49 protein-coding genes, 1 other RNA gene and 1 pseudogene (1 of these 51 only partly in view) are annotated in these 57671 nt (G+C 41.6%); 12 read left to right on the plus strand and 39 right to left on the minus strand.

Annotation, left to right across the window (positions count from 1 at the left end; translation table 11 throughout):
* A protein-coding gene (recA, locus tag MLE17_RS15130) for a recombinase RecA (protein ID WP_243349554.1) crosses the window boundary here: on the plus strand, nt 1-475 show its end. Its footprint begins 548 nt before the window's first position; the window shows 475 of its 1023 coding nt (coding positions 549-1023); its start codon lies beyond the left edge, outside the window; it ends in the stop codon at nt 473-475.
* Nucleotides 476-542: 67 nt separating this feature from the next.
* Here recA and MLE17_RS15135 read toward each other — a convergent pair whose 3' ends face one another.
* Entirely contained in the window at nt 543-2603 is a 2061-nt protein-coding gene (locus MLE17_RS15135; RefSeq protein WP_243349555.1) for an acetate--CoA ligase family protein, read from the minus strand.
* A gap of 57 nt (nt 2604-2660) precedes the next feature.
* Entirely contained in the window at nt 2661-5039 is a 2379-nt protein-coding gene (locus MLE17_RS15140) for a CotH kinase family protein (protein ID WP_243349556.1), read from the minus strand.
* A gap of 386 nt (nt 5040-5425) precedes the next feature.
* Between MLE17_RS15140 and MLE17_RS15145 the strand changes: the two genes are divergently transcribed.
* Nucleotides 5426-7351, plus strand: a complete 1926-nt coding sequence (locus MLE17_RS15145; RefSeq protein ID WP_243349557.1) for an NAD(+) synthase — start codon at nt 5426-5428, stop codon at nt 7349-7351.
* A 61-nt stretch (nt 7352-7412) separates the two neighbouring features.
* On the opposite strand, the gene MLE17_RS15150 is transcribed toward MLE17_RS15145, so the two are convergent.
* From MLE17_RS15150 to MLE17_RS15195, 10 genes are all read right to left on the minus strand, one after another.
* Entirely contained in the window at nt 7413-8480 is a 1068-nt protein-coding gene (locus tag MLE17_RS15150) for a DUF6588 family protein (RefSeq protein WP_243349558.1), read from the minus strand.
* A 535-nt stretch (nt 8481-9015) separates the two neighbouring features.
* Nucleotides 9016-10164 (minus strand): helix-turn-helix domain-containing protein, encoded by a 1149-nt coding sequence (locus tag MLE17_RS15155; protein WP_243349559.1) that lies wholly within the window; start codon nt 10162-10164, stop codon nt 9016-9018.
* Complete coding sequence (locus MLE17_RS15160) at nt 10161-11333, minus strand: helix-turn-helix domain-containing protein (RefSeq protein WP_243349560.1); 1173 nt, start codon at nt 11331-11333, stop codon at nt 10161-10163. The genes MLE17_RS15155 and MLE17_RS15160 overlap by 4 nt, the downstream gene beginning before the upstream one ends.
* Nucleotides 11334-11551: 218 nt before the next feature.
* The gene (gene folE / locus MLE17_RS15165; RefSeq protein ID WP_243349561.1) at nt 11552-12145 is read right to left on the minus strand and encodes a GTP cyclohydrolase I FolE; all 594 of its coding nucleotides are present in this window, start codon (nt 12143-12145) and stop codon (nt 11552-11554) included.
* 51 nt (nt 12146-12196) lie between these two features.
* On the minus strand, nt 12197-12673 hold the full coding sequence (locus tag MLE17_RS15170) for an SPOR domain-containing protein (protein WP_243349562.1): 477 nt from the start codon (nt 12671-12673) through the stop codon (nt 12197-12199).
* 107 nt (nt 12674-12780) lie between these two features.
* Nucleotides 12781-13536 carry a triose-phosphate isomerase gene (gene tpiA, locus MLE17_RS15175; RefSeq protein ID WP_243349563.1) on the minus strand — a complete coding sequence of 252 codons (756 nt, stop codon included), beginning with the start codon at nt 13534-13536 and terminating at the stop codon, nt 12781-12783.
* Nucleotides 13537-13561: 25 nt separating this feature from the next.
* Nucleotides 13562-14926 (minus strand): BT_3928 family protein, encoded by a 1365-nt coding sequence (locus tag MLE17_RS15180; RefSeq protein ID WP_243349564.1) that lies wholly within the window; start codon nt 14924-14926, stop codon nt 13562-13564.
* Nucleotides 14910-15470, minus strand: coding sequence for a DUF1599 domain-containing protein (locus MLE17_RS15185; RefSeq protein WP_243349565.1), 561 nt, complete (start codon nt 15468-15470; stop codon nt 14910-14912). Before MLE17_RS15185 ends, MLE17_RS15180 begins: the two co-directional genes overlap by 17 nt.
* A 265-nt stretch (nt 15471-15735) precedes the next feature.
* Nucleotides 15736-16971 (minus strand): nucleoside recognition domain-containing protein, encoded by a 1236-nt coding sequence (locus MLE17_RS15190; protein WP_243349566.1) that lies wholly within the window; start codon nt 16969-16971, stop codon nt 15736-15738.
* A gap of 157 nt (nt 16972-17128) precedes the next feature.
* Entirely contained in the window at nt 17129-18250 is a 1122-nt protein-coding gene (locus tag MLE17_RS15195; RefSeq protein ID WP_243349567.1) for a porin, read from the minus strand.
* A 207-nt stretch (nt 18251-18457) separates the two neighbouring features.
* Here MLE17_RS15195 and MLE17_RS15200 point away from each other — a divergent pair, with 207 nt between their 5' ends.
* Both MLE17_RS15200 and MLE17_RS15205 read left to right on the plus strand, forming a co-directional pair.
* Nucleotides 18458-19162: a DNA alkylation repair protein gene (locus MLE17_RS15200; protein ID WP_243349568.1), complete on the plus strand. Its 705-nt coding sequence runs from the start codon at nt 18458-18460 to the stop codon at nt 19160-19162.
* A 118-nt stretch (nt 19163-19280) separates the two neighbouring features.
* The gene (locus MLE17_RS15205; protein ID WP_243349569.1) at nt 19281-19883 is read left to right on the plus strand and encodes a hypothetical protein; all 603 of its coding nucleotides are present in this window, start codon (nt 19281-19283) and stop codon (nt 19881-19883) included.
* A 57-nt stretch (nt 19884-19940) separates the two neighbouring features.
* Here the strand turns inward: MLE17_RS15205 and ssrA are convergent.
* The 7 genes from ssrA to MLE17_RS15240 form a co-directional block, all read right to left on the minus strand.
* Nucleotides 19941-20338: a transfer-messenger RNA gene (gene ssrA / locus MLE17_RS15210) on the minus strand.
* Between the two features lie 114 nt (nt 20339-20452).
* Nucleotides 20453-21985 (minus strand): ribonuclease Y, encoded by a 1533-nt coding sequence (rny, locus tag MLE17_RS15215; protein ID WP_243349570.1) that lies wholly within the window; start codon nt 21983-21985, stop codon nt 20453-20455.
* A gap of 103 nt (nt 21986-22088) precedes the next feature.
* Nucleotides 22089-22379, minus strand: a complete 291-nt coding sequence (locus tag MLE17_RS15220; RefSeq protein WP_243349571.1) for a cell division protein ZapA — start codon at nt 22377-22379, stop codon at nt 22089-22091.
* A 7-nt stretch (nt 22380-22386) separates the two neighbouring features.
* A complete protein-coding gene (locus tag MLE17_RS15225; protein WP_243349572.1) occupies nt 22387-22680 on the minus strand; it encodes a hypothetical protein in 294 nt (97 codons plus the stop codon).
* A 90-nt stretch (nt 22681-22770) separates the two neighbouring features.
* On the minus strand, nt 22771-23319 hold the full coding sequence (locus MLE17_RS15230) for a DJ-1 family glyoxalase III (RefSeq protein WP_243349573.1): 549 nt from the start codon (nt 23317-23319) through the stop codon (nt 22771-22773).
* Nucleotides 23320-23385: 66 nt separating this feature from the next.
* Complete coding sequence (locus MLE17_RS15235; protein WP_243349574.1) at nt 23386-24237, minus strand: hypothetical protein; 852 nt, start codon at nt 24235-24237, stop codon at nt 23386-23388.
* Nucleotides 24238-24255: 18 nt separating this feature from the next.
* A complete protein-coding gene (locus MLE17_RS15240) occupies nt 24256-24969 on the minus strand; it encodes a pyridoxine 5'-phosphate synthase (RefSeq protein ID WP_243349575.1) in 714 nt (237 codons plus the stop codon).
* A 162-nt stretch (nt 24970-25131) separates the two neighbouring features.
* On the opposite strand from MLE17_RS15240, the gene MLE17_RS15245 reads away from it, so the two are divergent.
* The 7 genes from MLE17_RS15245 to MLE17_RS15275 all read left to right on the plus strand — a co-directional run bounded on the left by MLE17_RS15245 (nt 25132) and on the right by MLE17_RS15275 (nt 32757).
* The gene (locus MLE17_RS15245) at nt 25132-25791 is read left to right on the plus strand and encodes a CBS domain-containing protein (RefSeq protein ID WP_243349576.1); all 660 of its coding nucleotides are present in this window, start codon (nt 25132-25134) and stop codon (nt 25789-25791) included.
* 152 nt (nt 25792-25943) lie between these two features.
* The gene (locus tag MLE17_RS15250) at nt 25944-26828 is read left to right on the plus strand and encodes an NAD kinase (protein ID WP_243349577.1); all 885 of its coding nucleotides are present in this window, start codon (nt 25944-25946) and stop codon (nt 26826-26828) included.
* A gap of 232 nt (nt 26829-27060) precedes the next feature.
* A complete protein-coding gene (locus MLE17_RS15255) occupies nt 27061-28080 on the plus strand; it encodes a glutamine synthetase beta-grasp domain-containing protein (RefSeq protein WP_243349578.1) in 1020 nt (339 codons plus the stop codon).
* 138 nt (nt 28081-28218) lie between these two features.
* On the plus strand, nt 28219-29355 hold the full coding sequence (locus MLE17_RS15260) for a pyridoxal phosphate-dependent aminotransferase (protein ID WP_243349579.1): 1137 nt from the start codon (nt 28219-28221) through the stop codon (nt 29353-29355).
* Between the two features lie 154 nt (nt 29356-29509).
* Entirely contained in the window at nt 29510-30226 is a 717-nt protein-coding gene (locus tag MLE17_RS15265) for a gamma-glutamyl-gamma-aminobutyrate hydrolase family protein (RefSeq protein ID WP_243349580.1), read from the plus strand.
* 123 nt (nt 30227-30349) lie between these two features.
* On the plus strand, nt 30350-31201 hold the full coding sequence (locus MLE17_RS15270) for a TIGR01459 family HAD-type hydrolase (RefSeq protein ID WP_243349581.1): 852 nt from the start codon (nt 30350-30352) through the stop codon (nt 31199-31201).
* Nucleotides 31202-31629: 428 nt separating this feature from the next.
* On the plus strand, nt 31630-32757 hold the full coding sequence (locus tag MLE17_RS15275; protein ID WP_243349582.1) for a metallophosphoesterase: 1128 nt from the start codon (nt 31630-31632) through the stop codon (nt 32755-32757).
* Nucleotides 32758-33114: 357 nt separating this feature from the next.
* Here MLE17_RS15275 and MLE17_RS15280 read toward each other — a convergent pair whose 3' ends face one another.
* The 16 genes from MLE17_RS15280 to MLE17_RS15355 form a co-directional block, all read right to left on the minus strand.
* Nucleotides 33115-33744 carry a hypothetical protein gene (locus tag MLE17_RS15280; protein WP_243349583.1) on the minus strand — a complete coding sequence of 210 codons (630 nt, stop codon included), beginning with the start codon at nt 33742-33744 and terminating at the stop codon, nt 33115-33117.
* A 759-nt stretch (nt 33745-34503) separates the two neighbouring features.
* Nucleotides 34504-34797 carry a helix-turn-helix domain-containing protein gene (locus tag MLE17_RS15285; RefSeq protein ID WP_243349584.1) on the minus strand — a complete coding sequence of 98 codons (294 nt, stop codon included), beginning with the start codon at nt 34795-34797 and terminating at the stop codon, nt 34504-34506.
* 1097 nt (nt 34798-35894) lie between these two features.
* Nucleotides 35895-36899, minus strand: a complete 1005-nt coding sequence (locus tag MLE17_RS15290; RefSeq protein WP_243349585.1) for a type II toxin-antitoxin system antitoxin SocA domain-containing protein — start codon at nt 36897-36899, stop codon at nt 35895-35897.
* Nucleotides 36900-36936: 37 nt separating this feature from the next.
* Entirely contained in the window at nt 36937-37284 is a 348-nt protein-coding gene (locus tag MLE17_RS15295) for a toxin (RefSeq protein ID WP_243349586.1), read from the minus strand.
* Between the two features lie 119 nt (nt 37285-37403).
* Nucleotides 37404-38048, minus strand: a complete 645-nt coding sequence (locus MLE17_RS15300; protein ID WP_243349587.1) for a GIY-YIG nuclease family protein — start codon at nt 38046-38048, stop codon at nt 37404-37406.
* A 3-nt stretch (nt 38049-38051) separates the two neighbouring features.
* On the minus strand, nt 38052-38681 hold the full coding sequence (locus tag MLE17_RS15305; RefSeq protein WP_243349588.1) for a hypothetical protein: 630 nt from the start codon (nt 38679-38681) through the stop codon (nt 38052-38054).
* A gap of 254 nt (nt 38682-38935) precedes the next feature.
* Nucleotides 38936-40009: a DUF3696 domain-containing protein gene (locus MLE17_RS15310; protein ID WP_243349589.1), complete on the minus strand. Its 1074-nt coding sequence runs from the start codon at nt 40007-40009 to the stop codon at nt 38936-38938.
* Entirely contained in the window at nt 40002-41315 is a 1314-nt protein-coding gene (locus MLE17_RS15315) for a DUF262 domain-containing protein (protein ID WP_243349590.1), read from the minus strand. The genes MLE17_RS15310 and MLE17_RS15315 overlap by 8 nt, the downstream gene beginning before the upstream one ends.
* A gap of 23 nt (nt 41316-41338) precedes the next feature.
* On the minus strand, nt 41339-44488 hold the full coding sequence (locus MLE17_RS15320) for a type I restriction endonuclease subunit R (protein WP_243349591.1): 3150 nt from the start codon (nt 44486-44488) through the stop codon (nt 41339-41341).
* A complete protein-coding gene (locus tag MLE17_RS15325; protein ID WP_243349592.1) occupies nt 44485-45561 on the minus strand; it encodes an SIR2 family protein in 1077 nt (358 codons plus the stop codon). Before MLE17_RS15325 ends, MLE17_RS15320 begins: the two co-directional genes overlap by 4 nt.
* Nucleotides 45558-46895, minus strand: coding sequence for a restriction endonuclease subunit S (locus tag MLE17_RS15330; protein WP_243349593.1), 1338 nt, complete (start codon nt 46893-46895; stop codon nt 45558-45560). Before MLE17_RS15330 ends, MLE17_RS15325 begins: the two co-directional genes overlap by 4 nt.
* Complete coding sequence (locus MLE17_RS15335; RefSeq protein WP_243349595.1) at nt 46852-48531, minus strand: type I restriction-modification system subunit M; 1680 nt, start codon at nt 48529-48531, stop codon at nt 46852-46854. The genes MLE17_RS15330 and MLE17_RS15335 overlap by 44 nt, the downstream gene beginning before the upstream one ends.
* Nucleotides 48532-48705: 174 nt before the next feature.
* Nucleotides 48706-49017 (minus strand): helix-turn-helix domain-containing protein, encoded by a 312-nt coding sequence (locus MLE17_RS15340; RefSeq protein WP_243349597.1) that lies wholly within the window; start codon nt 49015-49017, stop codon nt 48706-48708.
* A 232-nt stretch (nt 49018-49249) separates the two neighbouring features.
* Nucleotides 49250-49591 (minus strand): hypothetical protein, encoded by a 342-nt coding sequence (locus MLE17_RS15345; protein WP_243349598.1) that lies wholly within the window; start codon nt 49589-49591, stop codon nt 49250-49252.
* Nucleotides 49566-49832 carry a hypothetical protein gene (locus MLE17_RS15350; protein WP_243349600.1) on the minus strand — a complete coding sequence of 89 codons (267 nt, stop codon included), beginning with the start codon at nt 49830-49832 and terminating at the stop codon, nt 49566-49568. The genes MLE17_RS15345 and MLE17_RS15350 overlap by 26 nt, the downstream gene beginning before the upstream one ends.
* A 412-nt stretch (nt 49833-50244) precedes the next feature.
* A complete protein-coding gene (locus MLE17_RS15355; protein ID WP_243349602.1) occupies nt 50245-50721 on the minus strand; it encodes a helix-turn-helix domain-containing protein in 477 nt (158 codons plus the stop codon).
* Between the two features lie 1412 nt (nt 50722-52133).
* Between MLE17_RS15355 and MLE17_RS15360 the strand changes: the two genes are divergently transcribed.
* A complete protein-coding gene (locus tag MLE17_RS15360; protein ID WP_243349603.1) occupies nt 52134-52943 on the plus strand; it encodes a hypothetical protein in 810 nt (269 codons plus the stop codon).
* Between the two features lie 296 nt (nt 52944-53239).
* Here MLE17_RS15360 and MLE17_RS15365 read toward each other — a convergent pair.
* The 4 genes and pseudogenes from MLE17_RS15365 to MLE17_RS15380 form a co-directional block, all read right to left on the minus strand.
* Nucleotides 53240-53848, minus strand: a pseudogene (locus MLE17_RS15365) (DUF3826 domain-containing protein); the annotation flags it as partial.
* Nucleotides 53849-54045: 197 nt separating this feature from the next.
* The gene (locus MLE17_RS15370; RefSeq protein ID WP_243349607.1) at nt 54046-55107 is read right to left on the minus strand and encodes an AI-2E family transporter; all 1062 of its coding nucleotides are present in this window, start codon (nt 55105-55107) and stop codon (nt 54046-54048) included.
* A 214-nt stretch (nt 55108-55321) separates the two neighbouring features.
* Nucleotides 55322-56746, minus strand: a complete 1425-nt coding sequence (locus tag MLE17_RS15375; protein WP_243349608.1) for an SDR family oxidoreductase — start codon at nt 56744-56746, stop codon at nt 55322-55324.
* 18 nt (nt 56747-56764) lie between these two features.
* On the minus strand, nt 56765-57304 hold the full coding sequence (locus MLE17_RS15380; RefSeq protein ID WP_243349609.1) for a lipocalin family protein: 540 nt from the start codon (nt 57302-57304) through the stop codon (nt 56765-56767).
* Nucleotides 57305-57671 lie beyond the last annotated feature (367 nt).

Raw genomic sequence — 57671 nt, forward strand, 5'->3', positions numbered from 1 at the left:
TCAGGCGTTGCGCAAACTGACCTCTGCCATCAACAAAACAAACACGACCTGTATCTTCATCAACCAGTTGCGTGATAAAATCGGGGTAATGTTCGGTAACCCTGAAACGACTACCGGTGGTAACGCGTTGAAATTCTACGCTTCGGTTCGTCTCGATATCCGTCGTCTCGGCCAAATCAAGGACGGTGAAGAGGTATTGGGTAACCAAACCCGCGTGAAAGTGGTGAAAAATAAAGTGGCGCCTCCTTTCAAGAAAGCGGAATTCGACATCATGTACGGTGAAGGAATTTCCCGTCTGGGCGAAATCGTTGACCTCGGTGTGGATAAAGGTGTTGTGAAGAAAAGCGGTTCATGGTTTAGCTACGGTGATACCAAGCTCGGTCAGGGTCGTGAAGCTGCAAAAAATACCCTTCGTGATAATCCGGAATTGGCAGAAGAGATCACTGCATTGATCATGGAAGCGCTGAAAGCGTAATCCATTTTCCTCATATATAACAAAAGCACGGTTCTGGATTGAATCGTGCTTTTGTTTTATGCTTATCTTACTTCTCCAACCTCACCCGAGCATCTACCGCCACAATCCCTTTATCGGTAGCCAGCAGCGGATTAATATCCATCTCCTTGATTTCATTGGCATAACGCAGGAGAATTGAGAGCCGGACAATCACTTCGGCAAACTTCTGGCGGTCGATACCTTGCTGGCCCCGGGTGCCTTTGATAATCTTGTAGGCACGAAGAGAACGGATCATCGACATAGCTTCATTCATGCTCAACGGGGCGAGTCCGGAAGCCACATCCTGGAGCACTTCCACAAAAATGCCTCCCAGTCCGCACAAGACGACGTGCCCGAAACGTTCTTCGTATTTTCCTCCTACGAATAACTCCTGCCCTTTGAGCATCGGCTGTATCATCACTGCCTGTGCATCGGGCAGCTTCATCAACCGGTCAAACTCGAGACTCAGGTGTTGCTCCGATTTGATATTCAGCACTACACCGCCGATATCCGATTTGTGTACCGGACCGACTACTTTCGCAACCAACGGGAATCCAATTTGAGGAGCATTTTCCAAAATCTCCTTTTTATCGGCAGTAACCACTTCCCTCACCATTTCTATCCCTGCTGCAGCGAAGAGCGCCTGCACTGTTTCAGGTTTCAGGTAGCCGGTTTCATCCGTATTATCTATAATCTGGCGGATTCTGTGCACATCAACACCCGCACTGTCCACGATATTGCAGGCCGGTTTGGGGGTATTGATAATGCGCGAGACAGCAGTAGCCAGCTCCACTTCATCCGAAAAGTTGACATGTCCTTTTTGGATAAAGGCATTTACCTCCTCCGAGGCATTGATAATGGAAGGTAGGATTGGGAAAATAGGTTTCCGGCAGCTCTCCATTTTCCGGTGAATGACCTCCAGGGCGTCGGAGATTTTCCCAAGCCCCGTACTACCGAAGATGACAGCGATGGCATTGGCTTCATCAAACCGGTTTTCGCAATAATCAATGGCAATTTCCAGATCGTTGGCTGTGCCGGTTCCCAGGATATCTATCGGGTTGGAGGTTGCTGCTCCGGGTAGAAGTTTGGCCCGCAATTCGGCTGCAACATCTTCATTTAACGGAGGAACCATCAGCCCCCCTTTGGATAAAGCATCGGAAAGAATAACGGCAGGTCCTCCGGCATGGGTAACAATCGCAAAGTTTTTTCCCTGCATTTCCTTTAAGTAAAACGCTCCGGCCACAGTTGCCAGCTCCTCACGGCTGTAACAACGGACAATTCCCGCTTTGCGGAATAATGCCTCTACTGCCGAATCACTACTGGCAATGGCCCCGGTGTGCGAGGAGGCAGCACGGCTACCTGATTCGGTCGTACCGGATTTTATAGCGGCTATCTTGCAGCCTTTTTCTATTAGGGAGGAAGCGTGGTAAAGAAGACGGTCGGGGTCTTTGATAAATTCGACGTAGATGAGTTTGATTTTGGAGTCTGTTTCCGGATTAAAATGCCGGTCCATATAGGCCAATACGTCTTCCACGCCAATTTGTCGGGCATTTCCTACCGACCAAAGGGAATTAAAACGCAGGCCTTTCAGCATAGCGGCTTCCATAACAAACAAAGCCGTCCCCCCTGAACTGGAAATCAGATCAACGCCATCGAGATGCAATTCGGGAACCGGAGAGGTAAAAACGCTGTGGTGGTAACTATTTACCAAACCAATGCAATTGGGCCCAATCACCGATGCACCGTACTCATTGGCAATATCAATGATGCGTTCTTCGGCAATGGCGCCTTCGTGGGTCTGTTCGCCAAATCCGGCAGAGATGATGATAAAGGCCTTCACTCCTTTTTCTGCTGCCAGGACTTTTACGGTATCCACACAAAAAGCCGCCGGAATAGCCAGCACAGCCAGTTCTGTAGCCGGAATATCATCGACTGAGTGATATGATTTAACACCCTGGACGATCTCCTCCCGGGGATTTACAACATATAACTTCCCGGCAAATTTGCCTTTAATCAAATTATGCAGAAGATTTCCCCCGGGTTTTCGGATATTATTGGAACCTCCAACAACGACAATGCTATTGGGTCGGATCAGTTGTTCGTTTATCATTTATGGTAATTTTAATCTGATAATAGAACACCCAAACAGACCGGAATGCTCATTTGTTTACTGTTTTATCACCTTCTCAACTTTATCCGCAACTTTTATCAAATAGATGCCTGAAGGATATTTACTCATATCAACTGTCAGGTGTTCACCATCTGACACTGCGCTATATACCAGATTACCCTGGACGGAATAGATATCCACCCGGATATCAGAAGAAATATTACTTATCGTCAACAAATCTCTTACAGGATTTGGCGAAATATGTATTTCAGGAACTGATGTTTCATTAACAGCCAGATAGGGACCTCCCAGATATTGTTTGTCAAGATAAGCAAGCCGCGCGCTAATCCAGGATGACAAATAGCTCAGGTCGAAATTATCATCCGGAGCAACACGATTGCCGTACCAGCGGTTAATCTCACGGTACATTGCCCCACTGTTTTTGAGCATCGTCTGATAATTCTGGAATCGGCCCATCAGGCTTGAATAACTAAAATAACCACCCCGCAACTCTTTGTACCTTGCTTTCAGCAAATCATTGAAACCCGCTGCATTCAGTTGTTTCAAGCGGATAAAGAGATTGCTGTTACCAAACTCTTTTGCTGCTACATAAGCATCCCACGATTGATTAGGGAATGTCACGTTTGAAGATCCGTCCCAACGACGTCCCCAGGTCGCATCGAGATCCCAGGGAGTGATACTCAACTTGTTTGACACCGCCTGATCATATATAGAAAAGAATAGATTTTTCCCATGATTATCCGCGGCAAGTATCAAATCCAGCAAAAGGTAATAATCTCTCACCACCGGAATATCAAAATAATTGGCCACATTGGCACTAAATGTGCTATTCGGGGTCGAATTGGAGGTAAAATAAACGGCATCATGCAGAGGTTTCCATTCTATCGGCTCCGCATCTCCCAGATCCGGATACTTAACAGCATATCTGCACCAGGTTTCGGAAGTATTATTATAAGATGATACGATTCCGTTAGTTCCGGGTAGATATAAGGGATTTCCCATCACTGACTCAAAGCTCCAATCATCCGCCTTATACAAAGCGCCATGCTGGATGGCAGCTGTAGTAGAAGTAGCAACTTTTACCTTCTTCAGCTTAAGCTGCTTACGGTCAATCTTTTCGGTCATGCAATAGAGCCCGTTGTAAGAGTCATTGACAAAGACCTCTACATAATGCCCCCGGGTTCCGTTAACCATTGTAGGTTCCTGGGCTGAATAATAGGGCTTAACGGCATATTCATTCCATAAATCGGTCGTCACCCGATTTCTCATTCGGGCTAAATCAATCCCCATTGCATCGAGTATCCAGTTATTATCACTACGCAGACCAAAGAATGACCGGTCAAGAGAGGTTAATCCGTCCCTCGCTTTCAACTTAATAGAAAAAGCTTTTTTATCGAGCATCGAGGCATAGGCTCCCCGGGTTTTAAGATTAGAGAGTAATGTTTCAGACGGTACGGGTTTATCCGGCTCGGTAACAACAATCCGTCCCAATGTATATGTTGCCGTCAAAGTTGCATCCGAATATAGTTGCACCAATGGCAAACTACTGAAAAATATAGCACCAAAGGCTTTAGTCGTACTACCGTTGCGAATCTGGATTGAAGCATAAGATGCACCGGTTAATGAGTTAAAGGTGTAACTGGCACCGCTTTCGACCGCTGTGCCATTGAGATAAAGCAAATCTCCGGCATTCTTGACTTTATAATAAACAGGCATTGTTACATTGGTCCCCAATTGACTCTCCGTTACGGAAATATAAAACCGCTTATTGGACGTATCCACCACCGGCACTTTCCCGTTAAGTGACAAGGTATCGAGCAAAGTGTTAAACGCCCCCAGATTCGGTTTGGCTGTAGGCATCGTTACAGAGGTAACCGCATCATCCTGAACCGGATCCCCATCCTTATCGTAAAATAAAAAGTACTCCAGGTCTCCTCCAGTTACAGAATAAGTTCCAACCGGATATAATCCGCCATAACTTGTCGCTCTTTTGTTCCATATTTTCAGAGGATTACTTACTGACCGGATGACATAATAGTTCAGATTGTTAACCACTTTAAGCTCCAGGGTAAATGAGGTGGACTCATCACTCTGCAATTCATCAACAAGCACAAGTGCTGTGCGATCTACTAATGCCGAATTGTATTTGATGTATTTTAAAGTCTCTTTGTTCTGAAAAGCGTACTTCCCATTTCCCAAATCTTTGATGGCCCAATAACTACTGTCATTAGCAGTCTCACTATCCTGATCGGGATAGAAAACTAACGGATAGGTTGCATTACCCGGACTTACAGTTCCGGTGGAGCCATTTGCAAGACAGGCAATCAGATATTTACTTTTCAGGAATGAAGGTTTGGCAAATGAGATCTGAAATAACACGAAGCCAATAGCAAGTGTAATAATTATTTTTTTCATGGTATAAAGGTTGTATGCAAATATAATACAACACACTGGCATATAGCAACTTTATTATGAAATAGACACGATATTGACCTTTTTTGATTGATATTTTTCCGATTACTAATCTTCATTCCATTTCCCGAAATGACACAAAATCTATTAACAATAAAATAGTCGAATAAGAGGATTGAAAAATGCGGAAAGAGATTACTGCTTGTATTTCCTTGTCAGAATCTTTACCTTTGTCTAAAGACACTTTCTTTGAGCCTAATTCCGGCAAATGATTTGTTTTACAAATATGGTTTCTTCATGAAACAGGCATGCTAATAGGTTTGTAACCAAGAGTAAAACTCTTATGAGTTTTTCATCTTAAAAACCCAATAAGAAATAAATAAGGTCATATGAAATACGGATTCATAAAAGTAGCAGCAGCAATTCCCGCTGTAAAAGTAGCCGATTGCCGTCTTAACCAGGAAGCAATTGACCGTTTATTGAAAGATGCTTTTGAACAACAGGTCGAAATCGTCTGCTTTCCCGAACTCAGCCTGACTGCATACACATGCGGAGACCTGTTTCATCAGCAGCTTCTTGTAGAAGAGGCTGAGAAAGAGCTGGACAAACTTCTGAAAGAAAATGTGGCAATCAGCACGGTCGGGATTATTGGCCTGCCTGTAAAGCTTGGAAACCAGCTTTTCAACTCTGCCGTTGTTTTTCAGAATGGGAAAATACTGGCGGTAATTCCGAAAACCTACCTGCCAAACTACAACGAGTTCTACGAAAAACGGTGGTTTGCATCTGCTCTTGATACGGATGCCAAAGAGGTCATCCTTTGCGGACAGAAGGTACCTTTTGGAACTGACGTTTTGCTGAAATACCAGAATACAACTTTCGGTATTGAGCTTTGTGAAGACCTTTGGGTAGCAGTCCCACCAAGTAGCCGACATGCTGTAAATGGCGCCCAACTGATATTTAACCTCTCTGCCAGTGATGAAAATATTGGCAAACACGATTATCTGAAATCTTTGGTAACCCAGCAATCGGCACGTTGTATTGCCGGATATGTCTATGCTTCAAGTGGTTTTGGCGAATCGACCACCGACCTGGTCTTTGCCGGAAACGCTCTTATTGCAGAGAATGGCTCCATGATTGCCTCTTCCAAACGCTTTTCTTTTGACGAGCAGCTTGTCATCAGCGAAATAGATATAGAAAAACTATCAAACGACCGGCAGAAAAACAGCGCTTTTCAGTTAGGTAAGCGTCAGATTGACTCACCCGATTATCGTATCGTAGAGTGTGATTCTCTCCACCATTTTACCTTTAGTTTGACCAGAAATATCTCCCCTTTCCCATTTATTCCGGTTGGCAAGGAACTGGACGAGCGCTGCGGAGAAATATTCAATATTCAGGTGAGTGGGTTAGCTACGCGATTGGTTCATACCGGATGTAAGACAGTGGTAATTGGTATCTCTGGTGGATTGGATTCAACTTTGGCCCTATTGGTTTGTGTTAAGACTTTTGACAAACTGAATATTCCCCGCGAAAATATACTTGGAATCACAATGCCCGGTTTTGGAACAACTGGTCGAACCTACAACAATGCCGTTCATTTAATTAAGACTTTAGGAGTTACGCTGAAAGAGATAAATATCAAACCGGCCTGTGAACAACACTTTCAGGATATCGGACACTCTGCTGATATCCACGATGTAACTTATGAAAATACACAGGCTCGCGAACGCACTCAAATTCTGATGAACATTGCCAATAAGCACAACGGCATGGTACTTGGTACCGGTGATTTATCTGAACTGGCTTTGGGTTGGGCGACATACAACGGCGACCACATGTCAATGTATGGGGTAAATGCCGGAATCCCCAAAACATTGGTTCGTTACCTGGTTAAATATGTCGCAGATTCGCAGGTACAATCTTATGCCCAGAATACGCTTTACGACATTCTGGATACCCCTGTTAGCCCGGAACTATTACCTACAGATGAAAAGGGCGAAATAGCTCAAAAAACGGAGGATTTGGTAGGACCTTATGAGCTGCATGATTTCTTCTTGTATTATACCGTTCGTTTCGGCTTCCGGCCATCAAAGATTTACTATCTGGCAAAATATTCATTTGGTGGAAAATATACTGATGAGATCATACTAAAATGGCTCAAAACCTTTTTCAGACGATTCTTCAATCAACAATTTAAACGCTCTTGTCTGCCAGATGGGCCTAAGGTCGGTTCTATCAACCTATCTCCTCGCGGTGACTGGCGTATGCCGAGCGATGCCTCTTCACGAATGTGGCTGGAGGAGATTGATATTCTGTAACAAAAAATGCAGGATTTCCGGCTATCGGGATCCTGCATTTTTCGATATACTCAATCCTTCTTTATCTGAAGTTTATTCCAATACCAACACTAGCGACAGAATACTTTTGCAAGGTATATTGCGCATTAATAGCTAACACAGCCAACATTTTCAACCGGAAACCGGCTGTCAATCCGGGCATCGTTTCCTGTTTAGTCAGATTAAATGGATTATCCCGGTTCTCCCATTCTACTTTGTTTGAAGAATTAAGTCCTTTGTAAATTGGATAAACTCCATTCAGGGAAATCTTATAGTCCGTCTTGGTAATACCCATACCTATGTAAGGGGTGAAAAACATTAACTTCTTTGAAATTATAAGATTGGCCATTAAGGCACTTGCGGAAATTCCAAAACCCTGCCTGCTATACCCCAAATCATCTCTTACCCCATCAGCCAGATATGCAGGGTCATCAACCAGTTTCTCTGGAGTTATGACGGCAGATTCCGGAAATTTGTAATTCAGGTCTAACTTGGTATATCCGACCATCACTGACGCATCAAATGGCAGAAGTTTTACTCCGGGAATCCATTGTTTTACATCATGCTTCAGTCCTGCCCCCCAAAGCTTTCCGCTAAATCCATTATAATTCAACTCAGGAGTATATCGGAAAGAAACATCGTTGCCCTTGGGCAACCCAATAGTAAATTGAAGGTTTACTGCCGGTAGAATATTAGATACTCCGCCCGGTGTGTTTAATGTTACAACAGGCCTACCATTAATGGTTTGAGTTGATCTAAATGTTTGGCCATTTTTCTCTTTACCTACAAACGTTGGCATCGTTCCACTAGTTGGAGTCAGATATTCAAGATTTGAAAAAGAAAAAGTCTGTGCAGATGAAGGCGTCTGTATAATACCCACACTCGCAGTAAGGTCAAATCCCAATGTTTTATGAGTAGCTGCAGTATTATACCAGTTAGAACCTAAGCCGGTGGCAAAAGCAGTTCCGGCCGGCGCCATATAACCATCCAACAGCTTCGAAACATCACCTCCGGCTTTAAATATATTCGTAATATCATCCTGGGCATTAACACGCAGAGAAAAGAACAATAATGAGGGGAAAAGTAACAAGAGGAACAATCTGGTTTTCATAATAGCATCATTATAAGATTATAAATTGAAAAACTAGTTCACGTTGTAAAGATAAGATATATTAGTATGAAAAAAAAGAAGTCGCTATTCTCACGAACAACGACTTCCGTTAACCCTTTTAATTATAGTCTGAAGATCAATTAAACCCTTCTCAAATTGATCAACATATTATTAAGAAAAGACCTTGTGATTTATAACATTGAGTGTGCTATTTATTTCTTTAGTGCAAAGTAAGTTGTAATTCTACTGAATTCTGTCCAGCTTCTTTTATTCGGACAAGATTGTGTTTATGATTTAGACAAACGCAATTCTGATTAGAGTAATCAGAAAAAGTGCCAGACCTCATTAACAAAACCACGAATCCAACCTACCCAAAAGTATACAATAGCAAAATCAGCCGATTAAACATCAATATATATCACTATATATCAACAAAATAGACACAAAAAGACTGTTAAGAAAAACAAGTGTAATCTTTCAATTTATAAATACCACCCGTGTCCAACTTTATCAATTCGGACAAAAATAGAACACCCTATACGTTCTTATTTAGATTAACCTGTCTGAATTCTGAAGGGGTACAACCGGTTTCTTTTTTAAATGCAGAATAAAATACAGAGCGTGATTTAAATCCGGATTCCTGAATAAGGAAATCAATCTTGTATTTCTCAACGTTCTGTTCGTTCATTAAATCAATCGCATATTTAATCCTGTATGAATTGACAAAATCATAGAAATTCATACCGATTTGTTGATTTAGCGCAGCACTCATGGGGTGAATCAAAATTCCGGTTTGTTCGGAAAGTAGTTTAATATTTAGTTCAGGATTAAGATATGGCTTATGCACTTCGAAGAAACATAGCAATCTTTCCGCTATGTTGGATAACTGAGGATCCGGCGCTTTTGTACTCAAACTTCTTCCGTTATTTTTCAATTTATCGTCAATCTCATTTTTGAGACTTAAGACTTCCCGAACTTTTGGAGTAAATAAAATGGGGGAAGACAGGGTTTTAAATACAAGAAAAAGATAAATGCAATTCAATCCTATCGGTAGAAAAAAGAGGAAATAATCCAGCTTTTGAAAATAAATAATAGGAGGAAATATTGTCACAAACAGAACGAGGGCAATTGTAATCAGTCCCTGTAACCAAAAGACAGAAATTTTCTGTATATCCGAAAAAAGATTCTTCACCTCAAGATTGTATTTCTTCAGTTTTATATACGAAAGAGTTACATATACCACACATTGCAGGGCAAGCATAAGATTTACCAGATTAAACTGCCATGGCAATATTCTCTTCGAGTTCTCAATTACAAACAAGAATTCATCTTTCGGGAGGAAAAGCATAGGTGTAATCACCATTAGGCTGATCATTAACGGTATAAGATGAATAGCATCTTTCTGCTGAGGCTTATACATTACTCCGGTCATCAACAAAACATAAAGATAAAAAGCCGGTGACCAAAGCATATTCAGGCTAAAAGTAAGAATCAGGGCTATAGGGAACTTTCCCACAAGGTCGTAGTAAAGCAGGGTATTAAACAAAATTGCCACTGCTGGTATAAAAACGAGTAGTGACAACACCATATTCTGAATACCCAAAGGACGCTTCAGTATAAGGATTATCCCCAGGATGGTCAGGTTAACGATCGTGAATTCATTGATTAATAGAACGATATTCATATTTTATCAGTTTCTGTATTTTTACTGAGTTGAGTAATATATTCTGTTGGAGTCTGGTTTAATTGCCTCTTAAATGCACCATAAAAAGCGGCCCTGCTATTAAATCCAGACATAAAAGCAATATCCTCGATGCTAAAAGACTTCTTATCAGACTCTGCCAGAAGGCGTTTAGCTTCTTCTATTCTAAAGCTATTTACGTAATTGAAAAAGTTTTTTCCAGATCTTGCATTAATCGACAAGGATAATTTATGGGTACAAACTTTCAATCTATCCGCGAGACTGCTTAATGAGATATCGGGATCAAGAAAAAGCTTCTCATCTATCATAATTCGCTGTAGTTCAACGTAGACAGCATCTAATACTTCAGGGGAGACCCCAACTTGAGGATTTAACAGATCAGATGCCTTTTTGTCCTTAACAATGCAATTCGGAATAGTTTCAGGTAGTTTATCTTCTATTGGAACAAAAATATCCGGTTCCTGAAACATCTTGTAAAATACAAAGCAAAAAATCAATACCCCTTTGAATGGCACATACAGCCCATTAACTATATTATGATTGAAAATAAGATAAAGTGGAAGCTGAATGAGAAAAAGGCCAAACAACAATAGTGTAAAATGGTAAACAAAGAACAAACGGCGCCTTTCCTGATCAGTAGCATGTTTGCAGTTTGATACAATCTGTTTGCTCTTCAAAAAAGCATCCAATAAATAGAAGAACTGCAATACTGCTACAGATGCAGAAGATATAATATAAACATAAGACTTCCAGCCGTTATCAATCCCTTGAATACAGGCAATCTGTTCATTCGGTTTCATAAAGAAGACAAAATGAACACTTAATAGAATATCGAAAATGATCAATAATACCGAAATGGGAAATAAAAAACGGTGCCGCCACCTCCAGTCTCCTGTTGCTATCCTTACATACGCATAAATAAATGGAGCATAAATGGTAACCAAAGCCTGTGCGGGATAGAGTAGGAATCGCTCGATATGAAAATAACCGGAAACTTCAAAAATATTGCGCAGATAATACATCACCGGTATTATTAATATCAGCGATAAAAGACGGTTGGGTAAGAATTTACCTGACTTCACAAATAGAATAAAAGCTACAAGGAATAGGTTTAGTACCGCCAGAATATTTACAAAAAGCGCAAGGGTCATGAATTTATTACCTACTTTTTCAGGTATGTCTCTTCAGTTAACACAAATGTATAATTTTTCCAAGACAATACAGCTTAAACCTTTTCTAATTTTCAGTCAGGAGTTATATTATTGATAAGAATGGTGGAATTAAACGGCACGGGCATGACTGCTTTATACAATCATGCCCGTTTATTAGCCCTTGGAAATCAAGTAGCAAATGCTCTGAAATCGATCAGTTACTTATTTTTGATTAAGGAGATGAATTCTTCTCTTGTTTTTGCCTGATTAAATATTCCTGTAAAATCTGAGGTTGTAGTAATTGAGTGTTGCTTTTCTACGCCACGCATCTGCATACACATGTGCTGGGCTTCAATAACAACCATCACACCAAGCGGATTCAACGTATCCTGAATGCAGTTCTTAATCTGGGTGGTCAGACGCTCCTGGATTTGCAGGCGACGTGAAAAGATATCGACAACGCGCGCCACTTTGCTTAACCCCGTGATATAATGGTTAGGTATGTAAGCAACATGAGCCTTACCAAAGAATGGCAACATATGGTGCTCACACATCGAATAGAAATCAATATCCTTGACAATCACCATCTGACGGTAATCTTCACGGAACATGGCACTTTTAATCACGCTCTGTGGATCGATATGGTATCCCTGAGTCAGAAACTGCATGGCTTTGGCCACGCGGCTTGGAGTTTTGAGAAGGCCTTCACGTTCGACATCTTCACCTAAAAGTTCAATAATGCGGCTGTAACATTTTGCTAATTCTTCGGTCTTCTTTTCGTCAACCGGATATCTGTTTTGAGGAATGTCCATTTCGATGGTTATTTGTTTTGATGAAATATGAGGATAAAAAGTCCGACAAGATTAATGATAGATCTTGATATCGTCTTTTACTATGTAAGTCTCTTTGCCAAAATGAGGATAAGCCTCTTTAATCTTGCGCATGGTTTCATACGCCTCTTCGTAAGAACGGAAATTTCCTACGCGTAAACGCCAGAACGGTGATTTGAATGTGATATAGGTTTCGATATCTGAGAAATCCCGTTTGATGGTTGCCTCCCGCTGAAATGCTTCGCGTTTGGAGACGTTTTGATTGTTTCCCGAATAAATCTGCACCCTGAAGCCTTTTCCTACCGTAAAAGAGGTTCTGGCAATCGTACCGGTCTTCTTTTTACCGATCAGATTCAATATCCGGCTATCCTGATAAATTTTCACTTTTCCCTTTCCAATCTCATCCTCTTCCAGCGATTGGATGATGGTTGGAACAGAGTCATTTTGCATTTTCAAGGCAAACGCACTCACTTGCATCACGATGAAAAGCAGAAAAACAATCTTTCTCATTGAAATAAGTTTATGTAAACAACACAACCTTGCTACGCTTTGTTTAAAAAAAGGAAAACACGGTGCCAACGTATGGACACCGTGTTTCAGATATATAATCCTAGTTATTAATTCCAGGCTTCGATGATAGGCAGGAAGTTAGCAACCGCCAATGAAGCGCCTCCAATCAAACCACCGTCAACATCTGGGTTAGCGAACAATTCTTTCGCGTTAGAAGCGTTACAGCTACCACCGTAAAGGATTGTAGTGTTGTCAGCCACTTCAGCACCGTATTTAGCAGCAACTACTGAACGGATGTAAGCATGGATTTCCTGAGCTTGCTCAGCAGTAGCAGTTTTACCTGTACCGATAGCCCAAACTGGTTCGTATGCCAAAACGATTTTACCGAAATCTTCAGCAGAAAGGTTGAACAAAGACTCTTCGATTTGAGCTTTTACCACTTCGTTTTGTTTGCCAGCTTCTCTTTCTTCCAAAACCTCACCGATACAGAAGATAGGAGTCAAACCGTTAGCCAAAGCCAACAAAGTTTTTTCTTTCAGGATTTCTGAAGTTTCGCCATAGTAAGCACGACGCTCAGAGTGACCCAGGATAACATATTTAGCGCCGGTAGAAGCTACCATAGCAGCAGAAATTTCGCCGGTGTAAGCACCAGAAGCTTTGTCTGCACAGTTTTGAGCAGCAACGCCTACTACTGAATCAACAGAAGCAACAACGCTTGCGATGTGAGTAGCAGGTACACCTACAACTACATCACAGTTGATAGTTTTACCAGCCAAAGCAGCGTTCAATTCTTTTGCCAACTCTACGCCTTCCTGAAGCGTTTTGTTCATCTTCCAGTTTCCTGCAACGATTTTTTTTCTCATAATAAATTAAATGTTAGTGTTTATGTTATGAATCTAATTCTTTATAGTCTGCGGGATTCTCGTGCGGATCATGCACAACTTCCTCTTTCTTTTTTGCCTTGTTTTTGAAGCTAAAGAAACGCTTAACGGCATCAATCATAGCCATCACTGTTTTTTCAAATGCCAGCAGCAATGCCAGTATCAACCCGTAACCGATAAAGGCCTTCCAGATGATCGATACATTCGGGTCGGTTTCTTTCAGGACAGTTCCGTTATTGACTTTCGTGATATATTCCGACATCGCTTTTTCATCCGGAATATCTCCTGAATTCCATTTTCCAACTACTGTTCCATTTTTCAGCAGTACCATGCCCGGATTAGCCCGGATAATGGTCTTCAGTGCTGTTTCATCAGTAAGGGTGAATGGATATTCCGCTCCGGTTGCATTGATCCAGTTTTCTATCTCCGAATTAACCGAAGAGGTCATGCAGTAGAATTTGTATCCTTTATCCTGAGAATAGTCGTAGATGTTATTGATTTGGTCAATATGCGCATCGACTGCTTTCTCAAGCTTCGGAGAAATCAACAGAAAAGTAAATGAAGTATCTTGCAAAACCACATCAGTAATATCTTCACCGGTAGTTTTATCAAGGAGTGAGAAATCATGAATCGGCGGCTCATAGCCTTTTGTCTTCAATACAGACTTTTGTTCCACAAAATGCCAGGTAGTATCGTTAGCCGGATAGTTTTGTAGGGTAAACTCTTTCTTCTCCCCGCCTTTCTGGTAAATGAACGTAGTCTCATAAACATCAGCTGCTGCTCCAGCCGGAATTTCCATTCCTTTCTGTATGTTGGTTCCTAATTTATAGGGAAGGAAATCTATGATAGGCAAATGGAAATAACAGTGCAAAACCACCGCTACACCAAATACAAAAGTAATCAACGAAGGCAACCAGTGGAAATGTTCGTGATAGAGATAGGGGATATTCTGCCGGTAGTAGAAATAGAAAAGCGTAAAAGCCATCAGGACGATATTCTTACCGAAGGTCTGCCAGTTTGTCAGCTTCACCGCGTCACCAAAACAGCCGCAATCGCTTACCGGATTCCCCAACGCCAGATAAAGCGTGAGCAGTGTCATAAATGACATGAATATCAGCACATACCAGGAAGTATGGCGGGGGCTTAACGCAAGTAGAACATTTACCCCAAGAAGAAACTCCACACAGGCCAGCAAAATAGCAAATACCAATGCATTGGGCACCAGAAAACCAAGGTGCATGGCCTCAAAGTAATCCTGGAATTTGATTGAAGTTCCCACGGGGTCTATCATCTTGACAAATCCCGAGAATATGAAAGTCGCTCCGATGATGAGGCGGCTGACAAGCAATAATATCTTAGTTAGCCGTTCCATCTTCTTCGCCGAATTCAAGTTTGATTAATCCGAAAAGTGAGTAGTTGACCATATCCATGTAGTTCGCGTCGATACCTTCCGATACCAGCGTCTGGCCGCAATTGTCTTCGATTTGCTTGGTACGGTGGATTTTCATCAGGATGAGGTCGGTATAGGAACTGATACGCATGCTACGCCACGCTTCGTCGTAGTCGTGGTTCTTTTTGTACATTAACTCTTTGGTCTGAGTCATGTAGTTGTCATACAAGCCCAACGCTTCCTGTTCAGTAATGTCACAACTGTCGGCAAAGCCCAAAGCCAGCTGGATAATGCCGATAATTCCGTAATTGACAATGCCGATAAACTCCGAACGAATGCCTTCGTCGATCTGCGAAACACCTTTGATCTCGATGCTGCGGATACGGTTTGCCTTGATATATATCTGATCGGTAATGGATTGCGGACGCATGATTCGCCATGCGGGACCGTAGTCTTTGAGTTTTTTCTCAAAAAGGGAACGGCATATCACGATGACGTGCTCAAATTGCTGTACGGTATCTTTCATATTATGAGGAGTATTTAAGACCCTAAAAAACGTCGCAAAGGTAATAAATTTCAGGCATATAGGAAATAAAGAGCCAAAAGCTGGGCAATAAGGAAGCTTTTTGACTTAATTAGATCTGTTATGCGGAATTACAATAATCGAAGACAATAGGTCTCACCATATCAGACGAAAGCCTTTCGCCTTATAAGGCAACACACCTTCGCCTTCTAAGGCAACAGTGCTTCGCCTTAACGAGCAACACCCCGTTGCCATATAAGGCACCTCATCAATGCCCAAAAAACAGATAAGTCAACAAGATAGCCGCCACAATACCTGCCAGGTCAGTCAGCAGGCCTACACCTACGGCATAACGGGTATTCTTCACCCCTACACTACCGAAATAGACCGCCAGAATATAGAAGGTCGTATCAGCCGCACCCTGAATCACTGAAACCATACGGCCAATGATGCTGTCGGGGCCAAACGTCTTGATGGCATCGACCATCATCCCGCGGGCGCCACTTCCGCTCAACGGTTTCATCAGTGCCGTAGGAAGTGCATCTACAAACTGGGAATTTACCCCGATGGTATCAAATCCCATTTTGATGGCAGTAATCATCATTCCCATTGCGCCTGATGCACGAAACATACCCACAGCCACCAGAATAGCCACCAGATACGGGATAATCATCACCGCAGTCTGGAAACCCTCTTTAGCGCCTTCAATAAAGGAGTTATAGACGTTGACCTTCTTGCGCATACCCGCCACCAGAAAACCCACAATGATACTCAACAGGGCAAAGCTCGCTCCGAAATTGGAGTAAAGGGAAATTTTCTCCTGTGGCAAATGGGAAAAGAACCAGATAATGGTAGCCACAATAGCCGTCAGTCCGCCCAGATAGGCGAGAATAACTTTATCCAGAATATTAATGCGCTGCAAGATAGCTACCGACAGAATACCGATAATGGTAGAGAAAAAAGTAGCCAAAAGAATAGGCAGAAAGACATCCGAAGCGTTCGCTGCACCCATCTGTGCACGAAGTACCATGATACTGACCGGTACCAGTGTCAGCCCCGAAGTATTCAGTACCAGAAACATGATCATTGGATTGGATGCAGTCTCTTTATCCTTATTCAGCTCCTGCATCTCTTTCATTGCTTTCAACCCAAGTGGAGTTGCCGCATTTCCCAAACCTAAAAGGTTTGCTGAAACATTCATAAATATGGATCCGATGGCTGGATGTTCTTTCGGGATGTCCGGGAAAAGACGAACAAAAAGTGGGCTGATCAGTTTTGAGAAGAACTTAATAAGACCGCCATGTTCGCCAATCTTCATCAATCCCATCCAAAGCGACAAGGCACCGGTCAATCCAAGCGAAACCTCAAACGCTGTCTTCGATGTATCAAACGTGGAGAGCATCACTTCGTAAAAGGCATTCAGGTCACCCCATACAAGGGCTTTAATCAGTGCCACCACAAAGGCAATCAGGATAAACGCGATGAAGATATAATTCAATGCCATAGACTGTATCTTGTGTAGTTACTATTCTGGAAAATGGTTTATTAACAAACGAAAGGCAAAGATAGAAACTTTGTTTATACTATTTCCCTGAATCATAGTCCAGAAAACAAAAAAAGCCGCAGGTCATGCGGCTTTTGATGATATTATGAGCTTAGGATCAGAATCCGACCTGAAGCTGTCCGAGAACGGCATTTTCAGATCTCACACCCACTGCGTTGTTGTCTTTATATACGTAGTGTAACTGGAAACGGCTTCTTTTGTAGAAGTTCCATTGCATACCGATTTGGTAGTTGGTAAATTTCTTACCGTTTACATCCACGTTTTTGTTGTAGAAATCATACTCAGCAATCACATCTATTTTAGGGCAAACATGTCCGTTGAGCAAAGCATAATAACCTTCACGGTTGATGTGAGCGTCTGTTCCGTGTACATACTCAGCACGTCCGTAAACGTATTTAGTCGTAATCTCACCACCTAAGCTCCAACGATTGCGCAGGTGGTCAACAGCTTTGGCATCACCCAGCTCAGCAACGTTTTTGTAGTTCGCTTTACCTGCATACAATGAACCACCAACTTTAAGGTATGACAATGGGTTAAACATCAAAGTACCTACAAAGTCTTTGTGACGGTTGTTGTCCATATTATTTACACCGTTTCCGTTGAAAATACCCAATTGATAATCAACCAGATTTCTTTTCTGATAGGAAAGGAAACTACCCCCAATCTGAATACCGCAATCACGTCCTGCCATATTCCCAGCACCCAAAACGTCCGTAGAACCACCAACCAGGTTATTAATCGCCTGAGAATTGGTTACATTCTCCAAAACGGATTGAGAAATGGCATTTTCAATAGAGAAGGGAAGTTTCATCTGACCCACTTTCAGTTTCAGGAATGTTTTTGGTGCATATTCCATCCAGTATTCCACCAATGCAGGAGTCGGTCCAAGGTTTGACTGAATCTGGAAAGTGATGTTATCAGTCAGTTTACCTTCAATAAAGGAAATGATACGCTTTACACCATAGCTTTGTCTTTGAGGTAAGGTATCTGAGTAAGAATAGCCGATATGTGCGTAACCAAATACTTTTACCTTATCCAACAGGTAAAGTGATTTTGCCGGAGTTGCTTTCTTTTCAACAGCAATCAAAGAGTCAGCCTCTTTGGCAGTGATTACATTCTTTTTAGCGAGAAGCTTCAATACATTCTCCGATGTTTGCTGCGCATTGGCGGCAAAAACAGAAATAATCAGAAGTAAAAATGCGTAAACGATTTTCCTCATACTTGAATTTGGGTTTTAATGTTTAGAATTCGTGTTTGAAAAGATTCCACCGGCCTTTCTTTTTGCAAGTATTTCAGATGTAATATCTGCATAACTCTCCAAAAACGAGGCGCAAAGGTAGCTATTTTTTCAATATCAGAAAAACAACCCTTAAACGCCGGACTATCCGAAAGAGTTTAGTACTTTCGCAGCAAAGCTATTAAACCAATGAAAACATCAGACGTAAAAAAAGAACTGCAATCCGTTGCCAACCCTGAAAAAGCACTGTTGCTTCAGGGATTTTTCAAGACAGGTGAAGGTGAATACGGTGAAGGCGATCTCTTTCTGGGAATCACCGTTCCACAGCAGCGAGTCATCGCAAAGAATTATAAAGAACTGCCTTTGCCAGAAATAGAAATCCTGCTCCACGAATCTTATCATGAATGCCGGTTAACTGCCCTGATTATTTTGGTCAACCGCTTCAAGAAAACAAAAGACGAAACTGGTCGGAAAGAGATTGTCGATTTGTATCTGAGGAATATCGCCTATATCAATAACTGGGACCTGGTCGATTCGTCGGCTTGTTATATACTGGGCGAATATCTGCTGGACAAAGACCGCACATTGATTTATCGCCTGGCCGAAAGTGATTCGATGTGGGAACAGCGCATCGCTGTACTCACCACATTTACCTTTATCCGTAACGATGATTTTGCCGACAACCTGCTTCTGGCCGAGAAGCTCCTCAATCACAAGCATGACCTCATGCACAAGGCCATCGGCTGGATGCTTCGTGAAGTTGGCAAACGCAATAAATCGGTATTGGTGGATTTCCTGATGCAATATTCCACGCAGATGCCACGTGCAATGCTGCGTTACGCTATCGAGAAGTTTCCGGAAGAGGAACGACAGTATTTCCTGAAGAGAAAGTAAGAGCCTACTGTTCCAGACTATTATTGAATTCGGTTTCAAAACAAAGGATTGCCCGATTTCGTTATTATCATACAACCATGCTTTTTCAAACGGTGAAAAGCTTACAACTCCTAAACCCATGAAAACGAAGCAATCTTACCACTACCTGATGTTAAGCCTGCTACTTGGCTTCTTTAGCCTTGAAACACGCGCTCAGGACGCACCTTCTCCGATAGAATCACCGGAACAGGCATTGATTAAACTACAAGAAGAGAAATCTGTTAATGAAAAGCAGATCCGCGACCTGAAGAACGAACAGGAAAGCTTAATCAGTGAACTAAAAAGAATTAAACTGGATCAGAAACAAGCCAAAAATGACCTCAAATTACTGAAGTCAAAAAACGCAGTGATAAAAGGCGATCAGAAAAGAGTCAAAGACACCCGCAAACTCCTGAAAAACAAGGAAAAGAGCAATATTCTGAATGAATCAAACGAACCATCTCTCTATGAACAGAAACTTTCGGTTGAGCAAGAATTACTGAAAGTGAAGGAAAGGGAGGGCCAGAACAATGAACTGATTGAAAAGAAAAAGTCTGAAAGCAACATCCTGAAACAGAAAGTCGAGGTTAACAATCACAAGATGCAACGCGTTAATAATGACATAAAAACGGCCAAAGCCAAACAAAAAGAGCTGAAACTGAAAGAAAAGCAACTCAAGGCCATGAAATCCGGAAAATCGTAAATAAAAGGAAACTGGTTTACGAAAAAGAGCGGAACTCTGATGAATTCCGCTCTTTCTGTGTGGAGCTGCGGGGAGTCGAACCCCGGTCCAAACGAGGAAGCAATATGCTTTCTACATGCTTATCTTCGCCTTCATTTTCGTGAACGGGCAAGACCGAAGCCACCAACCCGAACCTTATCCCCTTAAATTTCGCATCAGCCCGGGGAGAGCTTTCAGCTAGTTCCGATTTTTCTGCACCACCGGTTCGGATTGCTTCGGAGCCACAGCGTCCGGGTGATGTCACGTCCTGGCACCTGGTGCCGGGATTAAGCTTAATCTACTATGATTCGATTATGCAGCGAGAGCTACGTTATTTTCGCCAGTTAAATTTTTGATGTCCGGGATTATAGAGCCAGCCATCCACGCTCTGCATGCTTACACACCTCTTCTACCCGCTGTCAAATCCAGACAGCCCCATTTACATTTTAGGTTCTAAGTAGTAAGTTGTACGTTTACTTCTTTCCTTATACAAAGGTAAGCATAAAACGCTTCGCTTATCACTTAAAACCTAAAACTTATAATGCTTGAACTTATTTCGCGAAGCTTACCGCACGTGTTTCACGGATTACGGTGATCTTCACCTGACCCGGATAGGTCATTTCATCCTGGATACGTTTAGCGATTTCGTTTGACAAGCTTTCTGTTTCTTTATCGTCAATCTTATCCGCACCCACGATTACGCGCAATTCGCGTCCTGCCTGGATAGCGTAGGTTTTCAATACACCCGGATAAGAAAGAGCCAGTTGCTCAAGATCATTCAGACGCTTGATATAGGCTTCTACGATCTCACGTCGAGCACCAGGACGAGCACCTGAGATAGCATCACAAACCTGTACAATCGGAGCCAGCAAGCTGGTCATCTCCACTTCATCGTGGTGAGCACCAATCGCGTTGCAGATATCCGGTTTCTCTTTGTATTTCTCAGCCAGCTTCATACCGAGCAATGCGTGTGGCAATTCCGGTTCGTCATCAGGTACTTTACCTATATCATGTAAAAGACCGGCACGTTTCGCTTTCTTCACATTCAGGCCTAATTCAGCAGCCATGATCGCACACAGGTTAGCAGTCTCGCGGGAGTGTTGCAGCAAGTTCTGACCGTAAGAAGAACGGTATTTCATTTTACCTACCATACGGATCAATTCAGGGTGTAATCCGTGGATACCCAGGTCAATAGTCGTACGTTTACCGGTTTCGATAATCTCCTCTTCCACCTGTTTGCGTACTTTTGCTACCACCTCTTCGATACGGGCCGGGTGGATACGTCCGTCTGTTACCAGTTGGTGAAGTGCCAGACGCGCAATCTCACGGCGAACCGGGTCAAAACCTGAAAGCACAATTGCTTCCGGAGTATCATCCACGATGATTTCCACACCGGTAGCAGCCTCCAGGGCACGGATATTACGTCCTTCACGACCGATGATACGGCCTTTGATTTCATCTGATTCAATGTGGAATACAGTAACCGCATTTTCAATGGCCGTTTCAGTGGCTACGCGTTGAATCGATTGGATTACAATACGTTTAGCCTCTTTGTTAGCAGTCATTTTAGCTTCATCCATGATTTCATTGATGTACGAAGCGGCAGCTGTTTTAGCTTCTTCCTTCAAAGATTCAACCAGTTTATCTTTCGCCTCTTCAGCCGAAAGACCAGAGATAGACTCCAGACGTTCAATCTCTTCGCGGTACATTTTATCGACTTCCTGCTGTTTCTTGTCAACAACAGCCAGTTGATTCTCAAGCGATTCCTTCAGTGTTTCAGCTTCTGAAGTTTTCTTTTGCAATTCATCCTGTTTCTGATTAATCTGTGTTTCACGCTGTTTCAGTTTACTTTCAACAGACTGAATTTTAGCGTTACGTGCCGTAACCTGTTTTTCCAGATCGGCTTTCAGATTGATGAACTTCTCCTTTACTTCAAGCAATTTATTCTTCTTGATCACTTCTGCTTCTTTTCTGGCTTCTTCCAGAATCCCCTCGAAGCGTGTCTTGAAGATAAATTTCGTGCTAATCCAGGTAGCGACACCACCCACGATTAAGCATGCAATTCCTATCAATAATTCAAGCATTTGAGTATTAGGTATTTAATTGTTATAAAAAAAGCACTATCACTTCAGGTAAAGAATTACCCAAAATGTAGTGCAGGTACAATATCTCGGTTATAAAATCTACTTATCTCAGGAAAGATTCCAGGTCTGTATTTAGATCCTGGATTTTCTCAAGTAGAGGTTCAATACTTTTATCTTCGTTCAGTTTCACGTATTCATACGCAAACTGGAGGGCAACAAAAGAAAGAAAGTCTTTCACATCCAATTTATTATCATCAAAATGCCCCTGGTATTGCGACAGTTTGCTCTCCAGGAGTTTCGCGGCGAGTCTCATATTTTGCTCCTCTTCACGCTCTATGCGCAGAGGGTACTCCTTACCCGCCAGATTCAGTTTGATGGTCATTTTATCGTCCATATGCATCTTATTCGTTTAGTAATGCGATGCATTTATCGATTTCCCGCACTAATTTGGTATATCTGGCCTTTGCATTTCTGCGTTCTTCCTCGCTCATGGCGATACCTTGTGCCAGCTTCAGGTTGTCATATCTGGAAAGAAGCTCTTTGTATGAACTTTCTACCACCAGAAACTCCTCGTCCTTTTGCGCAACAGTGCGCTTGAGCAAGGCGTTTTCTTCTCTCAACGATTCGCAGAGAAGCATGAGTTGCCTTACCCGGGCTTCGAAATTATTCAGCAGTTTTTTTTGTTCATCAGTCATTCTGATCCGGATTCAACACACAAAAATAGACAAATGATTGTAATACAAAAAGATTTAAAGAACGAATTTAAAATTATCGTTCTATTTTAACTACTCCACCAATAATCCATCAGCTACATTTCGGCAAATCTCACCCCCTTGTAACTCTTTTACAATGGCGAGTCCGAATTCGACAGCACTGATAATTCCTTTGGAAGTAATTACCTTGCCGGCAAAGACCGTATTTTTATCTGATATAGTTGCACCAACCAGTTTATCCTCAAATCCGGGATAACAGATGGCTTCCTTACCTTTCAACAGCCCTAATCCTCCAAATACCAGCGGTGCAGCACAAATGGCCCCCAGATATTTACCTGACTCATCATAAGACTGGATAAGTTTTTTCAGGCCCGAGTGACTATTCAGGTTATTGGAACCGGGCATTCCACCGGGTAAGATCAGCATTGATCCATCCTCGTATGAGGTATCTTCAAAAAGTTTTTCGGCTAAAACCTTGATTCCGTGTGCACCTGTCACCTCTTTCTTGCCTGTGATGGAAACAATATCAACGATTAGCTGACCTCGTCGCAAAACATCAATAATAGTAATAGCTTCAGTTTCTTCAAATCCTTCTGCCAGAAAAACATAGCATTTTTTCATTGTGCATTGATTTATTAAGGTTGATAGTCCACCCCAAACGGGGATTTATTTATATAAAAGGATTAATCAGCGGGTTAGGCGATAAACGTAAGTAATCGTACCCATCTGATTTTCATTGGAATCAATATTATTGAAGTGAGTCTGCAATGCCGCCCGTCTTGCCGCCTGACGCATGGAAGAGCTGGCAATTGAAGAATGGGCTATATCAATATCGGCTGAAATAACTTTTCCTTCAGGGGTAACAACGATTTCAACCTCAATCTTACCTTCTACCTGTTCGCTATAACTGGGACGTGACAAAACCCCGCTTACACTTCTCCCTGATAACGAATAAGAAACAGAAGAACCGTTCCCTCCGATTCCGGACACCGCACCTTTGGTTGAATTTCCGTTAGGGCTTCCCATGAAACCTTTACCTGACGCTGCTGTCCCGCTGCTACCGGCATTACCTCCGCTACCAAAAGCACCGCTCATCTTCTTATTAATCTCATTAATCTTTTGCTGCTTAACAGCTTGCTGGCGTTGTAGTTCGGCCTGGCGTGCCCTTTCCTGTTCACGAAGACGATTTTCCTCCTGCTGTTTGAGTAAATCCATCTGACGTTGCTCTTGCTGCTTTTTCTTTTGCTCAAGCATTTCAGTTGACTCTTCGTTATTTTGGGTCAATACGGGAGCAGATTGCGCTTTTATTGCCGGACGTGGTGATGAAACATCCACCGCTTCCTGCGCCTGAGGTTTTATTTCGCCGGGTGCAAATCTGCCACTTGCCTGCTCTACATTTCCCAGCATCACCTCAATCCCCTCATTTTCTTTGGGTTGAATAATATGAGATAGACCAAAACACCACATCAGGGCAAAGATGACCAGGTGCAGAAACATGGAACCTAAAGCTCCGTATAACCTTGTTTGTTTTTCTTCCATACGTAAATCAGCGAGAGATTAACGCAAACACTCTTTGTATTTCTGAATAGTAGTCTTCAGACCCAGATATAGTGCATCAGCAATCAATGCATGACCAATTGAGACCTCTTCTGTCCAGGGGATATTTTTGTAAAACCAGTTCAGGTTTTCAAGGCTCAAATCGTGACCGGCATTCAGGCCTAAACCCAGCTTTCGTGCCATTTTTGCAGCCTCTACAAAAGGTGCAATCGCTTCATCCTTGTTTTTAGGATACATCGTTGCATAGGGCTCGGTATAAAGTTCGATACGGTCAGTTCCGATTTTAGCGGCATGTTCCACCATATTCACATCCGGATCCACAAAAATGGATGTACGGATTCCAGCTGATTTGAAACGATCAATCACTTCCACCAGAAAATCATAGTTTTTCTCGGTATCCCAACCGTGATTGGAGGTAATCTGATCCGGAGCATCCGGTACCAGGGTCACCTGCGCAGGCTTCACCTTCAATACCAAATCAACAAATTCTTTGCAGGGGTAACCTTCAATGTTGAATTCCGTCTTAATAACCGGTCTTAAAGCGTGAACATCCGCATAACGGATATGACGCTCATCGGGGCGTGGGTGTACAGTAATTCCGTCAGCGCCAAACGCTTCACAATCAATGGCTACCTTTACGACATCGGGCACATTTCCTCCGCGGGAATTTCTTAATGTTGCTATTTTGTTGATGTTTACACTCAGTTTTGTCATCAGGGCGAACTGTTTTCTTGGATAATATACAAATGTCGGATTTTTTCTTTCTAATTATTTAGAAATACCGAATCTTTTTTTAAACTTTGTGGAAGTAAGAAAAATGAGATTTTCTTCCGCCTGTTTATACCATGCAAAATTAATAGAATTGTACCAATTACGATGAATCTGACCAAAGAATTACTGACAAAAGAAATCCCGTTTCTGAGTCCAACCGACACGGGAGAGACTACTCTGGCGTTGATGGAAGAGTACAAGGTTAATCATCTTCCTCTTGTTGATAACGGAAAATATCTTTGTCTGGTATCCGAGAGAGACGCCTATCGTATGGAATCGCTTGATGCCCAACTGGGTAAAGCATGGTACTTCTCCCCTGCAGTGAAACTATCGGGACATTTGCTGGAAGCATTGGAACGGATGGCTTCCAACCATCTGTCATTAATCCCTGTGGTGGGTGAAAACAACGAATATCTGGGTGTAATCACGCAGTCCAAACTTCTGGAAGCGCTTTCTATGGTCTTAGGTACAAGCAAACCGGGCGCCATATTGGTTGTCGAGCTTTCCGAACAGGATTATTCGATTAGCGAAATCGCACGACTGGTGGAAAACAACAATGCCCACATCGTCAATCTGAGCTCCTTTCCTTCTCCTTCCGGCAATATTTACGTAGCCTTTAAGGTAAATGTGGAAGATGCCGATGCAATTGCCCGCAGCCTTGAACGTTTTCACTACAAACTTGTTTTAACGTACATGACACAGGGTGTCGTCGATGAAGTGGCTCAAAAGCGATTGCAGGAGCTCTTTTACTACATCAACATGTAACCACCCATTTGTTTTTAAGATATAAACCTGAATATTTACAGAGGGTGCCTTTTTATGAAGGCTTAAAAAGTAAAAGATACGGACAATAAACCTGACAGGTTTCTGATACCTGTTAGGTTTTCTCCTTTTATTCCCTCTCTTTTTCCCAACCTATGAAAGTTGTCATTTTTGGAAATACTTATCAAACCGAAAAAGCCCATCCCGTTCTTAAACTTTTCGAGATACTCAACCAATACAAGGCAGAGATATTTGTTTGTCGGGACTTCTACGAGTTCCTGGAATCTCATCAAAACTTTCACCCCCAAATCAAAGGACTGGTTGACCAGAACAATTTCGAGGCTGATATTGCAATCAGCGTGGGAGGAGATGGTACGTTCCTCAATGCTGCTGAGCGTGTTGGACGCAAAGGCATTCCCATCCTTGGAGTAAATACCGGAAGACTCGGTTTTCTGGCTGATGTATCGGAAAATGATATTGAATCGGCTTTGGAAGAAATTTTCAATAATAACTATCAGATTGAAGAGCGATCGCAGCTTGTGGTAGATATCTGCAACGGCTGTTTCGGCAAGTCTAAATACGCGCTGAATGAAATAGCGGTACTTAAACAGGACACTTCTTCAATGATTACTATCCATGCCTGGCTGGATAATCAGTTCCTCAATACCTATCAGGCAGACGGGCTGATTGTTGCTACACCTACAGGCTCTACTGCTTATTCAATGAGTGTCGGAGGCCCGATACTGATGCCTCAGGCCAACAATATGGTTATTTCTCCGATTGCACCTCACAGTCTTACCGTCAGACCATTGGTTATCCCTGACAACATGACGATCACTCTCGAAGTGGAAAGCCGCAACCGTAATTTTCTGATAGCTCTGGACGGTCGCTCTCACGCAGTCGAAGAGTGTAAATTCCAGATTAGAAAAGCTGACTATCCGATAAAAGTGATAAAACGGACGTCACATACCTATTTCGATACTTTACGGACGAAATTAATGTGGGGAGCAGACAAAAGAATCCATCCCGGGTCTAAATAGTTAAAATAACTCCATTTACCCTCATTGCCTTATCTTGAAAATCCAACTGATTTGTTGAAATAAAAGGCATAAATCAGGGCGTATTGTGCGCCAAAATGGAATAATTGCTAATTTATTGCTATTTTATTGCCCTGTATGGTTGACAAATTGCTTTTTATTTTGTTTATTTGCATCCATAATTTTTCAGCGAAGATTTCTATATTAGCTAATATAATTTTTAAGTTAAATCATTATGAGCAAATCAAAATTAGAGTACATCTGGTTAGATGGTAGCGAGCCATCTCAGCAATTGAGAAGCAAGACTCGTGTGAAAGAAAACTTCAGTGGTAAATTGGAAGACTGCCCAATGTGGTCATTCGACGGTTCTTCTACTAACCAGGCACAAGGCGGTTCTTCTGACTTGTTGCTGAAACCGGTATTTATTTGCCCGGATCCGGATCGTAAAGATGCTTACATCGTTATGACTGAGGTTTTGAATGCAGACGGTACGCCTCACGAAACTAACCACCGTGCAACTATCGATGATGATGACAACGATTTCTGGTTCGGTTACGAGCAGGAATATTTCTTATATGACATGGAAACAAGAATGCCTCTTGGTTTCCCTAAAGGTGGTTTCCCTGATCGTCCACAAGGCCCATACTACTGTTCAGTAGGTGCACGCAACGCTTACGGTCGTGAAATCGTAGAAGAGCACTTCGACATCTGTATCGCTGCTGGTTTGAACATCGAAGGTATCAACGCTGAGGTTGCTGCTGGTCAGTGGGAATACCAAATCTTCTCTAAAGGTGCAAAACTGGCTGGTGACGAAATCTGGGTATCTCGTTACTTGTTGGAAAGAACTTGCGAGAAATACGGCGTTTACGTAGAATGGCATCCGAAACCACTTGGTGCTACTGACTGGAACGGTTCAGGTATGCACGCTAACTTCTCTAACGGTAAAATGAGAACTTGCGGTGACAAAGCTGTATTCGATGCAATCTGTGCTGAATTCGGTAAACACGTACCTGCTCACATGGCTGTTTACGGTGCTTACAACGATCAGCGTCTGACTGGTAAACACGAAACTGCATCTATCCATGACTTCTCATGGGGTGTATCTGACCGTGGTGCTTCTATCCGTATCCCTGTTGGTACTGTAGAAGATGGTTGGAAAGGTCGTTTGGAAGACCGTCGTCCGGCTTCTAACGGTTGTCCTTACCAAATCGGTTCTATCATCGTTAAATCTACAAAAGCTTCAGGACAATATTAATCCTGACATAACGATATCTTTAAAAGCCTTCGGCCTTCGGGTTCGGAGGCTTTTTTTGTGCCCTGTCAGCTGATTATTTGCCTGTATCTCTCTTTTTTGTAACTTAGTATCATAATACCATAGATTACACCGATAAATATGTTTACGAAAAAGAAACTCGAAATAAAACGGCACTTATTCTACGAAACCTCGCATTCTCCTTCTTTGGCAGATATTGTGGGAAAAGAGATGCTGGATAAAATTGTAGATTTCTGCTTCATAGCCAATCCTTATTATCCCGACAAGAAACTATTAAAACTGCTTCAGCGGGAACTCCCCATGCTGATTAAATCCTATCCGTCAAGTAACTCCATCATTTCGCAACGTAATCTGGCTTCAGTGCTCCACGTGGATCCATGCAGCCTGGTGATCGGCAATGGCGCTACGGAGTTAATTACCATTATCGTAGAGGAATTGATTGACGATATTGCTATTCCGGTACCCACTTTCAGCGAATACACCGAGAAAATCCGCCGGAAAGATTGTGCCAAACTTTTTCAACTTCCTGCCGAACAGGATTATCAGCTCAATCTCGACATCTACGCAGCCTGGATTGACGAAAATAAAATCACTTCGGCATTGATTATCAATCCGGGAAATCCAACAGGACAATTAATCCCGTTGAATGCAATGATGAAGTTCCTCGATAAAATGTCACATCTGAAAATGATTATCGTGGACGAATCGTTTATCGACTTTGCCGATGAAAACATCCCCAGCCTGTTACCGCATATCGATAAATTCCGGAATCTGATGCTGGTGCGTAGCATGAGCAAGCATTGCGGCATACCGGGACTGCGCCTGGGATATTGTTGCTCATCCAACAAGGAATACCTCAAATGCGTACGCAAATCATTGCCGGTCTGGAATATTAATACCCTTGCGGAATATTTCCTCACCCAATTGAAAAAAACCGATGCCGATTACCATAAAGCCCGATTAAAGGTTATCAGCGACATCCGTTATTTCTATCAAGAACTGAAGAAAATTGAAGGATTTCATGTCTATCCTACAGGCAGTAATTTTGTGCTCATCAAGTCTCATTGCGGACTGACAGCCACCGAATTGCAACACATCTTGCTGGAAGAATATCACGCTTACGTGCGTGATTGCAGCAACAAAGTGGGACTCGATGCCTATCACATACGGGCTGCATCACAGGGTAGGAAAAAAGATAAAATCCTGATTAAAGCTCTGCAGGAGATCTCAGCTAAATATTCAAAGAAATCGTTTTGAGAAGTAATCTCTCTTTTTCATATTTGAAAAAGTATTCGGATAATTTGTTTCTGATTAAGAGCCTGACAAAATGATTCGTGAATCGAAGATCAACGAAGTTAATTCGTGGCTCTTAATCTATTTGATTTTCATTTTCCTGAAAAAACATATACTGATGAAAAAAGTACTCATGGTCTCCCGCAGACTGACCCGCAAAAACAAAACCATCGACTGGTTTTCTGAAATATATCTCCAGCTTTTAGCAGAACGCGGCGTCATGCCCATCATTGTACCCATTGCCGAAGCCACTAAAGGCATTTTGGACGAATACCTGAAAGATTACGACGGCATGTTGATGATGGAAGGTGGTGACATTGACCCTATATACTATCATGAGAATTATGATCTGAGCAAACTGGATGAATACGATCCGTTGAAAGACGAAATCGAGATAACCTGCCTGAGACATGCCTTTGCGGCAAACAAACCCATACTGGGCTTCTGTCGTGGTGTGCAACTGATCAATGTACTGCACGGTGGAAAGATTTATAACGATGTACACCTCGAGATCCCCAATCCGGTCCTGCATATCAACTACGAAAACTACGACAGTCACCGTCACAAGGTAATATTGGAAGAAGGAACGCCTTTATTTGAGTGGTACGGGCAAAAAGAGCTGATGGTGAACACTTATCACCACCAGGGCATCAAAGTACTGGGAAAAGGCTTAATCCCGATGGCTCACGCTGAGGATGGATTGATTGAGGGAGTCTATAATCCGGCTCACTCCTTTTTGGTGGGACTTCAATTTCATCCCGAACGCATGCTCTCTGAATACGAAGGTAACCAGAAGGTGTTTGATGCCTTTACCGATGCCGTAAAACTCCGATAATCCGGTAATTGTAACTAAACACCCTGCATTTAAAGTCAGAAAGTAAGAGAATACAATGGAAATTGGTAATTTTGCAATCTGAAACGGCTAACTGATTTCCGGTTGCAACTAATTATTGATCAAATGGATATCCAATCATTCAAAGAGGTCGCCAAAAAGTACAAAGTAATCTTTCTCGATTCTTACGGTGTACTGAGAAACTATCAGGGCATATTACCCGGGGTAAGAGACATGATTAAATTTCTCGATGATGAAGGCATCGCCTATTATGTACTTACAAACGATGCGTCACGAAGCCCCATCCAGCTCGCTGAAGCATTTGCCTCCAGAGGTATTCCTGAAATAACGGTAGAAAAAATAATTTCATCGGGAATGATTGCCCGTGAATATCTGGATAATAAGGTAAATTCGGGTACGGTAGTTTATCTGGGAACGGAACGTTCAGCACACTACATCGAATCTGTCGGGCTGAATACCCTTTCCATCAGTGAGGTGGATCTGAGTAATATGGAGGACTTCACTGCCATGGTGCTGCTTGATGACGAAGGGTTTGACTGGAACTACGATCTGACCAAAGCCGTCAATATCCTGCGCAAGAAGAGTCTGCCCGTAATCGTTGCCAATTCGGACGAGACATATCCTCTTTCCAAAGACCATGTCTCCATTGCCGTGGGCGGTATTGCCGACCTGCTGGAGCCTTTGTCGGATAAAATCTTTATCCGCTTCGGAAAACCGGATTCCCAGATCTTCCATTTTGCTTACGAATACGCCGTTACCGATCTTCAGATGAGTATATCCAAGAGGGATATCCTGATGGTGGGTGACACGCTCAAAACCGATATTATAGGAGGAAATAAATTCGGTATAGATACCTGCCTGGTACTCTCGGGTAACATACAGGCCAAGAATGCTGAAGTATTGATTTCCGCTACCGGTATTATCCCGAATTACATTTGCCAGTCAGTGGCAACCTGATTGCACTCTTATCACCTTTTCCAAAATTTAAAACTTTGGAAAATTGCATATCAAACTACCCGGCCATCCTTTGATAGCCGGGTAGTTTTGTTTTGGATAATATGTATACTCAATATTATGGAATAGGATTGAATTGATGTCGTATGCATGGGGAAATTATTAATTACGCGTCAAGCGTCTCGAATAGCTATCGGTCTGAAGCCGCTGAACGCTAGCGCTGCGCACCGTACAGCGGCTTCAGGCCGCTTGACGGATTGACAAACCCTGGAGAAGCATGGGATAAATAAGACATAAAATTATACTCCGTACTTATTTACCCGATGATTCCAATACTTTGACCATCTCACTCCCCCATTAATCGATCTGCATGACATTTTTATTACGAATAGTTTAAACTTTGCAGTCAGATTTCAATCTAACTATTCATTATGCAAAAGACAGCTATATTAATCATCACGCTGATATACGCGGGCATCAACTCCTATCTCTATACCCGCGGTTTACAGGCTCTACCGGCTCAACCTGTGCTTCGTATCCTTTACACCACTCTTTTCCTGACCTTTTCGCTTTCATTTCTGGTCGCAATGATGAGTGGGGAGCAACTCCCTTTTCCATTTAGCAGTGTGGTCGAGAGTATCGGCTCTTACTGGATTATGGTGATGGTATATCTGGTGGCTGCTGCCATGCTGGGCGACCTGCTCCGGCTGGCAGATCATTTCCTTGGTATTTTTCCTGCTTATTTACATCAACACTATCCGTTAGTCAAACAGGTCTATCTGGGAATAACAGTGGGTGTTGTGGCCATGATTAGCCTGTGGGGATATGTCAAGTTTGATTCGCCCGAAGTGGTCCATCTTCCTTTATCTATTCCTGAAAAAGGCTTTCCGGGTGAAGAGCTTCGCATCGTGGCAGCGAGCGATATCCATCTGGGCAATACCATCCGGCGCTCCCGACTGGAGAAGTTTGTCAAGAAAATTAATGCACAGAAGCCTGACATTATCCTGCTCGCCGGCGATGTTATCGACCGCAATATCCGCCCTGTCGAAGAACAACGTATGGACGAAGTGCTCAGTCAGTTAAAGGCCCGCTACGGCGTCTATGCGGTGCTGGGCAATCACGAATATTACGGGGGAGTAGATAAGGCCATGGCATTTCTGAAACGCTCAGGTATTCACCCCTTGCGTGACCAGTCCGCCACCATCGATAACCGCTTTGTCGTAGTGGGGCGCGATGACCGCACCAATCCCGACCGCCAGTCCATCGAACAGCTGATGCTGGGTGTCAACCGGCAACTACCGGTCATCCTGCTTGACCACCAACCCTATCACCTCTCCGAGTCACAACAAAACAAAATCGACCTGCAAATCTCGGGACATACCCACCGGGGGCAGATTTTCCCTTTCAACCTGTTGGTCGATCGTATGTTTGAACTGGCTCACGGCTATCGTAAGATAGGCCACACCCATTTCTATGTCTCTTCGGGACTGGGCCTATGGGCGGCGCCCTTGCGCATCGGTACTCAATCGGAGATTGTCAATGTGGTAATCAGGCATTAAGAGTTTATCTATAAAGACGACTGTAAGAATATTAACCCAATTATTTTATCCTTTTATTGTTGGTTCGCCCCCGACGGGGACGAGCAAATCATAGCGACTTCCATACCGTGGGATTCACCCACGGTTATTGATATTTGCCCGCTTTCGCGGACTTTAATAAAGAGGTCTGAAAGACCTTAATCTAAATAACCACGGGTAAAACCCGTGGCAATCGATACATCACACAACGTCCCCAACGGGGGCGAATAGTACAAACTTATTTAGGTGATGCACCTCTATCAAATATCTAAACACAAAAATACCCGGCTATCCATCCGATAGTCGGGTATTTTGTTTTGGATCTGCATGGAAGCCCTCCTACTCCACCGCAACAAAGACAGTATCTGAGGCTTTTGTCCCATCGGCATTCGTCAGAAACAGATAGCAGTAAGCGATATCCTCCTTCTTAATGCCGGGATAATCCAGCAGAATGGTACCCGTCTGCTCGCTTCCGCGTGGTTGCGATTCCAGTACAACGTCCCCATCCTTCGTCTTCAGAAAAGCATACAGCACATCGGTGCTAAACGCATTCGGATTCTTCAGTCCGGTATTGAAAGTTACCGACAACCCTTCGGGTATCACCGTGGCCACCGTATCCCTCACCTTACCAACCGGGCCGGAGGAGACGGTCATATCCTCAAATCGAAGGGTTACAGCATCACCCGTGGAGTCAAGGATCCGCGGCAGATTCAGTGCAAAAAACTGGTTATAGACCGATACCCCTTCCGGACGGTTCAGTAATCCTTTTTCAAGGATGGTAGCTAACGACTGAAATTCATTAACCAGTAGTTTGAAACCGGACCGGTGAACTTGCTGCGCTTCACTGTTGGCGTCCTTGCGGTTAAAAGCTTTGGAACGCACTACGTTTTGTTTGTTCAATGTGTAAGTCGAGAAGTTACCCATTGATTTCTTCATTTGCCCCGTCAGGGGATTCTGCGATATTGCCATGATCTTTTAGTTTTTGGCGATTAACAATTAATTAAATCTAGTCAAACTTCACCGGCCGGATTTCGTTTGCCTGATGCAAATATACAAAGCTATATCATTGAAAAATAGTGTGTTAAATCACACTTTCTTTAAATCGGTGAGGGTTGCGTACGTTTGCGTTCCGTTGCGTCCGGATGCGTATGTGCCGCCGAAATATTTATTTTTAATTAACCTGAAATGTTATAGTCAATTTACTTTGGATTGCGAAACTGCAGAAACCTTTAAAGCTACTAGCTATATAATATCTGCTTCGACTATATTATTCGTGTCGGTGCTATAAATATCATCCGTAGAAAGCTCGCATCCCAGACCCGAAGGGACAAACACAAATACCAAACCGCCTAAAAACTGCCGAGTGAGAGAGCCCCATCCACAAATGCTCCTATACCATACAACAATCTATGGGCGAGCGAGCGAGTTTTTTTAGGCTCTGTTTTTTTGTTACTTTTTTGCGCCAAAAAAGTAAAGGTAACAGAGTAGCCTGTACACAAAGCTCTAATGTTCAGCCCTGATATTCACTTCGCATTCGCAAATCAAAACGATATGACTATAATTTGGATTAATATGAAAATGACTTATTCATTTTTTCATCGGGATAAATCCCGGTGCTACCATATCGGTCGCACCTACGGCGCTGAAATAGGTACATAAAAAACCGCTTAAATACCGTATTATCGGCACTTAAGCGGCAGTATAGGAACCTTCCGTTCAGATTATTATTTATTCCGTTTTAGGACGCTTGAAATAGCGGTCAAACAAGGCCCTGACATCCTCTTCACGGTACAGGATAGTTCCTTCAATCCGCGAATGCCCGATTTTTCCATTATCCCGAAGGGTTTGTAATGTTCTCTGGCTTATTCTCAGCAACTCACAGACCTGTTTACCGTCAAGATAGGACAATGCCGGCTTTTTGTCTTTCATCTGCAATTGCAAATGTGAGATCTGCTCTTCCAAAAGACGCTGATTGGCAATAATCAGCTCATACATATTTCTATCAATCTTAAACTCGCTCATCACTTATGCTCCAAATTAAGGTTCGACAAAAGGGATAGCGCTCGCTGTGATTCTCCGGTTCGGGTGATATTCCCTACCGTTTCCTGTCCGACACTTATCTCCAACCTCCGGTGCCTGTAGCGATAGAGCTCGCTGTGGGCATCATATCGCTGCCTGATCTCACCTCCTTCCCGAAGTAAAGCCGCCAAGAGCCGCTCCCTTCTATTCCGTCTTTGGAGTAAAGACCCGTTGGGTGTTTTTGGGAAATATATGATGTCGTATCTCTTTCGGGTTATTAATGTTACAAACGGACAATCCGGGGCATTTATCAATTCCGCTTTTGTCCTGTGCCGGTAAATGGGTCGGGAATGGCATGAATCAGCTCTTTCCTCTGATTCTTCTAACAGCTCAATAGTAGCACTGAGCAGAGAGTTCAAATCCACATATGCATTCAAAGCGCCAGAGGTTTCATTTGACTTAGGCAAATAAACCATCTGTTCAGGTAGTATAACTCTACATGAGACTACATTTCTAACAACCACAATCTGACTGAGCAATCCCGTCGATGAAATTACAAATTTCATAACCTTAATATTTTAAAATTATTACGATGCCCGAAGCATCATGCCGACAAAATTAGCCCTTAGAAGTCGGTTGACCTAAAATACACACCAAAAGTTATGCAATAACCGTAAGAAATCCGAAAATTATCTTTATATTATTACAAAGTGCCACAACAATCTGATTATATGATACTTATACTGAATACTTGTATTTCTGATCAGTTCTGTTTTTCATAGTGGACAAATCGGATATAATCCCACAAATCAAACCTAAAGTGCAGAAATGATACTCTGTCAATCTTTCCAGAGTTTAAAACGTTGGAAAGGTTTCAACAAAAAACACCGCCGCTTAAATACCATTTTATCGGTGCTTAAGCGGCGGTTATTTATTTTGATTTCTTATTTGACGTTGTCAGATGCTGCTCACGTTGACAGGTCTTTGGGTTGCGGTAATTATTTCGGTCATCTGGACGAAGAAAAGGGACTAGATTGTTTATAAAGACTAAAGATCTGTTTCCCTGAAAACCTTCATCGACTTTTTCAACAGATTCCCTCCTATCCATTTATCAAATCAAAACCATACCGGTAATCGATCAGGTTATGTTCCTGCTGATTTTCAATCCAGGCCTTTTCCTGATGGGAGATTTCTATAATTTCATTTGTGGAAGTATCTTTAAACCGTTCTGCTATTCGTTCAATAATCTCCAACTCTTGTGTGGTGAATACCGCTGAATCAAATTTACGATCATCCTTAGCAACAAACTGTTCGCCTACATTTCCATCTGGAAATACAGTTACCTGAATAGCAAAATTACCTTTATTCACCAAATAGTCAAAAATGCCATCATAACGATTCGGCACTGGGCCCATCGGTATTGCGACGTACTGCATACCACTAATTGAAAAACCGGTTTCCCGGAACATGTTAAAATCAGTATAGAAAAGTAACTTATTTAGCTTGGTCTTCCAGGGGCGCACCTTTTCTGCAAAATAGACTATCATCTCTGCAAATTTCCTCATATCAGGTGATCTGAAACCTGTATTTGCATTAGGATATTGATCTCCTGTAAAATATTTCTCCAGTTCACTTTGGAAACGAAGCTCTTTTTGTGTCTGTATAATATGATCTATCCGAAACAACAATTCTTCTTTACTTTTTTCATCAAGAGCATCACACAACTCTACCAACTTTCTGAATTCAAATGCATCATCAGCTATCTGCATCAATTTAGCATTGGGTAATGCTGGAACTTCACCGCTCTCGTAATTGCGATAACTATTTACACCAAATCCAAGAATCTCAGACATTTTTGTTGCTGGAAGGTTGTACTTATCCCGTATCTGCTTTATTTTATCAGGGAATGGAATCTTATGCTTCGCCCTGTACTGATTGTACAGCTGAGTCATATTCAACTCATCAAGTGATGTGGAGGTAAAGGCTTCTCCACTATCCTCACAACGATAATAGTGATAAATCACGTCAAACTCATCTTTACGAAATACAAGTTTGCGGGTCTCTTTGCAGAGCAACATTTCTTTACCTGTAAATGGACTTTTCATGTAATTGGTTGGATATAATCGAATTTCTAAACTGCAATTATTTTAACGGATAGTTCATCGGATACTCAGCAACGTGAAACGATATACAGATCACGCTTCCACCTGCAAAACCCATAGTGATTTTAATATACACCTCATTCTTTTTGATCTCCTTTCCAAAGACCCACATATCACTGCCTCCATACAATTTTTCTTCTAAGGGACCTTCAGAATAGTCCGCAAATGTCAGATCTTCCAGGATCTTTTTCCGGTCTATTGGCCTAAGTTCCAAATCAGCCATTGTCTGAGCATTTTTACCACGATCATCGCGAAATAGAACGTCCCAAATATTCATTTTTGTTTTAAACTCTTTCAGGAAACGATCTACATCATTTTTATCAGCCATGCTATAGTTGTTTGCAAAATTACAAATTCACATAGATAAAACAACTATATAGTTCAAATATCGTAATAATAAAACACTCTATAGAACTATATAGTTCAAAATACCAATAATTCACAATTCTACTCCCTCACCTCATACGTCTCATCGTATATCTCCTGCAGATTCTTTCCGTTATACGTCCAGTAAGGTGTCGGTTGCACGGAATACTCCAAACCCAACAGATCACGGGTAACGGCAGTCAGGGAAGATTCCAGCCCACCATAATTGACCTTTTTGGCATCACACACTTCTACCACATAGCTCTCTCCATCGCGATTAAACTCCAGCTTAGCCCCCAATGGCAGTCCCATCTCCATAAAATTAAGCGGTGGACGTTTCTTCTTTTTCATCTTCATCCCGGCCAGACGATCTCCATCCGACAGGTCATTATTGATCTCTTCAACCACTTCCGAGGTAATGTCACTGCTTTTATCGAGCAGCTTGAGGATCGCTATAGCCTGTTCGGGATTAATCTCAAAGAACTCTCGCTGTACATTAATCCGGTAGGGATGAAATGCAATGTGCAGTGCTTTTTCCACCACGACACAATCAGTCACCTTGCAGGCATACTCGCACTGGAAAGGTACAGGCACACTAGTATTAAACAGCTCCTTCATCCGGGCTTCCACATTCTCTTTGTTGGTCATGCCTATCTTGACCAGATCGGGCATCGCCGGATTAGTCAGGACATAGACGATTCCGTAGTTATCTTTTTTGGTGGTCATAAGTCACTTCAATTTAAGCTTTCTTTTTGCTTTCTTTTTGCTACTCTTACTCGCATTATGCGGATTCTCCGACTTTTTATTAATAATAATGGATCCATCCAATGGAGCCTCTCCTAAAAATACGTCACCGCTGTCATCAAAAACTTCAATATGCGCTTTTTCTCCATAATGAGAATTATCAACATACCACATTTTTCCTGTTTTAATTTCTCTAAATACTGTCCGTGATTGAAAGCGTTTATTGGTTTCTTCAAATCGAATTTTACTTCGCAAACATGTTTGGTTATCAGTAGGAGGGTAAGTAGATGTCTTATCATAGTAGAATAGTGCTCTATCTATATTTTGCTCAATCCACTCTTTAAGCAAATGCTCATTATCAGCACATTGTATTGATTTAGTACCAGTATTATTATTTCCAACAGCGATTATTAATAACGCTCTTTGATTACTTAAAACCGAATCAGGAAAATTTAAAGCAAGAACCTGATCATTATATTTGTTTGTGAATTCATAAGCTTCAGCTAAAGATGTTTTATCAATTGAGTATGGAACCGGAGGAGCCATTGAAGTATCAAAGAAAAAATATTGATACTGATAACTCTGAATAGAATTTTGATCCCAATATATTGGCATTACTTTTGATAGATTTATCCTAAAATATTGTTCCACATCTGTGTTCGAGATCAAGTCAAAAAAATACTTCAGAATATTTGATGACACATATAACTTAATAACAACTTGATCATTATACTCTAGTTTTTTTTCATTTATACTTTGACAAAACAGGCCTAGAAATCTTATTGAATTGAATAAGGAATTCTCATCATGTAAATGCCTCTCCAGTAGATCATTCTGTAATAGACAATCATTAATAAAAATATCCATAATCAAAAACCTATAAGTTCTTTTAAATCAAGTTCGTTTTGATCAAAGAAATCATGAGGCCACAAATCTATCTTACCACCTTTCTTTATATCAATTTTTGAATATAAAATATCTGACTTTTCATGAAAGAAAAAGATCTTAATCAACTCTGGCGACAAACTTTCTTTTTTTACGAGAACTCTTAGGGCATTTAAGATGTGTTCACTATGTGATTCTATAAAAACTTGTATGCCACAAGCCGAAACTTTTGATAAAAAGTTTATCAAGTTAGATTGTGCCTTTGGATGTAAATGAGCTTCTGGATTTTCAACAATTAAAATATCACCTGGTTGTGCTATTAAACCAGAAGTTATTATCGGTAACACATAAGAAAATCCAAACCCAATATTATGAGGTCTAAATTTTGATTTCCCAATTTCAAAAGAAAGTGTAATAATCCTTGAACTTTCAGGATTCTCAATAAAGACTTTTACATTCTCTGTATTCAATACGTAGGACAGCCATTCTCCTATTTTAATTTCAAGTTCATTTGAACTTGATGTATTTATAGATTGCAATGACTCATGCACCAATTGAACCTTCTTTTGATATAAAACATTTCCAAGGTATTCCCCTTTTGATCCTACAGAAATAAATCTCGGTAAAGTTGATTTAATATAAAATTCTTGAGGTCCTATTCGGTCAGCAGCAATGTAATGTACTTGTTTAAATTCAGTCATCACATCATCACAAACCTTATTTTTTACAAGGCCAATTGTATCATCGTTTTCATCTCTTTCTAATGTTAACCCCAAAACTCCATTTAAAGTCTCATGAGTTATTTCAATAGGATTACTATTTGCTGTATTTCTGTTTTGTACATCTCTGAACGTACCAAGATTTACAGATGCCCCATTAAATGCAACTCTACTAAAAGTTTGATTGTCTTCAATAGACTGACTTAATAGTAAAATACTCTGTAAAAAAGAAGACTTTCCTCTACCATTAATTCCGGTTAACAAATTAATTGCTGACAAATGAAACTGAGTCTCATTTTGAAAGCATTTGAAGTTTTTTAGTTTAGTTGATTTAATCATTTGTACAATCTTTACTTAGGATATCAAATACACGGTCAAAACGAGTTGAAACCCTCTTTTTATCACCAGTCGAAAATCTAACAGCATCAAAATATAGAGAATCTCTTAGCAACAATGTATAATTAGCTTTTATTTGAGCTTTATTTCTTAGCAAATACTCTTCAGACCTTGAAGCAAAAAAACCAGCTACAGTTTCAAATATTGCAATATTTATGCGCCCCCTCGTCTCCTCTGTTGGTATTCTAAAATTACGTTTGTCAAAAAAATCAAGCGTATAATGCATCGCCTTTTCAAACTCCAATTCATGTTTAACAAAGTCTTCATCTGAGAATTTTTCATTCATGTGTTTCATGGCATCTTCAACGAAATCATTCATACTATACTTGTAATTTATATTATAATCAAACATCCTGAATGACAAATATCGAAGTATTGCTTCCTGATCTTTTGCTCTATCATCAGAAATTCCATAATCTATTGCTTCTTTAAATATAGATTTAGCTGATAGGTTCTTTAGGAATTTCGTTGCCTTGCCAATATAAATACAATTTCGAATCTCTTGTCTTTCCAATTGAGTACCCCCTGTGTTAATTCGATTAAAAATATCATACACCATTTCTAAAGGTACAGATGGTTGGATCAAGTAAACTAATAGTTTTTTGTCTTCAATTTTAGTTTGATAATCACTATTGAATTCAATTAATTCCGTGAAGTTTTTTCCATTTACACTCGGTATAGCCTTTAAACCATCTAGTCGAAATTCATTTTTAAGATAACGCCGTAATGTTGTAATTCTTTGCCTACCATCAACGACCATATATTTGCCGTTTTTATCTTTATTTATATATAATGGAGGTAAAGGGAAATTGAGTAATATTGACTCAATAAATAAACATTGTTGTTCTGGCTTCCAAACATATTTCCTCTGAAAATCAGGCATTTCTATAAGATTCCGATCCCATTTCCTAATAACTAATTCATATATTGTTTGGGGGTCCTCTCTAATATCAATATCTGCTTTCGATGGATCATAAGGATATATTGATCCTTTCCCTGTTTCATCAGAGTCTAATGTATCTTCATCTGTTTCAACTTGCTCAATGAAATTAAGAATAATGTCCTTATACATAGTATAATTGTCATCACCTAAGAGCCCATGTAGGATTGATTTAAAATCATCATACCGATGATATATTTGATCTTTTAAATTAGCCAATTTATCTATTACCTCTGTTGGCAATTCTTGAGAGAGATGCTCTAATGAATTGTCACTCAATGTAATCTTATTTGAAACATCACCATTCATAATGAATATATTTTAATTTCGATTTAATTCTTCTCCCAATCCTTCGCCAATACCTCCGCCTGCCGTATCACCAGATTAATCGCCTCTTGTGAGCGAATGGGTGGGTATCCATATTTACGCAACATCCTTCGGATGATGTTACGAATCTTGGCACGGACGCTGTCACGTACTTCCCAATCCACGGTAATACTACCTTTGAGCTTTTCGGTAAGCTCCTGCGCCAGAAACTTGATATCTTCGTTCTTTAGCGCTTCATCACCTGTATTATTTTCCAGCAAAGCATCGTAGAATCGTACTTCATCCGGACTGAGCCCCAATTCTTCATCCCGTTTCAGGGCTTCCTGGAAGTCTTTCGCCATTTGGATCAACTCTTCAATAACCTGAGCCGTTTCGATAGCCCGGTTATGATATTTACGAAGTGTTTCCAACAGACGGTCGCCGAATTTCTTCTCCTGAACCAGATTACCCCGAGAGTGTGATTTGATTTGGTCTTTTAGTAATTTCTCCAACAGCTCTATCGCCAGATTTTTTGACTTCATGCGGCGTACGTCATCCATAAACTCGGGTGACAATAGCCCTATATTCGGTTTCTGTAAACCGGCCAGCTCGAAGATATCAGCCACCCCATCAGCTACAATGGCATTGTCGATAATCTGTTTCAGTGCACTGTTTTTCTCTTCGGCCAATCGCTTCGAGTCCACACTGGTGTATTTGAGTATAGTAGCTTTAATGGCGTTGAAGAAAGCAATTTCCAACCGCAGCTCTTTGACTTCGTCTATCGTTGCACAGAGGGAGAAGGACTTATTCACAGCCAGCATCAAATCCAGAAAGCGTTTCTTTCCATTCTCCGGCTCGCGCAGCACAAAGTTGGTTGCCGGAATCAGCAGCTCCAGAGCCTTTGTTTTGTATTTCGAGTAATCGAAGTTATGGAACATACCTCGTACCGCATCCATATTCTTCAGCAATAGCGTATAAGCCTCCTGTGTCCGGTTCGTTGGAGAACCTTTCCCTTCGGAATCGGCATAGGTTTTCAGGGCCGCTTTCAGCTCGTTGGCAATGCCGATATAATCGACCACCAATCCGCCCGGTTTATTCTTAAATACGCGGTTGACACGGGCAATTGCCTGCATCAGGTTATGCCCCTGCATCGGTTTGTCAATATACATGGTGTGACACACAGGTGCATCAAAGCCCGTAAGCCACATATCGCGCACGATGACCAATTTCAGTTCATCTTCGGGGTCTTTAAACCGTTTCTCTAACCGTTTCTTGACGGCTTTGCTATAGATATGCGGGCGTAGCAACTCCTTATCGGCGGCCGAACCGGTCATTATGATTTTGATAGCACCCTTTTCCGGGTCACTATTATGCCATTCGGGACGTAAGGCTACTATCTCGTTGTACAGATGCACGCATATCTCACGGCTCATGCACACGATCATCGCCTTGCCTTCAATCGAATCGGTACGTAGCTCGTAATGGCTGACCAGATCAGAAGCTACCTGTTTTAATCGGGGTGCTGAGCCGACCAGTTTTTCCAGTGCAGTCCATTTGCTTTTGGTGTTTTCACGAATGGTCAGATCCTCTTCATCCTCGATCACCTCTTCCACCTCCCGGCTCAATTCCTCGATGGTATCTCTGTCCACATCCAGTTTTGCCAGGCGGCTTTCGTAAAAGATAGGCACGGTAGCACCATCGTCCACCGCATCCTGAATATCGTAAATACTGACGTAACCCCCGAATACCTCACGGGTATCTTTATCTCCGTTGGCAATCGGCGTACCGGTAAACCCGATAAAAGTAGCGTTTTGCAAAGCTTCTCGCAGGTGTTGCGAAAAGCCGTATTTATAGACTCCGGTCTTCGTATCCAACACCGCTTTGTGGCCATATTGACTACGGTGAGCCTCGTCGCTGATGACTACTATATTGTGTCGTTGGCTCAGTTGTGGGTGTCTGGTTTCTCCGGCATAGAGGGAGAATTTTTGTATGGTGGTAAAGACGATGCCTCCCGATTGTCGCGATTCCAGTATATCGCGCAAAGCTTCACGACTATCCGCCTGCACCGGTGTCTGCTTCAACAGATCGGCTGCCTGGGAGAAGGTGGTAAACAGCTGTCCGTCGAGATCGGAACGGTCAGTCACCACTACGATGGTCGGATTTTGCATTTCGGGTTGCTGAAGTAGCTTTCCGGCATAGCAGACCATTGAGATACTCTTCCCAGAACCTTGAGTATGCCAGATCACACCGGCCTTTTTACACCCCGGAACCACCTCTTTGCCGTAGGCTGCTCTCGGATGCGCTGCTATATTTTGTTCAGGCACATTGGCCGCTATGACAGTGGCCTTTACCGCTTCACGTACAGCATGAAACTGATGATAGGCGGCAATCTTCTTAATCAGCTTATCGCCATCCTGCTCATAAAGTACAAAGTGACGGATATAATCCAGAAACAGTTCCGGTTGAAAGAAACCTTTCACCACTTTCTCCAGCTCAAACTCTACCAACGGACGGTCGTTTTCGTTGCTGATGGTACGCCACGGCAGGAAACGTTCCTGATTGGCTGTAAACGACCCGATTCGTGCGGTTATCCCATCGGAAACTACCAGGGCTTCGTTACACAGGAACAGATCCTCAATATCTTCTTTGTAGGCTTGTAATTGGTTGTAGGCATCCCATACATCGGTATCTTCATCGGCGGGATTTTTCAGCTCCAATACCGCTAAGGGCAATCCATTGATAAAAACCACAATATCAGGACGACGTGTGTGTTTAGCTCCGGCTATACTAAACTGGTTAACTACCAGAAAACGGTTGTTGGTTGGAGTCCTGAAATCAATCGGAAAAACCAGTTCCTGCTCCTTATGACCATTTCTATCCACTTCCACCTGTATGCCATCGATCAGCAATTGGTGTACCGCCTTATTACGCACCACGCCAAAGCCCCCCTGAGCATTCTTCAACTCCCGAAACGCCTCTTCGAGCTTATCAGCCGGTATACCCGGGTTCATCACCTGCCACGCCTCCAGGCATTCCCGCATCAGTAATACTTCCCGATAGTCATTTCGATAAGGGTTACTGCTCTCTGGGGCTATATCTGCTCCATTGAGGTAATAATATCCGGTATCCTGAAACCAGGATAGAGTGATTTGTTCGAGTTGGTTTTCTGTTATCATTGCCTTTCCTCCAATAACTTTAGAAATAAAGCTTCAATCGATTCATCATGTTGTCCTTCTGGATACCAAATTGGAAAAATATTAGCACTTGCTAGCTCTCTTTTTCTTTTAGACCTCATTTTATTGTCTTTTATTTCTTCAAGGAATGCATAGTTACGCGGCAAAGATCCTGCTCCTTCTTTCTTAACAATCTTCTTTATTGTATGAATTGTTCGATCATTTGTTAAACTACAACCGACAAATAATAATGATCCTTTGATTAGCAATCTATTTATAAATCGCTCTAACACATCACCATTTAAATAGGCCATATCATACTCAATCTTAGTCAAAACTCTATCAGCTATTTGGATACAATCCCCATGTAATTTGATCAGAAATTTACTTCCAGACGACATCTGCCTAATTGTTTCATCAAGGTATTTTCCACTTTTTATATAGTTAAAACCTTGACCTAAATCATTATAAATTCGTTCTATGTTATTATCAAAATTGGTAGTTATTATAGAGCTATCTGGAAATAATATTGGTAAATAGTTTATTGAACCACAAATCTCCCTTTCAGCTGAATATTCATTTTCTAAGTGTTCATTAAATAATGCATCACCAAGATCTTCATATAGAATCTGAGCGGCTTCTTCATATTTACCATGAATTAGTAAAGAATTAAGATCTTCTTCTGTTATTTCTGATTCATATCTCAATTTATATAAGAAAGATGTCCAGCTTGCGTAATTACTTGGTATAGAAATACCAGCACCAAGAAATGGGATAATAGAATTTGCCTTTAATGATTTTGACAACTTATTGAATCGTTCTATATTGTCGTATAAAGCTAATATCTGATTTGCTTTATCTTTTAAAATATCTTTCCGCTCTTGCATCCATAATTCGAATGATTGAGAATACGAAGTTTCATCATCAAAAAGTATACTACTAGGTAAAAAATCATTTCCATCAATTGAAATCATCAATTGTTTTGTACCATCTGACAACTTTGTATCCTTTATACTTACTCTATCTGAATCAGGAGAGTTTAGTTCTTTAATGTATACTTTTTCAAGAAACTTCATTGTTTACCTTTTTTATCCATATTCAACCCTCCAGAAATCAATTTCGGTATTAAACTATTTCTTAGCTTTTCTAAAACTATATTTTGTTTTTGACTATTGGAAGAGAACAAAAATAGGGAACTCATTTTCATCTGAATAAGCCTAATTGCTTTTTTATCTGGAAAAACAACTTTTATCCTCTTCATATCAGCAACTGTCACGTGGCCTAAACCTGTTGTCTGCTTATTTTTAGCAGTATCGATCAATACTGGCTTGAGATACTTAAGAAGAAAATACACAAATATTTTTTGCTCTGCAGTTTTTGTGTTGATTTTAAATATGTGTTGGTTTAGCCATCCTTCGCCACCAAACCATTTAAATGCCTCCAACGATGTTTCAGGACTACCTGACCAGGAATAAAGAATGTCACCACTATTAATTCTATATTTCTCCGGAAATTCTTTAATTGTATATTCCGTCTGATCTGATATACCGGATTTTAGCTCTGCTATTTTTATAACTGGCAATCCTTCTTTATTTGTTGAAAAATCATTAGCCTTAAAAACCCCTCCATTCACATATTCTGCAGTTTCATATAAAGGAATGGCCTTCCACCCCTTCGGAATCTCTCCCAGCTCACTATCTTCCATTTCATCAGGAAACAGATCTGCCGTATCAGCCAGTTCCCTTCTTTTTTCAGCAGGTAGTTGATTGATTTCAGCAGCGGTTTTTCCACTGATAGCCATCATGGCTTCCAGTTGTGGATCTTCTCCTTTTGCTTTGGCTACTATTTTTGCTTTTACCGGATCAAAATCTACAAACCAGGATTTAAAGAGTGTTTGGGCTATAGATTCGAGAATAACATTTATATTATCGTTATTCTGAATTTTAGAATCTATATGAGATAAAATATGACCAATAAATAGTCTTTTTTCCTTTATCTGGGGAATTCTGGCCTTTATTGAATTTAAAATAGTCTGATTTAAGAGTGGCTGTCCAGAACCAGTCCTAAATTGATTTAAATTCAAATGATTAAGAAGATAAAACCAGAATAAACTTTCATCATTGTTTATAGAATTACAAGATATTGCATTATCTGTTATCCAGCATTTCTCTTTTGAAAAATATACACTACCACAATAAGAACCAACTCTACCTATTATTATTGAAAATTCAGGCGAATTATATTCATTAGAGTAACCTATAATACCATTTGATCCATAGACTGGAAAAATACCATTATCGTCTCTTAATGGAGATGTTTTCCCATTCTTAAATACAAGATGATCCTTTAAAATAGTCTCAATCATATCAGAACTCATACCCCAATCCTCCCAACTGCTTCTTAATTTCAATTTCCAGTTTTGCGCTCTCTTCGAGATAGCCTTTGAGTTCTGATGTCAATCGATTCATTTTTTCAGCAAAAGGTTCATCATCTTCTTCCTGCTCGGCGGCACCGACATAGCGTCCGGGAGTCAATACAAAATCATTTTTGGCAATGTCTTCTAACGCAGTGGTTTTGCAAAATCCGGCGATATCCTCATAACCTTCGACCAGTCCCTGCCATTTATTGAAAGTATCGGCTATCTCTTTGATATCTTCAGCGGTAAAGTCGCGCAATACGCGGTCTTTCATATACCCTTTTTCTCGGGCATCAATAAAGAGGACTTCTCCGATGCGCTTACGTTTGCCATTGCGTGCCGTTTTATCCTTCGTCAGAAACCAGATACAAGCCGGTATCTGGGTATTAGTAAAGAGCTGTCCGGGCAAAGCCACCATACACTCCACCAAATCAGCCTCCAGTATGGCGCGGCGTATTTCCCCCTCGCTATTGGTATTGGTACTCATGGAACCATTGGCCAACAACAAGGCCATCGAACCCAACGGACTCAGGTGGTGTATCATATGTTGCATCCAGGCAAAGTTAGCATTGCCTTCCGGTGGGGTACCGTATTTCCAGCGCACATCCCCTTCCAGTTTTTTAGTCCACCACTCCTTCATATTGAAGGGCGGATTGGCCATAATGTAGTCGGCACGCAGGTCGGGGTGCAGGTCATTATTCAGCGTATCGGCCGGTTGTCCTCCGAAGTTGAAATCAATCCCACGGATAGCCATATTCATGGCTGCCAGCTGCCAGGTCGTGTGGTTATATTCCTGTCCGTACACTGAAATGTCATCAATCTTTCCGGCATGTTGCTTAATAAAATTCTCGCTCTGTACAAAGAATCCACCCGATCCCATTGCAGGGTCATACACCCGGCCTTTGTAGGGTTGCAACATTTCAACGATAAGCGACACAATCGCCTTGGGGGTATAGAACTGTCCGCCTTTTTTCCCTTCGGCACTGGCAAACTGCCCCAGGAAATATTCGTACACATGCCCGAGTATATCTTTTGATTTTAAATTAAGATCCTTCTTTTCAAAAGGTATACTTCCGATATGGTCAATCAGTTCGCCCAGTTTATCATTATCCAGATTGAGGCGGGTATAGGTTTTATTCAGTATCCCTTTCAGCTTGACATTATCTTTTTCTACAGCATCCAACGCATCGTCAATCAGAAAAGCCACCCCTTTCATCTTTTCGGGCTCCATCTCCCCCTTGTTGTTTTTCTTCAGCCAGGGCAGCGGATTACCAACGGGTATTTTATGAAGATCTTTTAGTGTTTTCCATCGCGCCCGCTCCGGTACCCAGAATACATTCTTCTCTGTATAGTAATCCCTTACTTCGAGTTCGTTCTGTATTTCTTGCTCATACTCTTCCGGTGTATCAAATTCTTCCGGGTCAAGGTAATAATCGTGCTCAGTATTACGCAAGTTTGCTTCCAGCTCCTTTCTTCGGGTATCGAAGGCATCACTGATGTACTTCAAAAAGATTAATCCCAATACGGCATGTTTATATTCCGCCGCCGAAAGTGTGGATCGCAGTTTATCGGCTGCCGTCCAGAGTTTCTTATCTAATTCGTTGAGAAATTGTTGTTCGGATTGGTTCATTATGAATTGTTTCTTTTGTTTTACAGTCGATTATGTTAGAAATAGACCATCCTAATATATAGAATTGTGTTATTTAACAGTACCAAATCTTTTTGAAATACAAATGTTGCGATTTTTATAAATTCAAACAAGTAAATAGCCATCTATCTTTAACAATAAATCAATAATAGTTTTCTAATCAGGAGAGAATGAATCTAAATCATTTTTACGTTGCCAATAACGATCAATATCAGATTGTCTGACAAAAATTCTTCTTCCGTCACGAATACACGTTATCAATCCCATTCTTTCTTTTTTACGGAAAGTATTGGGAGACATTTTAAGGTAATACAAAGCTTCTTCCAGACAATAAACCCAATCCGCAATAGGATAAGCATCTTGCATCCGGTCAATGTATGCGGTCAGATAATCAATTTTCTGCTCATACTGGTTAAGCTTGAGCAATACAAGTTCCAGTAAGTGATCATTTAAATTTATACTCTTCATAAATTTCATTCGTGTGATTAAACATCTTGATTTGCTTAATCATCATTGGCCAATGAATGATTTTCGAAGTCTAAGTTAGAGAGAGGTAAAATAAAAACAGAGAAATTCGGCCAGAACTTTCAAAAAATAGTCTCTAAAGACTATTTGTAATAGATTAAATTCAAAAATCCTTTGAACTTTGGTATATATTTATACCGAGGTCAACACATCCTAATAAGTAGCATTTTAGTAGTTATTTCCCTTTTCTTTCATTGTCGAGACATGCCAGATATCTCTCGATTTCCGAGTGTCTGACAAATATTTTCTGTCCATCACGCTTGCACAGAATCAACCCGGCCTTCTCTTTTTTTCTAAAGGTATTCGGGCTCATTTTTAATCTGGGTAGTGCTTCTTTTAAGGTATATATGGGATCAGGCAAAGACTCTCTTTCTGTCAATTGTGTAATACAATCATCCATCCGATCCATCTTCGCAGACATATCTTTGACCAGTTGGATCAGCAACTCATTTTGGTTGCTTAATCTTCCTATTTGCTGAATCAAATCAGGGTTATATGTCGCTTCTTTTTGCCTCATTTACTACTGTGTAGTAATCTATATTTGTTTGGTGATTACGGAATTTATTTACTTCATAAAGTAATACGTCAAAAGTAATCTGACGCTTTCTATTCATCAGCCTATATCTTAATTGAGCTAGCAGTTGAATAAAAAGTTTCGATACCAACTTCATCTGTTTAAATAATAACGATGCCCACTCTGTCAACTTCGTTACAAAATTAAAGAGCCTTTTCTTTAGTTTTGGTTGTTCTTTAGTCATGATATTGCACATTGATATCCTTTGATTTTTACATCTTCAAGTGTATGTGTCTTCTTATATTCATCTTTAGAAGGATGTAAGATTAGCAATACAATCACCCCCAGCAGTTGTATATGTACCGCCACAAAGTTGAGTCTCTTTTATGGGAGTATTATGCTACATATTAATTTCGTGAAGATTAATTCAACAGATCATATACAGCAATCTTAATCGTCGCTGTCAGGGTTTCCGGTTCACCACCTTCCTGTTGTTATTTTGCATCTATTGATCGGATGACTTGGAGTCATCCGATCAATAAATACCCATTCTGCCATTCGCACCCCACCAAAACCTGACAGCGTGCTTGCACCTGTCAGCGTTAAAAAAAATGCAAGTGAGAGTGCGACTCGAAGTCGCGCCCTCACTCGAAATCTCACTTCAAATACTCCAGTCCAGCCCAGTACGCCTCAATATCCGACTGGCGCAAATACACCTTTTCCCCATCCTTCTTACATTTGAGTTTTCCTGCTTTCACTCTTCTCCGAAAAGTATCATACGACATATCCAGTATTTTCAATGCCTCTTCCATCGTATAGATCGGATCAGTCATGGCAGCCCGGTCATTCGACTGCGCTACGCAAGTAGTCAACTGTGTGAACTGATTGGTAAGATTATCGATCTTCAGGAACAGCAGCTCTACGGCATTCTCATTGACACCGTGCTTTCCATCATTCGGAGTGCGACATGAATTCACATCCCGGATAGCTCCATGTAAGTCGGTTCTTGATTTGATTACTTCATTTATCGCCTGAGGCAAAGCTGTCATCAGCGATTGGGTGATCATCTCTTTTAATGAATCATAGGCAATTTCATTGGGTTTATAGCCTGTCTTAAATTTTGGGGTATCCATTTTCTTAACGGATTAAGCAGTTAAAAAATGGACAAAGCGCTTTGTCGGTTACTTTCGTCGAATGACAAAGCAAATGTTGAGGAGCACCCTTCGATTTGAAAGGACAGATTTTTGTTAACGAATATATATATGATTCGATAATCAACTATTAAACCGCTCAATTCCTTTACAGATAGGATATACAGCCATATAATCTATTTATATTCATTCTATATACCAGCGACATCAAGAACTGCAAAACCGCTGTTTTAGTTAAAATATATTTCTAATATTGCAAAGAGTATGCTTTAGGGGATCTCAGAATACTCCATAAGAAACGACACGAATCATCTGAAAAAAGGATACAGGACATCGTCTCGACTAAAATCTCAAATAACCATAATAAAATTCCCACATACAACAGAGGACTGTGTGGGCTAAAATATTCTCATAGATATCCGATTTTCCATTATCGACGCACCCGAACTTTTCGCTCATCAAGGCTGTGTAAAAACTATCTACTGACCCCTCCCGACCTCCCCAAAGTGGGGAGGAGTGGTGCAAACAACACCGTATTCTGGTTAAATCGGTCAATAAATGTGCTGATTTACCTGTTTTTACTGCTGCAAAGCCCCCACTTTGGGGGTTTGGGGGTCAGACAGGCAAGGAGACTTGAAATTTATGTGAGTTTTCACACAGCCTCTCATCAAGAAAGGGCTTGTATTCAGACGAATCTATTCCAGACCGGGGTTCGACTCCCCGCAGCTCCACAGATATAGATATTATTTATCCAAAACCTGAAAGGACAACGTTTGGACTGGTATTTCATCACATTGCTGTCCTCTTTTTGGACAACATCTCCATATATTTAAAAGTGAAACTACTACGCATTGCGACAATCTAGCGGGTGTCGCGTCCCGATGGTTATTGAGGACGCTGCACCCGTAGGGGACTGCTGTAAATGAAAGTTTATCGCTTGTCTTTCAATAAATTAGCATAAAAACCATCCTGCCATTCGCACCCTACCAAAACCTGACAGCGTGTACAGCACCTGTCAGCGTTAAAAAAATACAAGCAAGAGCCCGACTCAAAGTCGTACCCTCACTCACAATCACCGATCTCCCCTATCTGCCCTTGCACCTACTGATCGGATGATTTGGAGTCATCCGATCAGTGATAACCCATAGTCTCCTACCTCCATAGTTCACTATAGGTTTTCTATAGGTTTAGTATAATTCTAGTCTATAAAATTACTACTATAATACATATATAATATAGGTATAATACTGGTATAAAATAAGCTTTATATGAGTAGTATTATATCAGTATTTATTCAGTAAATAACTAAATATATTTATCTTTGGACCTATAATCAACCTATACTAAACCTATAGGAAACTATAAGGAAACCTTATAGAAAAACAAACTGCATCATGGCAAAAATCAAAGGCATACTACAGGCAACGGGAAGTATCAAGGGGGTATCGTTTTACACCCGCATGGGAAGCGACGAGGTGATCATGCGTACAAAAGGGGGCGCCAGTAAGGAGAAGATTAAGAAATCGCCGAAGTTTGAGAAGCTGCGGCAATGCCAGAAGGAGTGGTCGGGCTGTACGAAGCTGGCTTCCGGTATCCGGCTGGCATTGGGTGAACTGCCCCGATTGGCTGATTACAGTGTATCGGGTACGTTGAACGGCATTGCCAAGACCATACAGAAAACGGATACGGAACAGCCGGTGGGACAACGCCACGTGCTACTCTCTACGCAACGGGATATCCTGACCGGATTTACCATGAACCGAAAATATACCTTCGACAGCGTGCTCAGGGCTACTCCCATCGGGGTAATCGATCGTGAAAACCTGTGCGCCCGGGTGACTATCCCACGGATCAATACCGACATTCATCTGGTGAATTTTCCCAAACTGCCCTTTTTCCGCATCATCGTTACGCTCGGTACACTTTCAGATATGGTGTATGATCCTGATAAAAGGGACTATGTGCCAGCGGATAGTTCTTATCATGCCGGAGGCTATACGTTGAAAAGCGAGTGGTTTCCGACTCAGGGTGTAATAGAGGAACAGAGTTTTAATCCCATGATGGAAAATTCTAATCCGGGTGATCTCTCTGACGCCACAACGATGATTCTGGGTATCGGGGTGGAATTTGGAACGGCTGGATATGACGGTAAACCGGTCGAGGTGAAATACGCGGGGTGCGGTAAGGTTTTGGGAGTAAAGTAATTGAATGAGCGCAAAGGCGCTAAGAGCTATCTTTATCACAGAGTTACACAGAGAAAAGCACAGAGGGCCACAGAGATTTGAAATTTTTCTCTGTGGCCCTCTGTGAAAACCTCCGTTGTTCTCTGTGATATAAATCTATAAACTCTCTGTGGTGATTGAACTAACTATTTATTAATCAATGGCTTTATATTACAGAATTACACTAAGAAAACGCATAGGACCACAGAGTTTTGAAATTTTTCTCTGTTGCCCTCTGTGAAAACCTCTGTTGTTCTCTGTGATATAAATATTTAAACCTACTTCTTCGCCGGCTGATCCTTCTGAGCAGCCGCCGCTTTTTCAGCTTTTACCTTATCAACATAAGCTTTGAAAAGCTGACGCCAGTTACGACCGTTGTTGTTGAGATACTGCTCGCATTTATTTTTGTAAATCTCGAAAATGGCAGAGATCTGCTTCATGCTTTTGTAGTCGATAGCTTGTTCGCGTGCCTGTTTCAAAAAGCCGAGTATTTTAGTCTCTTCCTCTTTGGTCAGATCGGGTACGATAGATTTGTATCCCTGCAGGGTAAAAGCCACTTTGCCGATGGTGTATTTATCCAGAATGGCTTCTACCTGCTCTTCGGTGAGCTCTTTCCGCAATCCCGTCATCAGGTCGTCGTGGATGGATTTGGGCATGGCTGACTGCGCAATGATCTGACGGTCCTGGTCAGTCAGTTTATTGCCGGTAAAGGGGTTGATTCCGGCCGGAACGGTAGAAAATGGATGCTCATTGTTCCAGTCACGGGTAGCCTTCAGGTGCGTAGATATAAGCTGCGCCACACGAGCCTCTTTGGCCGCATCATTCAGATTAAGGGATTTCGTCCAATCAGCTGCTTTGGTATCCTGTTCTTTATCCGAACGGAGTTTCTTTTCAGCGGGTGTAAGCGGTTTTTCGGTACTCTGTGACATGGCAGGCACAGACAGTAAAAGCGAGCCGGCAAAGGCAGCTAAAACAAAGATTCTTTTGATCATAAGGCTAATGTTTAATGTGATTTTCTATACCGGCAAATTTAAGATGGATATTTACCGGCGAAGATCACAAAATGACGATAATGGGGAGTTATTTATTCATCTCCCGGCATCGTATCGCCCAACAGCAGCCCCCAGGGCTTGAGCGGATCGATATGATCACAAATCACCTTGACAATGGCCACGATCGGAATGGAAAGAAACATGCCGGGAATGCCCCACAAGGCACCGAAAGCAATCACCACAACCACTGAAATAAGCGCATTGATTCGAACCTTTGAGGCTACGACCTTGGGCACAATCAGGTTGTTATCAATAAACTGGATAATCAGGTAAAGGATCAGGACATAGACCGCAAACCAGGCTGAATCCTTAGTCACCAGGGCAATCATCATCGGTAATGCTACGGCAATGATACCTCCCAGGTAAGGAATCACATTGAGCAGAGCCCCCAGAATACCCAACACAATCGCATAATCAATCCCCAGTATTAGTAACCCTACCGAATTGAGTATTGCCACAATGACAGCCTCAATCACCAGACCGGAAAGGTAACGCTGAATGACGATCTTGATCTGGCTAATGATATTACTGACCATGCTGTGGTGGGTGGCTCCGAACAGCCGGTGTACAAACTCCAGCAACAGCGGTTGGTAGTACAAAACCATGATCACATAGACGGGAATAAGAAAGAGCAATACGAGCGAATTACCTACGGTTACCAATGTTTGCCCGACAGCCGAACTACCCATATTGATCAGCCAGTCAGTGGTCTGACTGATCCAGGTATTGATCTTATCAGGATTAAGACTGAAATATGCGGATGCCCAGGTAATCGTCTGATTAATCAATGAAGAAAACTTTTCTATCAGTGCAGGGAAAGAGGCACTGAAGAGGCTGATCTGGGAAAAAAGAAATGTACCGAATGCCACAAACAATAGAAAGGTCAGAAACATCGTAAGCACAATCGCCCAGATACGACCTACTTTTTTTCTGACAAAGAAACTGACCACCGGATGGAGCACAATGGCAATCATGGTTCCGAAAATGACCGGAATCATAATCTCCTGGGTCACATAAAGCATAGCGATTAGAACATAAATGCCTATGAGGAGAATGGAAACACGGACATAAAAAGGTAATTTGATCGTATTCATGAAGATTGGAAATTTGTATGATGACGTGCAATTGCAGTAATTTGCAATGATACGAAAATCCAGTGCTTTCTCAAAGGATAAAAGAATGGCTTTTAGAGAATGCTTTATAAGCAACCTTCAAATATTCACATATTTCTCAGCTACATAATCAATATGAGTTATTGGATTTCCTCCTCTATATTTGCCAATAATTACCCCCTGGTGCTAATAATGTTCAGGAACTATGCCGGGTCAGCTTCCTGATTAGTCCTTTGAATAGTATTCCATGCAGAGGTAGTACAGCATACCAGTACATCCTTCCGGATAAACCTTTAGGACGAAATGTCGCTGTTTGAATAAGCGTATCACCCTGTATATGAAATTCCAGCCACGCCTCGCCGGGAAGCTTCATTTCGGCAAAGAGAAGCAATCGCCTCTCTTCTTTACTGGCATATATCACCCGCCAAAAGTCCAATGTATCACCCGGTTGAATCTGAGTACTGTTGGTTCTCCCCCGCCTCAGGCCGACACCTCCGAACAGTTTATCCATAAATCCCCTTAACTCCCATAACCAGTTGGCGTAATACCAACCGGTATCACCACCTATCCGCCATATATTATCGAGACAGGCATCAATATCAGTCACTTGCATTTGGCGGATATCTTTGAAACATCCATAAGTAGGAACCTTAATGTAATCGGAGATCTTAAAGTTCAGCCTCCCACTCACCATGGAGTCTTTCCAGCTGGAGAGAATTTCATTCTGGTCAATCTTCCTAAAAGCCAGCCTGACAGATTCTTTATAGGACAATGGCTTGATGCCGAGCAGCTGAATCAGTTCGTTATCTTTGGCAATGACTTCGACCTTCATGCTATCCACTAAGGAGGTCGCAAGTTTGTATGACGTAGAGGTGATAAAATACAGCCAGTAGGAAGAAATTCTCGGGGTCATCACCGGTACGGTCACGATATATCTTTTCAGGCCTCTTACGGAAGCAAATTCCAGCAACATTTCCTTGTAGGTGAGGATCTCATCTCCTCCAATATCATAACTATGACCGAAGGTTTTATCGTTATTAAGAATACCCACGAGAATCTTTATCACATCGGATATTCCGATGGGTTGGCATCTGGTTCTTAACCATTTCGGAGCAATCATGACCGGAAGCTTTTCAACCAAATCGCGGATGATCTCAAATGACGCACTCCCCGATCCGATAATGATGCCTGCCCGCACGGTAGTCAGTGAATAGTTGCCCCGGCTTAACTCGGTTTCGACATTCTTCCTTGAATTGAGGTGCCTGGATAACGTCTGCGAGTTTACAATCCCGCTCAGGTAGATTACCTGCCTTGCATTTGTCTGATTGAGCCTTTCCCTGAAATTAATAGCAGAGCGTTTCTCCATTTCATCAAAGTCCTTGGAGGACGACATCGAATGAACCAGATAATAAGCAAAATCGATATCATCGGGAATGTTGCCGAGTGTAGATTTATCATTCAGATCAACCTCAATTACCTGAATATTCTCTTGGATTGATTTCTCAGGATGAAACTTGTTTTTATCCCTGACACAGCAAATGACAAAATATCCCTGATCGACTAAAACAGGTAATAGCCGTTTTCCAATGTAGCCGGTAGCGCCGGTTAGCAGAACTTTCATAACATCACATTTTAAGGTTTAATTCGATTGATCATGCACAATCCACGAAAGCTCTGCGATAGGATATCCATATCCTTCAGCGATCTTTAAATACTTTTTCTTTATCTCATCAGGAATAGTTTTCTCCCGGGAAAGAATCCATAAATAGTTAAGGCTGGCACCGGAAACCAAAGCATACTTATAGTCCGCATCCAAGGCAATTACATTATATCCGGCATAGAAGGGCCCAAAAAATGAGACCTTCAGCATGGCAATATCATCGTTACCTACAAACTTCGCTTTTCCGATGGCTTTTTTCCAGACTCTCTTTATCGTATCATATCCTCTGTTCTCCACCCGAATCGTTCCGTCTGAATTTAGAGAATATTCGGCAGATGTATTATTCAAATTTCTTTCATATTTGAAATCAAACCGGGCAATCTCATACCATTTGCCAAGGTATTTCTCTTTATCAAAAGGGGTAACGGCTTGTACTCCTTTAGGAATGGTAGAACAAGAAAATAATCCTATCATAACGGCTATTATGTTGAGTATTATTATTGGTCTGTTTTTTTTCATGGGTTTGCAAATTTGTTTACGTCATTTTGCTTCTGCAAAGAGTCTGTTTGTCAGCGCAAAAATCTATCAAAGGGTGTATATCAAAAGGGAAATAGGTTATTTAAGAAGTTACAAATTGTCGGTCTGAATTGCCCCAAGCCCCTAAAGGGGATGTTCTGAAGTGCAAATTAGCTCGGAAATACCACTCTTCAAAGTCCCCTTTAGATAATGTCATATGACACAAATGTAGGGGATTTAGGAACGGTAAGAATGCATCAACTATCATTTTGTAAGTTCAGTTTTACTGGAATTGACTTTTGGGACACCCCCTTTCCGGTTGCCGATTTTTACATTGACAAAATGATATAACATTTCTAACAGTGATATT

Origin of the sequence: Parabacteroides sp. FAFU027 (assembly GCF_022808675.1) — a bacterium.
Classification (GTDB): Bacteria; Bacteroidota; Bacteroidia; order Bacteroidales; family UBA7332; genus CAXXIC01.

What these genes read in the sequence shown, in the direction of transcription:
- MLE17_RS15135 (WP_243349555.1), bottom strand. Translation starts at nt 2,603, where the DNA reads ATGATAAACGAACAACTGATCCGACCCAATAGCATTGTCGTTGTTGGA.
- MLE17_RS15140 (WP_243349556.1), bottom strand. Translation starts at nt 5,039, where the DNA reads ATGAAAAAAATAATTATTACACTTGCTATTGGCTTCGTGTTATTTCAG.
- MLE17_RS15145 (WP_243349557.1), top strand. Translation starts at nt 5,426, where the DNA reads ATGAAATACGGATTCATAAAAGTAGCAGCAGCAATTCCCGCTGTAAAA.
- MLE17_RS15150 (WP_243349558.1), bottom strand. Translation starts at nt 8,480, where the DNA reads ATGAAAACCAGATTGTTCCTCTTGTTACTTTTCCCCTCATTATTGTTC.
- MLE17_RS15155 (WP_243349559.1), bottom strand. Translation starts at nt 10,164, where the DNA reads ATGAATATCGTTCTATTAATCAATGAATTCACGATCGTTAACCTGACC.
- MLE17_RS15160 (WP_243349560.1), bottom strand. Translation starts at nt 11,333, where the DNA reads ATGACCCTTGCGCTTTTTGTAAATATTCTGGCGGTACTAAACCTATTC.
- folE (WP_243349561.1), bottom strand. Translation starts at nt 12,145, where the DNA reads ATGGACATTCCTCAAAACAGATATCCGGTTGACGAAAAGAAGACCGAA.
- MLE17_RS15170 (WP_243349562.1), bottom strand. Translation starts at nt 12,673, where the DNA reads ATGAGAAAGATTGTTTTTCTGCTTTTCATCGTGATGCAAGTGAGTGCG.
- tpiA (WP_243349563.1), bottom strand. Translation starts at nt 13,536, where the DNA reads ATGAGAAAAAAAATCGTTGCAGGAAACTGGAAGATGAACAAAACGCTT.
- MLE17_RS15180 (WP_243349564.1), bottom strand. Translation starts at nt 14,926, where the DNA reads ATGGAACGGCTAACTAAGATATTATTGCTTGTCAGCCGCCTCATCATC.
- MLE17_RS15185 (WP_243349565.1), bottom strand. Translation starts at nt 15,470, where the DNA reads ATGAAAGATACCGTACAGCAATTTGAGCACGTCATCGTGATATGCCGT.
- MLE17_RS15190 (WP_243349566.1), bottom strand. Translation starts at nt 16,971, where the DNA reads ATGGCATTGAATTATATCTTCATCGCGTTTATCCTGATTGCCTTTGTG.
- MLE17_RS15195 (WP_243349567.1), bottom strand. Translation starts at nt 18,250, where the DNA reads ATGAGGAAAATCGTTTACGCATTTTTACTTCTGATTATTTCTGTTTTT.
- MLE17_RS15200 (WP_243349568.1), top strand. Translation starts at nt 18,458, where the DNA reads ATGAAAACATCAGACGTAAAAAAAGAACTGCAATCCGTTGCCAACCCT.
- MLE17_RS15205 (WP_243349569.1), top strand. Translation starts at nt 19,281, where the DNA reads ATGAAAACGAAGCAATCTTACCACTACCTGATGTTAAGCCTGCTACTT.
- rny (WP_243349570.1), bottom strand. Translation starts at nt 21,985, where the DNA reads ATGCTTGAATTATTGATAGGAATTGCATGCTTAATCGTGGGTGGTGTC.
- MLE17_RS15220 (WP_243349571.1), bottom strand. Translation starts at nt 22,379, where the DNA reads ATGGACGATAAAATGACCATCAAACTGAATCTGGCGGGTAAGGAGTAC.
- MLE17_RS15225 (WP_243349572.1), bottom strand. Translation starts at nt 22,680, where the DNA reads ATGACTGATGAACAAAAAAAACTGCTGAATAATTTCGAAGCCCGGGTA.
- MLE17_RS15230 (WP_243349573.1), bottom strand. Translation starts at nt 23,319, where the DNA reads ATGAAAAAATGCTATGTTTTTCTGGCAGAAGGATTTGAAGAAACTGAA.
- MLE17_RS15235 (WP_243349574.1), bottom strand. Translation starts at nt 24,237, where the DNA reads ATGGAAGAAAAACAAACAAGGTTATACGGAGCTTTAGGTTCCATGTTT.
- MLE17_RS15240 (WP_243349575.1), bottom strand. Translation starts at nt 24,969, where the DNA reads ATGACAAAACTGAGTGTAAACATCAACAAAATAGCAACATTAAGAAAT.
- MLE17_RS15245 (WP_243349576.1), top strand. Translation starts at nt 25,132, where the DNA reads ATGAATCTGACCAAAGAATTACTGACAAAAGAAATCCCGTTTCTGAGT.
- MLE17_RS15250 (WP_243349577.1), top strand. Translation starts at nt 25,944, where the DNA reads ATGAAAGTTGTCATTTTTGGAAATACTTATCAAACCGAAAAAGCCCAT.
- MLE17_RS15255 (WP_243349578.1), top strand. Translation starts at nt 27,061, where the DNA reads ATGAGCAAATCAAAATTAGAGTACATCTGGTTAGATGGTAGCGAGCCA.
- MLE17_RS15260 (WP_243349579.1), top strand. Translation starts at nt 28,219, where the DNA reads ATGTTTACGAAAAAGAAACTCGAAATAAAACGGCACTTATTCTACGAA.
- MLE17_RS15265 (WP_243349580.1), top strand. Translation starts at nt 29,510, where the DNA reads ATGAAAAAAGTACTCATGGTCTCCCGCAGACTGACCCGCAAAAACAAA.
- MLE17_RS15270 (WP_243349581.1), top strand. Translation starts at nt 30,350, where the DNA reads ATGGATATCCAATCATTCAAAGAGGTCGCCAAAAAGTACAAAGTAATC.
- MLE17_RS15275 (WP_243349582.1), top strand. Translation starts at nt 31,630, where the DNA reads ATGCAAAAGACAGCTATATTAATCATCACGCTGATATACGCGGGCATC.
- MLE17_RS15280 (WP_243349583.1), bottom strand. Translation starts at nt 33,744, where the DNA reads ATGGCAATATCGCAGAATCCCCTGACGGGGCAAATGAAGAAATCAATG.
- MLE17_RS15285 (WP_243349584.1), bottom strand. Translation starts at nt 34,797, where the DNA reads ATGAGCGAGTTTAAGATTGATAGAAATATGTATGAGCTGATTATTGCC.
- MLE17_RS15290 (WP_243349585.1), bottom strand. Translation starts at nt 36,899, where the DNA reads ATGAAAAGTCCATTTACAGGTAAAGAAATGTTGCTCTGCAAAGAGACC.
- MLE17_RS15295 (WP_243349586.1), bottom strand. Translation starts at nt 37,284, where the DNA reads ATGGCTGATAAAAATGATGTAGATCGTTTCCTGAAAGAGTTTAAAACA.
- MLE17_RS15300 (WP_243349587.1), bottom strand. Translation starts at nt 38,048, where the DNA reads ATGACCACCAAAAAAGATAACTACGGAATCGTCTATGTCCTGACTAAT.
- MLE17_RS15305 (WP_243349588.1), bottom strand. Translation starts at nt 38,681, where the DNA reads ATGCCAATATATTGGGATCAAAATTCTATTCAGAGTTATCAGTATCAA.
- MLE17_RS15310 (WP_243349589.1), bottom strand. Translation starts at nt 40,009, where the DNA reads ATGATTAAATCAACTAAACTAAAAAACTTCAAATGCTTTCAAAATGAG.
- MLE17_RS15315 (WP_243349590.1), bottom strand. Translation starts at nt 41,315, where the DNA reads ATGAATGGTGATGTTTCAAATAAGATTACATTGAGTGACAATTCATTA.
- MLE17_RS15320 (WP_243349591.1), bottom strand. Translation starts at nt 44,488, where the DNA reads ATGATAACAGAAAACCAACTCGAACAAATCACTCTATCCTGGTTTCAG.
- MLE17_RS15325 (WP_243349592.1), bottom strand. Translation starts at nt 45,561, where the DNA reads ATGAAGTTTCTTGAAAAAGTATACATTAAAGAACTAAACTCTCCTGAT.
- MLE17_RS15335 (WP_243349595.1), bottom strand. Translation starts at nt 48,531, where the DNA reads ATGAACCAATCCGAACAACAATTTCTCAACGAATTAGATAAGAAACTC.
- MLE17_RS15340 (WP_243349597.1), bottom strand. Translation starts at nt 49,017, where the DNA reads ATGAAGAGTATAAATTTAAATGATCACTTACTGGAACTTGTATTGCTC.
- MLE17_RS15345 (WP_243349598.1), bottom strand. Translation starts at nt 49,591, where the DNA reads ATGAGGCAAAAAGAAGCGACATATAACCCTGATTTGATTCAGCAAATA.
- MLE17_RS15350 (WP_243349600.1), bottom strand. Translation starts at nt 49,832, where the DNA reads ATGACTAAAGAACAACCAAAACTAAAGAAAAGGCTCTTTAATTTTGTA.
- MLE17_RS15355 (WP_243349602.1), bottom strand. Translation starts at nt 50,721, where the DNA reads ATGGATACCCCAAAATTTAAGACAGGCTATAAACCCAATGAAATTGCC.
- MLE17_RS15360 (WP_243349603.1), top strand. Translation starts at nt 52,134, where the DNA reads ATGGCAAAAATCAAAGGCATACTACAGGCAACGGGAAGTATCAAGGGG.
- MLE17_RS15370 (WP_243349607.1), bottom strand. Translation starts at nt 55,107, where the DNA reads ATGAATACGATCAAATTACCTTTTTATGTCCGTGTTTCCATTCTCCTC.
- MLE17_RS15375 (WP_243349608.1), bottom strand. Translation starts at nt 56,746, where the DNA reads ATGAAAGTTCTGCTAACCGGCGCTACCGGCTACATTGGAAAACGGCTA.
- MLE17_RS15380 (WP_243349609.1), bottom strand. Translation starts at nt 57,304, where the DNA reads ATGAAAAAAAACAGACCAATAATAATACTCAACATAATAGCCGTTATG.